This is a genomic window from Prosthecobacter sp. (genome assembly GCF_046154365.1).
Taxonomy (GTDB): domain Bacteria; phylum Verrucomicrobiota; class Verrucomicrobiia; order Verrucomicrobiales; family Verrucomicrobiaceae; genus Prosthecobacter.
Genome location: NZ_JBJXFV010000066.1, coordinates 56,422 through 112,982, shown reverse-complemented (window position 1 = coordinate 112,982; position 56,561 = coordinate 56,422). Strand labels below are relative to the sequence as shown.

General features: G+C 60.3%; 56 protein-coding genes (1 of these 56 running past the window's edge). 7 read left to right on the top strand and 49 right to left on the bottom strand.

Annotated features, from left to right (window positions below; all coding sequences use genetic code 11):
- Positions 1-212: 212 nt before the first annotated feature.
- The 5 genes from ACKVY0_RS08560 to ACKVY0_RS08540 all read right to left on the bottom strand — a co-directional run bounded on the left by ACKVY0_RS08560 (position 213) and on the right by ACKVY0_RS08540 (position 4,781).
- On the bottom strand, positions 213-830 hold the full coding sequence (locus ACKVY0_RS08560; protein ID WP_409214383.1) for a hypothetical protein: 618 nt from the start codon (positions 828-830) through the stop codon (positions 213-215).
- 153 nt (positions 831-983) lie between these two features.
- Entirely contained in the window at positions 984-1,151 is a 168-nt protein-coding gene (locus ACKVY0_RS08555; RefSeq protein ID WP_409214382.1) for a hypothetical protein, read from the bottom strand.
- Between the two features lie 525 nt (positions 1,152-1,676).
- Positions 1,677-3,779 (bottom strand): acetate--CoA ligase family protein, encoded by a 2,103-nt coding sequence (locus ACKVY0_RS08550; RefSeq protein WP_409214381.1) that lies wholly within the window; start codon positions 3,777-3,779, stop codon positions 1,677-1,679.
- A 100-nt stretch (positions 3,780-3,879) separates the two neighbouring features.
- Positions 3,880-4,116, bottom strand: a complete 237-nt coding sequence (locus tag ACKVY0_RS08545) for a hypothetical protein (protein ID WP_409214380.1) — start codon at positions 4,114-4,116, stop codon at positions 3,880-3,882.
- On the bottom strand, positions 4,098-4,781 hold the full coding sequence (locus tag ACKVY0_RS08540; protein WP_409214379.1) for a hypothetical protein: 684 nt from the start codon (positions 4,779-4,781) through the stop codon (positions 4,098-4,100). The genes ACKVY0_RS08545 and ACKVY0_RS08540 overlap by 19 nt, the downstream gene beginning before the upstream one ends.
- A 12-nt stretch (positions 4,782-4,793) precedes the next feature.
- Between ACKVY0_RS08540 and ACKVY0_RS08535 the strand changes: the two genes are divergently transcribed.
- Complete coding sequence (locus tag ACKVY0_RS08535; RefSeq protein WP_409214378.1) at positions 4,794-5,132, top strand: hypothetical protein; 339 nt, start codon at positions 4,794-4,796, stop codon at positions 5,130-5,132.
- A 752-nt stretch (positions 5,133-5,884) separates the two neighbouring features.
- Here ACKVY0_RS08535 and ACKVY0_RS08530 read toward each other — a convergent pair.
- A complete protein-coding gene (locus tag ACKVY0_RS08530) occupies positions 5,885-6,355 on the bottom strand; it encodes a hypothetical protein (RefSeq protein WP_409214377.1) in 471 nt (156 codons plus the stop codon).
- 196 nt (positions 6,356-6,551) lie between these two features.
- On the opposite strand from ACKVY0_RS08530, the gene ACKVY0_RS08525 reads away from it, so the two are divergent.
- Positions 6,552-7,952 carry an MBL fold metallo-hydrolase RNA specificity domain-containing protein gene (locus ACKVY0_RS08525; RefSeq protein WP_409214376.1) on the top strand — a complete coding sequence of 467 codons (1,401 nt, stop codon included), beginning with the start codon at positions 6,552-6,554 and terminating at the stop codon, positions 7,950-7,952.
- Positions 7,953-8,393: 441 nt separating this feature from the next.
- Here the strand turns inward: ACKVY0_RS08525 and ACKVY0_RS08520 are convergent, their stop codons facing one another.
- Positions 8,394-8,762 (bottom strand): type II toxin-antitoxin system VapC family toxin, encoded by a 369-nt coding sequence (locus ACKVY0_RS08520; protein ID WP_409214375.1) that lies wholly within the window; start codon positions 8,760-8,762, stop codon positions 8,394-8,396.
- Positions 8,763-8,765: 3 nt separating this feature from the next.
- The gene (locus tag ACKVY0_RS08515) at positions 8,766-9,029 is read right to left on the bottom strand and encodes a hypothetical protein (RefSeq protein ID WP_409214374.1); all 264 of its coding nucleotides are present in this window, start codon (positions 9,027-9,029) and stop codon (positions 8,766-8,768) included.
- Between the two features lie 89 nt (positions 9,030-9,118).
- Here ACKVY0_RS08515 and ACKVY0_RS08510 point away from each other — a divergent pair, with 89 nt between their 5' ends.
- The 3 genes from ACKVY0_RS08510 to ACKVY0_RS08500 all read left to right on the top strand — a co-directional run bounded on the left by ACKVY0_RS08510 (position 9,119) and on the right by ACKVY0_RS08500 (position 13,114).
- Positions 9,119-10,429, top strand: coding sequence for a Gfo/Idh/MocA family protein (locus ACKVY0_RS08510; RefSeq protein ID WP_409214373.1), 1,311 nt, complete (start codon positions 9,119-9,121; stop codon positions 10,427-10,429).
- A 217-nt stretch (positions 10,430-10,646) separates the two neighbouring features.
- Complete coding sequence (locus ACKVY0_RS08505; protein ID WP_409214372.1) at positions 10,647-12,668, top strand: ATP-dependent helicase; 2,022 nt, start codon at positions 10,647-10,649, stop codon at positions 12,666-12,668.
- A gap of 269 nt (positions 12,669-12,937) precedes the next feature.
- On the top strand, positions 12,938-13,114 hold the full coding sequence (locus tag ACKVY0_RS08500; RefSeq protein ID WP_409214371.1) for a hypothetical protein: 177 nt from the start codon (positions 12,938-12,940) through the stop codon (positions 13,112-13,114).
- Positions 13,115-13,713: 599 nt separating this feature from the next.
- Here the strand turns inward: ACKVY0_RS08500 and ACKVY0_RS08495 are convergent.
- From ACKVY0_RS08495 to ACKVY0_RS08485, 3 genes are all read right to left on the bottom strand, one after another.
- Positions 13,714-14,313 (bottom strand): hypothetical protein, encoded by a 600-nt coding sequence (locus ACKVY0_RS08495; RefSeq protein ID WP_409214370.1) that lies wholly within the window; start codon positions 14,311-14,313, stop codon positions 13,714-13,716.
- 263 nt (positions 14,314-14,576) lie between these two features.
- Entirely contained in the window at positions 14,577-14,816 is a 240-nt protein-coding gene (locus tag ACKVY0_RS08490) for an acyl carrier protein (RefSeq protein WP_294399132.1), read from the bottom strand.
- Between the two features lie 94 nt (positions 14,817-14,910).
- Entirely contained in the window at positions 14,911-15,651 is a 741-nt protein-coding gene (locus ACKVY0_RS08485; protein ID WP_409214369.1) for a hypothetical protein, read from the bottom strand.
- A 141-nt stretch (positions 15,652-15,792) separates the two neighbouring features.
- Here ACKVY0_RS08485 and ACKVY0_RS08480 point away from each other — a divergent pair, with 141 nt between their 5' ends.
- Together ACKVY0_RS08480 and ACKVY0_RS08475 are read left to right on the top strand one after the other, a co-directional pair.
- Complete coding sequence (locus ACKVY0_RS08480) at positions 15,793-16,491, top strand: zinc metallopeptidase (RefSeq protein ID WP_409214368.1); 699 nt, start codon at positions 15,793-15,795, stop codon at positions 16,489-16,491.
- A gap of 42 nt (positions 16,492-16,533) precedes the next feature.
- Positions 16,534-17,607 (top strand): alpha/beta hydrolase family protein, encoded by a 1,074-nt coding sequence (locus tag ACKVY0_RS08475; RefSeq protein WP_409214367.1) that lies wholly within the window; start codon positions 16,534-16,536, stop codon positions 17,605-17,607.
- On the opposite strand, the gene ACKVY0_RS08470 is transcribed toward ACKVY0_RS08475, so the two are convergent.
- The 38 genes from ACKVY0_RS08470 to ACKVY0_RS08285 all read right to left on the bottom strand — a co-directional run.
- Positions 17,579-18,796, bottom strand: coding sequence for a glycosyltransferase family 4 protein (locus ACKVY0_RS08470; RefSeq protein WP_409214366.1), 1,218 nt, complete (start codon positions 18,794-18,796; stop codon positions 17,579-17,581). The two genes, ACKVY0_RS08475 and ACKVY0_RS08470, sit on opposite strands and share 29 nt — an antisense overlap.
- Before the next feature lie 19 nt (positions 18,797-18,815).
- A complete protein-coding gene (locus ACKVY0_RS08465; RefSeq protein ID WP_409214419.1) occupies positions 18,816-19,751 on the bottom strand; it encodes a GDP-L-fucose synthase family protein in 936 nt (311 codons plus the stop codon).
- A gap of 6 nt (positions 19,752-19,757) precedes the next feature.
- Complete coding sequence (gene gmd / locus ACKVY0_RS08460) at positions 19,758-20,765, bottom strand: GDP-mannose 4,6-dehydratase (protein WP_409214365.1); 1,008 nt, start codon at positions 20,763-20,765, stop codon at positions 19,758-19,760.
- A gap of 12 nt (positions 20,766-20,777) precedes the next feature.
- On the bottom strand, positions 20,778-21,881 hold the full coding sequence (gene rfbG / locus ACKVY0_RS08455) for a CDP-glucose 4,6-dehydratase (protein WP_409214364.1): 1,104 nt from the start codon (positions 21,879-21,881) through the stop codon (positions 20,778-20,780).
- 22 nt (positions 21,882-21,903) lie between these two features.
- On the bottom strand, positions 21,904-22,686 hold the full coding sequence (gene rfbF, locus ACKVY0_RS08450) for a glucose-1-phosphate cytidylyltransferase (protein WP_409214363.1): 783 nt from the start codon (positions 22,684-22,686) through the stop codon (positions 21,904-21,906).
- Entirely contained in the window at positions 22,683-23,639 is a 957-nt protein-coding gene (locus ACKVY0_RS08445) for an NAD-dependent epimerase/dehydratase family protein (RefSeq protein ID WP_409214362.1), read from the bottom strand. Before ACKVY0_RS08445 ends, rfbF begins: the two co-directional genes overlap by 4 nt.
- On the bottom strand, positions 23,632-24,081 hold the full coding sequence (locus tag ACKVY0_RS08440; protein WP_409214418.1) for a dTDP-4-dehydrorhamnose 3,5-epimerase family protein: 450 nt from the start codon (positions 24,079-24,081) through the stop codon (positions 23,632-23,634). Before ACKVY0_RS08440 ends, ACKVY0_RS08445 begins: the two co-directional genes overlap by 8 nt.
- A 42-nt stretch (positions 24,082-24,123) precedes the next feature.
- Positions 24,124-24,897 carry a glycosyltransferase family 2 protein gene (locus tag ACKVY0_RS08435; RefSeq protein ID WP_409214361.1) on the bottom strand — a complete coding sequence of 258 codons (774 nt, stop codon included), beginning with the start codon at positions 24,895-24,897 and terminating at the stop codon, positions 24,124-24,126.
- Positions 24,894-26,045: a glycosyltransferase gene (locus tag ACKVY0_RS08430; protein ID WP_409214360.1), complete on the bottom strand. Its 1,152-nt coding sequence runs from the start codon at positions 26,043-26,045 to the stop codon at positions 24,894-24,896. Before ACKVY0_RS08430 ends, ACKVY0_RS08435 begins: the two co-directional genes overlap by 4 nt.
- A 38-nt stretch (positions 26,046-26,083) precedes the next feature.
- Positions 26,084-27,877, bottom strand: coding sequence for an asparagine synthase (glutamine-hydrolyzing) (gene asnB, locus ACKVY0_RS08425; protein WP_409214359.1), 1,794 nt, complete (start codon positions 27,875-27,877; stop codon positions 26,084-26,086).
- A 13-nt stretch (positions 27,878-27,890) separates the two neighbouring features.
- Positions 27,891-28,532, bottom strand: coding sequence for a class I SAM-dependent methyltransferase (locus ACKVY0_RS08420; RefSeq protein WP_409214358.1), 642 nt, complete (start codon positions 28,530-28,532; stop codon positions 27,891-27,893).
- A gap of 11 nt (positions 28,533-28,543) precedes the next feature.
- A complete protein-coding gene (locus ACKVY0_RS08415; RefSeq protein WP_409214357.1) occupies positions 28,544-29,461 on the bottom strand; it encodes a class I SAM-dependent methyltransferase in 918 nt (305 codons plus the stop codon).
- A gap of 34 nt (positions 29,462-29,495) precedes the next feature.
- Positions 29,496-30,587, bottom strand: a complete 1,092-nt coding sequence (locus tag ACKVY0_RS08410) for a glycosyltransferase family 9 protein (RefSeq protein ID WP_409214356.1) — start codon at positions 30,585-30,587, stop codon at positions 29,496-29,498.
- Positions 30,588-30,595: 8 nt separating this feature from the next.
- On the bottom strand, positions 30,596-30,793 hold the full coding sequence (locus ACKVY0_RS08405; protein ID WP_409214355.1) for a DUF5989 family protein: 198 nt from the start codon (positions 30,791-30,793) through the stop codon (positions 30,596-30,598).
- 25 nt (positions 30,794-30,818) lie between these two features.
- Positions 30,819-31,259: a hypothetical protein gene (locus ACKVY0_RS08400; protein ID WP_409214354.1), complete on the bottom strand. Its 441-nt coding sequence runs from the start codon at positions 31,257-31,259 to the stop codon at positions 30,819-30,821.
- Between the two features lie 36 nt (positions 31,260-31,295).
- Positions 31,296-32,384, bottom strand: coding sequence for an acyltransferase family protein (locus ACKVY0_RS08395; protein WP_409214353.1), 1,089 nt, complete (start codon positions 32,382-32,384; stop codon positions 31,296-31,298).
- Between the two features lie 4 nt (positions 32,385-32,388).
- The gene (locus ACKVY0_RS08390; RefSeq protein ID WP_409214352.1) at positions 32,389-34,233 is read right to left on the bottom strand and encodes a carbamoyltransferase; all 1,845 of its coding nucleotides are present in this window, start codon (positions 34,231-34,233) and stop codon (positions 32,389-32,391) included.
- 14 nt (positions 34,234-34,247) lie between these two features.
- A complete protein-coding gene (locus ACKVY0_RS08385) occupies positions 34,248-35,360 on the bottom strand; it encodes an SGNH/GDSL hydrolase family protein (protein ID WP_409214351.1) in 1,113 nt (370 codons plus the stop codon).
- 10 nt (positions 35,361-35,370) lie between these two features.
- The gene (locus ACKVY0_RS08380) at positions 35,371-36,885 is read right to left on the bottom strand and encodes a hypothetical protein (protein WP_409214350.1); all 1,515 of its coding nucleotides are present in this window, start codon (positions 36,883-36,885) and stop codon (positions 35,371-35,373) included.
- 49 nt (positions 36,886-36,934) lie between these two features.
- Positions 36,935-38,065, bottom strand: a complete 1,131-nt coding sequence (locus ACKVY0_RS08375) for a glycosyltransferase family 4 protein (protein WP_409214349.1) — start codon at positions 38,063-38,065, stop codon at positions 36,935-36,937.
- A gap of 103 nt (positions 38,066-38,168) precedes the next feature.
- Positions 38,169-39,341, bottom strand: a complete 1,173-nt coding sequence (locus ACKVY0_RS08370) for a glycosyltransferase family 4 protein (protein WP_409214348.1) — start codon at positions 39,339-39,341, stop codon at positions 38,169-38,171.
- A gap of 16 nt (positions 39,342-39,357) precedes the next feature.
- Positions 39,358-40,122, bottom strand: coding sequence for a class I SAM-dependent methyltransferase (locus ACKVY0_RS08365; protein ID WP_409214347.1), 765 nt, complete (start codon positions 40,120-40,122; stop codon positions 39,358-39,360).
- Between the two features lie 27 nt (positions 40,123-40,149).
- On the bottom strand, positions 40,150-40,905 hold the full coding sequence (locus ACKVY0_RS08360) for a glycosyltransferase family 2 protein (protein ID WP_409214346.1): 756 nt from the start codon (positions 40,903-40,905) through the stop codon (positions 40,150-40,152).
- Positions 40,906-40,927: 22 nt separating this feature from the next.
- Positions 40,928-41,980 carry an NAD-dependent epimerase/dehydratase family protein gene (locus ACKVY0_RS08355; RefSeq protein ID WP_409214345.1) on the bottom strand — a complete coding sequence of 351 codons (1,053 nt, stop codon included), beginning with the start codon at positions 41,978-41,980 and terminating at the stop codon, positions 40,928-40,930.
- Between the two features lie 92 nt (positions 41,981-42,072).
- The gene (locus ACKVY0_RS08350; RefSeq protein WP_409214417.1) at positions 42,073-43,125 is read right to left on the bottom strand and encodes an NAD-dependent epimerase/dehydratase family protein; all 1,053 of its coding nucleotides are present in this window, start codon (positions 43,123-43,125) and stop codon (positions 42,073-42,075) included.
- On the bottom strand, positions 43,119-44,408 hold the full coding sequence (locus ACKVY0_RS08345) for a glycosyltransferase family 4 protein (RefSeq protein ID WP_409214344.1): 1,290 nt from the start codon (positions 44,406-44,408) through the stop codon (positions 43,119-43,121). The genes ACKVY0_RS08350 and ACKVY0_RS08345 overlap by 7 nt, the downstream gene beginning before the upstream one ends.
- Positions 44,408-45,643 (bottom strand): glycosyltransferase family 4 protein, encoded by a 1,236-nt coding sequence (locus tag ACKVY0_RS08340; protein ID WP_409214343.1) that lies wholly within the window; start codon positions 45,641-45,643, stop codon positions 44,408-44,410. Before ACKVY0_RS08340 ends, ACKVY0_RS08345 begins: the two co-directional genes overlap by 1 nt.
- The gene (locus tag ACKVY0_RS08335) at positions 45,640-47,115 is read right to left on the bottom strand and encodes an ArnT family glycosyltransferase (RefSeq protein WP_409214342.1); all 1,476 of its coding nucleotides are present in this window, start codon (positions 47,113-47,115) and stop codon (positions 45,640-45,642) included. The genes ACKVY0_RS08340 and ACKVY0_RS08335 overlap by 4 nt, the downstream gene beginning before the upstream one ends.
- 2 nt (positions 47,116-47,117) lie before the next feature.
- On the bottom strand, positions 47,118-47,693 hold the full coding sequence (locus ACKVY0_RS08330; RefSeq protein ID WP_409214341.1) for an acyltransferase: 576 nt from the start codon (positions 47,691-47,693) through the stop codon (positions 47,118-47,120).
- Between the two features lie 26 nt (positions 47,694-47,719).
- The gene (locus ACKVY0_RS08325; RefSeq protein ID WP_409214340.1) at positions 47,720-48,592 is read right to left on the bottom strand and encodes a glycosyltransferase family 2 protein; all 873 of its coding nucleotides are present in this window, start codon (positions 48,590-48,592) and stop codon (positions 47,720-47,722) included.
- A 70-nt stretch (positions 48,593-48,662) separates the two neighbouring features.
- Positions 48,663-49,541 carry a glycosyltransferase family 2 protein gene (locus tag ACKVY0_RS08320; protein WP_409214339.1) on the bottom strand — a complete coding sequence of 293 codons (879 nt, stop codon included), beginning with the start codon at positions 49,539-49,541 and terminating at the stop codon, positions 48,663-48,665.
- Positions 49,542-49,543: 2 nt separating this feature from the next.
- Positions 49,544-50,161, bottom strand: coding sequence for a class I SAM-dependent methyltransferase (locus ACKVY0_RS08315; protein ID WP_409214338.1), 618 nt, complete (start codon positions 50,159-50,161; stop codon positions 49,544-49,546).
- Positions 50,158-51,126: a glycosyltransferase family 2 protein gene (locus ACKVY0_RS08310; RefSeq protein WP_409214337.1), complete on the bottom strand. Its 969-nt coding sequence runs from the start codon at positions 51,124-51,126 to the stop codon at positions 50,158-50,160. Before ACKVY0_RS08310 ends, ACKVY0_RS08315 begins: the two co-directional genes overlap by 4 nt.
- Entirely contained in the window at positions 51,123-52,061 is a 939-nt protein-coding gene (locus tag ACKVY0_RS08305) for a glycosyltransferase family 2 protein (protein ID WP_409214416.1), read from the bottom strand. Before ACKVY0_RS08305 ends, ACKVY0_RS08310 begins: the two co-directional genes overlap by 4 nt.
- 57 nt (positions 52,062-52,118) lie before the next feature.
- Positions 52,119-53,312 carry a Gfo/Idh/MocA family protein gene (locus ACKVY0_RS08300; protein ID WP_409214336.1) on the bottom strand — a complete coding sequence of 398 codons (1,194 nt, stop codon included), beginning with the start codon at positions 53,310-53,312 and terminating at the stop codon, positions 52,119-52,121.
- A gap of 42 nt (positions 53,313-53,354) precedes the next feature.
- Entirely contained in the window at positions 53,355-54,680 is a 1,326-nt protein-coding gene (locus ACKVY0_RS08295) for a DegT/DnrJ/EryC1/StrS family aminotransferase (protein ID WP_409214335.1), read from the bottom strand.
- Positions 54,681-54,684: 4 nt separating this feature from the next.
- Positions 54,685-55,632, bottom strand: a complete 948-nt coding sequence (locus ACKVY0_RS08290; protein ID WP_409214334.1) for a class I SAM-dependent methyltransferase — start codon at positions 55,630-55,632, stop codon at positions 54,685-54,687.
- 44 nt (positions 55,633-55,676) lie between these two features.
- Positions 55,677-56,561, bottom strand: partial view of a polysaccharide pyruvyl transferase family protein gene (locus ACKVY0_RS08285; RefSeq protein ID WP_409214415.1) — the 3' portion only. Its footprint extends 366 nt past the window's final position; the window shows 885 of its 1,251 coding nt (coding positions 367-1,251); the start codon falls outside the window, past its right edge; the stop codon is at positions 55,677-55,679.

Genomic DNA, 56,561 nt, shown 5'->3' with positions numbered 1-56,561 from the left:
GTCCACCATGGATATGAGAATGCGGAGCCGCCCTTGGGCCGCATCTACGCTGGGTTTGAGGCTGGCTGGCTGACGCTGCCACGTCGGTTCCGACCCAGACGCTGCAAAGCCGCTTTCAGAAATCCCTGCACGAGTTCTCATCTACTCCTCCGGCCCAGATCGTGATCCCAAGACTTGGCACGACAACATCTGCTCGTGGCGGAACTGATCGATCACTCCACCTTCTTCAGCACCCGCACCGCATAAATCTTCTCCGTCAGCGCTGACAGCGGCACCGGCTCCTTGTCATCCCGCAGCGGATCTCGCGCCAGATACTCTTCGTCGTCCTTGCCCACGATGACGCACCAGTGCTGGATGCCGCCGAGGAGGAAATACTTCACCACGGGATAGGCCCCGTGCTGCAACGCCTCATCCAGCGCGGCATGGCTCGGCACCTCGTGATATTCCGCCGTGATCTGGTGGTCCGTCACCCGCGGCAGCGCATTCCACACCACCCAGCCTTGTGGCAGGAAGCCGTCGGCCTTTTTCAACCGCGTATTCAGCTCCTGCGGCGTCACTTTCACGCCCAGATTCGTGCACGCCATCGCCACACTGGTCACGAGGCAGCCGTGACTGCCCAACGTGTCGCTGGAGGCACCGAGCTGATCCGCCGCCCAGCGCTTGTCCTTCTGCAAATACGTCTTCCCGCCATCCGGCAGCCGAAGGTGCAGGTCTTTGCCGCCGACCGACGGAATCGAACGCGCCAGACGCGCCCAGCACGTCCGCAGCATCACACAACTGGTCCCCACGATCACCAGAACGAGAACACCGATGACCGACCAGCGACGCATGGCAGAAGTAGAAGGAGACGCTAATGAATGCCACACCGCAGCTCTGGAGCGCAGCGGAAGCAGCCGAAAGCAAATTGGAACGCCACAGAGGTCTGATTCAGAGATCATTTCTCTGCGGCGTTCCCGCCTCTGCGGTGTTAAATCAGTGATTCCTTAGTGCTTCGCCTCTGCCTTCTTGCCGTGCGCATCACCATGCTCTTCGGCGTGCGCCTTGTGCATGCCTTCATGCAGCACCTGGGTTTCTTTCCAGGTGTGCTTCCCGCAGGAAGTGGAGGCGAGGGCAATGGCAGCGGCGCAGAGGAGGATCGAGGCGGTTTTCATGAGGGATTCGGGTCCGCCATCCTATCGCCCGAAGCCCTTCGCGCAAATGGCAATTCAGGATCGTAGGCGCATTCGCCACCTGCCCGCAATGCTACATCGTTGCAGGCGGGGAACGTGGTCATGCGCTTCCGCCAGCACACGCCGTCCACGCTTTGGCAAGCGTGGCTACAAAGCCATGTAGCCGCGTTCGCCACCTGCCCGCAGTGCTACATCGTTGCAGGCGGGGAACGTGGAAAGTGCTGCCGCCAACACACGCCATCCACGCTTTGGCAAGCGTGGCTACAAAGCGGTGTAGCCGCGTTCGCCAGAACGTGGAATGCTCATCCGCCAGCACACGCCGTCCACGCTTTGGCAAGCGTGGCTACAAAGCCGTGTAGCCGCGTTCGCCAGAACGTGGAAAGTGCTGCCGCCAACACACGCCATCCACGCTTTGGCAAGCGTGGCTACAAAGAGGTGTAGCCGCGTTCGCCAGAACGTGGAATACTCATCCGCCAGCACCCGCCGTCCACGCTTTGGCAAGCGTGGCTACTCCCGCACCACGATCCGCGCATCCAGCGCCACGATGCCTTCCGGCGACGCCAGCAGCGGATTGATGTCCAGCTCCAGGATGCGCCGCTCGTGCTGCACGAGTCGTGCAAATTTGACCAAAACGTCGTCTAGTGCAGCCAGATCGACTGCCGCCTGCCCGCGCACGCCGCGCAGCACCTTGGCGATCTTCGTCTGCTCGATCCAGCGTCGCGCCAGCGCATGATTCAGCGGCGGCAGGACCAGCGCACGATCTTGAAACACCTCCACCAGCGTGCCACCGGCTCCAAACAGCAACACGGGGCCAAACTGCGCGTCCGTGCTCGCCCCGAGGATCAATTCGGTGCCCTTGCGTGTCACCATGCGTTGCACGGTCACGCCTTCAAAGGCCTCAGCACCATGCAGGTTCGTCACGTTGTCGCGAATCAAGCGCCATGCGTGCCGCACGGCTGCGGCATCGTGAAGATTGAGCTGCACGCCGCCACAATCGCTTTTGTGCGTGATCGTCTGCGAGAGCAGCTTCGCCACCACCGGAAAACCCAGCGCCTCCGCCGCAGCCACCGCCGCGTCTTCGCCATAAGCCGCGTGCGTCTCCACAATCGGAATCCCGGCGGCAAACAGGACCTGCTTGGCCTCCAGCTCGGTCAGCAGCGTGCGACCACTCTTCAGCACGGCGTCGATCATGTCACCAATGACCGAAGGCAGCTCTTCCACATCCGCCGCATGCGCGGCGAGCGACTCATTGAGCCAGAACAGCCGCAGACGCCGCTCCCGCATGCGCACGAAGGCCTGCGCCGCTTCATCGGGATAATCATAGGTCGGGATGCCCGCAGCATTCAGGATCGCGCGTCCTTCATTCACGCTCTGCGCACCCATCCAGCTCGTCAGCAGCGGCTTGCCGTTCTCCTGGGCGATCTTCACCACTTCGCGGGCAATCGCCGTCGGATTCGTCATCGCCTGCGGTGTCAAAACGGCCAGCACACCGTCCACGTTCGCATCGTTCTTCACGACCCGCAGCGCGGTGGCAAAACGGTCGGCATCCGCATCGCCCAGCACATCTACCGGATTGTGATGACTCCAATGCGCAGGCAGAACCTCGTTCAGCGCTTCCAGCGTGTCGTCCGCAAGCTCCGCCAACTCACCGCCGCCGAGCACCAGCGCATCCGTGGCCAGCGCACCGGGACCACCCGCATTCGTCACGATGGCCAGGCGTGGTCCGGCAGGCAGTGGTTGCTTGGAAAGCACCTCCGCCATGTCGAACAGCTCCTCCACCGTGTCCACGCGCAGCACGCCGCTTTGGCGCAGCGCGGCATCCAGCACCGCATCGCTGCCGGTCATCGCGCCGGTGTGGGATGCGGCGGCTTTCGATGCCTCCGCCGTGCGACCGACCTTAATCACCACGATCGGCTTATGCGCCGCCACCTCACGCGCCGCTTCCAGAAACGCCGTCGCATCGCCGCCCACGGACTCCATGTAGATCACGATGCTCTCCGTGTGCGGATCGTCGCCGAAATGCCGGATCAAATCGCCCCAGCCGACATCCGTCATCGCTCCGGTCGAAACAAACGCGCTGAAGCCCACATGCTGATCGTGGCTCCAGTCCAGGATCGCCGTGCATAGCGCCCCGCTCTGGCTCAAGAAGGCCACACGGCCCGGCCGCGCCATGCTGCCGGCAAAGGTCGCGTTCAAGCCCGCATGCGGATTCATCAGCCCGAGGCAGTTCGGCCCGATCAAGCGCACGCCATGCCGTTTCGCCGCTTCAAGCACGCGCATCTCCAGTTCCGCGCCTTCCGCGCCGGTTTCCTTGAATCCCGCCGAAATCACCACCACCGCCTTCACACCCGCCGCACCCGCTTCTTCGACGATCTGTGGCACCGTGACTGCTGGCGTCACGATAATCACCAGCTCAGGCACCTCCGGCAGCGCAGCGACATTTGGAAACGCCTTCACACCAAGAATCTCCGCCCGCTTCCCATTCACCGGAAACACCGCGCCACCAAACCCACGCAGATTCTCCCAAATCGCCCGCCCCACACTGCCCTCACGCTCCGTGGCTCCGATCAAGGCAATGCTGCGCGGCTGGAAGAAGGATTCGAGGGACATGTTTGAAGCTAGGCGGTGAAGGTGGGATGTCTCGGCGCATGTTGTGCTGCTCTGCACTCATTCTGTCAGTCGTCTCGTTTTCACCGCAAACATACCAAGACTAGAAACCGAGAGGTTTTAGCAGCAGATCAAACCAACCTTCAATTCGGCTGGTCATCGGCTTGCCTCCGGCGTCTTCAACGCTCGGTGCAGAGGCTTGGTAGATCACCAAACCTGGCTCCTCAAACTGCAAATCGTATAAGAAGGCAGTTCCACGCAAAAAAGGCCAGAACGTCTCTGTTCTGACTGTTCTGAATGGAACGCGAGGGTCATAAGCAATTAACAGCTTGTCTGCCATGCGGCGTCTGTTTTCTCGACTTTCCGCCCGGATGTCACCATAGCCAGAGAGGTAGAGAGTGCCGCTGCCAGAGAAAATGATATGGCGCAGCCTGCACTGATCCATGAGTGCAGACTCAACAACCGCCATTCGGTGCTCAGTTGAATGTCTCCCGAAATAGCGATGATCCTCGATGGCTTGATCACCAAGCCAGAATGTCGATCTAACACAACTTTCACTATTTTTAGATTTGGATCGGAGCCAGCACAGAGCTTCAATATCTCGGAACGATTCCCTGTAACCTTCCATTCAGTAAGTTCCCGCAATCCCGCAGCACAAGAAATCAATGGTGACGCCCAATCCCATACCATCCGCGTGTCTTTTTTTACACCGTCCGCAGGATACTCATTAACCCAGTCAGCCCGTGTATAAACCGTCTCTTTTGGAGAGATTTCAACCTCCTGCACAAACGATGGGCTTGAAATGAGCGCGTCTTCTCCGGCAATCGACGGTTTAAGCTTTATTGCTGGAGCCCGACTCGCCAAAGGAGCAATCAAATAGAACCAAAAAATCTTCCACAAACTCGGAAGAACAAAGACTGCAAATGCAGCATAACCAGCCAGTGGCATAATTATTGCCCAGCACTTTCTTGCCAGCGCGACTCCCCACCACTCACCCTCGACCACGACGGCGATGGGATGACCGACTGGGGCGAGTTTAATCTGTCAGCACTTGGCTTTGATTGGCAGGTCAGCAATACTGCACTCGTAAACACTCTGATGACCAAGGGTAACACGGCGGGGCTTTTTACGACCGGACAAATTCAAAGTATGAATGTGGGCACGCCTTTGATTCAGCGAAGCCCAATCACTGGAGAGTTCAGGTTGACAATCGGTTTGGAGAAGTCCTCCAACCTTTCCAGTTTTAGTCTCTTCCCAATCACCGCTCCTCAGACCTCGGTTAATCCCGAAGGCAAACTGGAGATTCTGTTCAGTGTCCCTGACAACGCGGCTTTTTTCCGGCTACAGGCCCAATAGCTGGCTTTCGCATTCAGGAGCAGGCGTACGGCCCTTGATCGACACTCTGAATCAAGAGCACCGCGAGAGACGACAAAGACGCAAGAGGCCACACCTTAAAGGTTTCCCTCTCGCGCCTTGATCTCTGCGGTACCATACCTTGGCGTTCGACGGCTGTGGCTCACCACGTGCGGCAACTTCCGGAGGGCAGGATTGTATTCCTGCCCTCCTCAAAGCGTGAGGTGGCGGACGGAAAGCGCTTGGGACGGGCGATTGTTCGGCGATGAGAAGCGCTTTGGCGGTTTCGGCGGGCTGGAAAGCGCTTTCGCGGGCAGGCGGAGCGGTTTCAGCCGTTCCCCGAGCGGTTCGGGGGCAACGCTGGGCGATTCGGAGGTTTCCCCGAATGATTGGGGGGAAGCGCGGAATGATTCGAGGACGCCCTCCAACCGTTCGGGGGCCTCCCGGAATGATTGAGGGGCACCGCTAAACGATTCGGGGGCAGCGCTAAATCATTCGGGGGCGACGCCGAACCGTTCGGGGGCGCGGCGGAATGGCCGGGGGACTTCGCGGAATGATTCGGGGACGCCCCCGAATGATCCGGGAGGACAGCGAAATCATCCGGGCGCAGCGCGGAATGATCGGGGCGCGCGGCGAAACGGCGGGGGAGTATGGCGAAATCGTTGCGGGAAGGCGCGGAATCGTTTCGCGGAAGCCAGGAATGGCGGCGGGAAGGCGGGGAACCGGGCGGTGGAGTATTGGGGTGCAGCACTCCATCACTCGGGCGCAGTGGTGGCAGCAGCGCCTGCGGCCACGGGCGGAGAGGCGGGAGCTGGGCGGGCGTAGCGATTGCCGCCGCGACCAATGCCACGCTGGGTGAGGAGTATCTCACCGGCTTCCTTGAGGTCCTGGAGGGTGGAGCGGATGGTGGAGTCGCCAAACTCGCGGAAGTGCTGGACGGCGAGCTGTCGCTTCACCTCGCCAATGCCAAAGGGGCCGCTGAACGTGGCGATGACGGTGCGCACGGCCACGGTGACATCGGAAATGGCGCGGTTCGGGTGCGGTGGTGGTGGTGGCGGCGGCGGGGCAGGCATAGGCACGGGAGCCGATGCCTCCGCGACAGACGGCGGGGCTGTACCCTGCTGAAGCTTGGCCTTCATCTGGCGCACCATCTCCACATCGGCCAGCAAGCGCTTCTCCAGCTCATCGAGCCACGACAGGGACAAGGAAGGGACATCCGCATTCATGCGCGGAGTGTTCCAGATTCGCGGAGGACTGACAAGATGGAAGACGCGCCTTCCCTGCCCTCGCGAATCATTTCTCCATTCCCCTGCGTCTTCATTCACGCCGGGATCGAAGCCTGTCATGTGAAGCAATTCGTTTGCCGTGCGAAGTCTCCCGGACCACCAGTTGCGCAGCAACTGGACTACTTTCCAACCAACCATGAAAATCTCCTTCTGCGGTGCTGCGGGCACCACCACGGGTTCGAAGCATCTCATCGAGGTCAACGGCCAGCGCATCCTGCTCGACTGCGGTTTGTATCAAGGCCGGCGGCATGACGCCTTCGAGCGCAATCGCGATTTCCCCTTCGATCCCGCCAAGATCGACGTCGTCGTGCTCTCCCACGCACACATCGACCACAGCGGCAATCTCCCGCATCTCTGCAAACGCGGCTTCGCCGGCAACATCTACGCCACACCCGCCACGCGCGACTTGTGCAGCATCATGCTGCCGGACGCCGCGCACATTCACGAAAGCGACATCAACTGGCTCAATCGCCACCGCAAGCAGGACAAGCTGCCGCTGCTGGAAGCCAGCTACTGCATGGCCGATGCCGAGAAGTGCATGCGGCAGTTCGTCTCCGTCGGCTACCATCGCCCGATGCCCATCGCCGATGGCGTGAAGATGACCTTTATCGACGCCGGGCATGTGCTGGGCTCCGCGCAGGTCATTCTGGACATCGACGACAACCAAACCGGCAAGAAGTCACGCCTGCTGTTCTCCGGCGACATTGGCCGTCCCAACAACGATCTCCTGCTTGATCCCGAGCCTTGCGACAACATCGACTACGTCATCATGGAGAGCACCTATGGCGGGCGGAAGCACGAACTCTCCACCAATGCCAGCGAGCACCTCTGCCAGATCATCCGCCGCATCTTGCAGCAGCGGGGAAAGCTCATCATCCCCGCCTTCGCCGTCGAGCGCACCCAGCAGCTTCTCTTCACGCTCGATCATTTGCGCCATGAGAAGTGCTTCCCGCCCATCCCCACCTTTGTGGACAGCCCGCTTGCCGTGAAGGCCACGGAAATCTTCCGCCTGCACATCGACGACCTCAAACCCACCGTGCGCGACGCCATCTTCATGCGCAACGACCCCTTCGGCTTCGAGGGCCTGCAACTCGTGCGCAGCGTGGATGAATCCAAGAGCCTCAATCACATCAAAGGCGCCGCCATCATCATCTCCGCTTCCGGCATGGCGGAGTCCGGCCGCATTTTGCATCACCTGCGCAACAACGTCGAAAACGAGCGCAACATCCTCCTCTTCGTCGGCTACTGCGCCGAAAACACCCTCGGCTGGAAACTGCGCGAGGGTCACAAGCACGTGAACATTCTCGGCGACGAGTTCCAGGTGAACGCCGACGTCGAAATCCTCGACTCCTTCTCCGGCCACGCCGACCACGACGAACTCCTCGGCTGGTTCGACCGCGTGCGCGGCCCGAAGCAACGAGTCTTCCTCGTCCACGGCGAACCCGAACGCTCCAGCGCCCTCAAAGCCGCGCTGGATGCCAAGCACACTGCTGGGAGCGTGGAGGTGGCGGTGTTGGGGCAACAGGTGGAGTTGTGATCTCGTGGGACATCTGAGAATATATCGTGCCTTTGCCTGCATTGCCGCGCCTACGGCGCGATGGATTCCAGCCCAGGGCCAGCGAGCCTGAGCGAGCGCCGCCCTGGGGACAAACGCAAGAAACGTATAGCCAAGGTCGCGCCCCAACGGGGCGCGGGAGACGACCGCCAACTGCAACGCTGTGAGTTTGAATGCCGCGCTTGCATGCGTCGGCCAGTTCCTGCGCTCCGTTGGAGCGCTGCCTTGAGCAGATGCCATCCTTCACAAAAACCCAGGGCTGCTGCCCTGGGCTGAATCCTACGGGCCGTTGGCCCGACAAAGCACCTCATCGAGTTTGGAGACCCATTTCCGCGCAAGCCGCTCGAACCGGTGGGGTTTTCCTGCTCCGCATGCTTTCATCATCCTCCACCATGACCTCCCGTCGCCATTTGCTTTCTGCCTTCAAACCGGATCAAACGGGTTGATCAGTTCCAACCCGGTGATGTGATCAAAGTCGTCCACATTGCGAGTCACCAGCTTCAATCCATGCACCAAGGCGGTTGCAGCGATGCTAGCATCTCCCAATGCCATCTTCTTTTGCTGACGCAGTTCAATGGCCCGCTTCTCCACCCGATCATCGAGAGGCAGAATTCGCATGCGATCAAAGGCAGCTTCAAACCAGCCGCGCTCAGTTTCAGAGAGGCGATGAAAACCCAGGGTCTCGATGCGTGTGACACTCGCGGCGGCCAGATCGGTGCGATCGAGAATGACATCAAGCTGCGGATGACTTCCATCCGCGCCGTAAATCAGGATGTTGCTGTCCAGGAGCATAGATCAATCACGACCGGGCAGTTCGCGTTCCTGGCGTTGCTCCTTCTGCCAGGCCACGGGGTCGGGAATCGCATGACGCAGTCCCCCGAGCTTGCGCAGCTCTTTCAGCGCTTGCAGCGGGGTTTCCTTGCTGGTCATGGCCGTGCTGTCGTCATCCACCGTCAGACTGGCGACCACGCGCACACGGCCACGCCGCAGATTGGCGGGCAGCGGCAGGTGCAGGGTGCCGTCGGCGTGAGGTTCAAGAATGGCGGTGATCGTGCTCATGGCGTGAAGCTATCGGACTTTGCCATTTTGCGCAAGCCGCTCGAACTGATGGCGTTTTCTTGCCTCGCATGCTTTCATCGTCCTCCACCATGTCCTCCCGCCGCCATTTCCTTTCTGCCACCACGGCAGCCTTTGCTGCCTCGTCGTTTCACATCTTCGGCGCTGATCCGGCGAAGAAGTATCGCACGGCCTTGATCGGTTCCGGCTGGTGGGGGATGAATCTTTTGAAGGAGGCGCTGGCTTCCGGCCGCGTGAAGGTGTGCGCGTTGTGCGATGTGCATGAGGACGTGGCCTCGAATGCCGGTGACGATGTGAACGGCCTCTCCGGCGACGATCCGAAGCTGTACAAAGACTACCGCGAGTTGCTGGAGCAGGAGAAGCCCGAGATCGTCATCATCGCCACGCCGGATCACTGGCATGCGCTGCAAACCATCGCCGCGTGCAAGGCGGGTGCGCATGTGCTGGTGGAAAAACCGACGGGACACACGATCAACGAAAGCAAGGCGATGGTGAAGGCCGCGCGAGAGGCCGGAGTCGTCGTGCAGGTCGGTTTACACCGCCGCATCGGCCCGCATCATGTGGAGGCAATGAATTTCCTCAAGTCCGGGGCCGTGGGCAAGGTCGGCATGGTCCGCGCCTTTGCCATCAGCAAGGGCGGTGCCGAGCAGCCGAAGCCGAACAGCCAGGTGCCCGAAGGCATGGACTGGGAGATGTGGTGCGGCCCGGCTCCGATGCGGCCCTTCAATACCAAGCTGCATCCCGGCGGCTGGCGGAACTTCCTCGATTACGCCAACGGCACCATGGGCGACTGGGGCGTGCATTGGCTCGATCAGATTCTTCTGTGGAGCGGCGAGAAAGGCCCAAAGAAAGTCTTCTGCACCGGTGGCCGCAACATCGCCGGCCCCGCTGTGCTCAATGACACCGAGCAGACCACCGACGCGCCGGATCATCAGATGGCCACGTTTGAGTTCGAGCAGTTCACCGCCACCTGGGAGCACCGCAAATTTGCCGACAACAACAACGAGAAGCACAAGATCGGCTGCTACTTCTACGGCGAAAAAGGTGTGCTCCACATCGGCTGGCGCGACGGCTGGACCTTCTACCCCGTCGATCCCAAGAGCGGCGAACAGCACGGCAATCACCAACTTCAAGAGCCCGACGGCCACAACATCGCTCTGCTCTGGGCCGATTTCATCAACGCCATCGAGAAGAAGCGGAAACCCGTCGCCGACATCGAAAGCGCCCACCGTTCTTCGTGTTTGCCGATGCTCGGCATGCTCAGCTACAAAGCCGGTCGCAGCATCCAGTGGGATGCGGAGAAGGAACTTATTATTGGTGATGCCGAGGCGAGCAAGCTCATGCAGCGGGAGTATCGGCAGCCGTGGGTGTATCCAGTGTAGGCGAAGCCCATCCTACTCGTCCTCGTCCTCCTACTCGTCCTCGATTCTGCCGCTGCGATGCATCCAGCGATTCCAAGCCCACGCTGAACCGACTTTGGGAAGGCTTGATCGTCTTGGCTTCGATTCACACGCCATGATCGAGGACGAGTTCGAGTATGAGGACGAGGACGATCCGTTGACGCCTTGACCTCTTGACCGCCGCCCGCTACTTCCCCCCATGCCCCGCAACTACACGCTGCACAGCAAGCACCAACCCACGCACCGCATTGATTACAAAGCGGAGCTGAACGAGCAGCAGTATGCCGCCGTCACCAGTCCACCGGGACAGGCGCTCGTCATTGCAGGTGCAGGCAGCGGCAAGACGCGCACACTGACCTACCGCGTGGCGTGGTTGCTCGACAACGGCATTCAGCCCGAGTCCATCCTGCTGCTCACCTTCACCAACAAAGCCGCACGCGAGATGCAGGAGCGCGTGCAGACGCTCGTCACCACCGACACCACACGCCTCTGGGGCGGCACGTTTCACTCCATCGGCAACCGCTTGCTGCGCTACAACGCCGAGCGCCTCGGCTACCGCAAAGGCTTCTCCATCATGGACCGTGAGGATCAAAAGGACCTCATGGGCACCGTGCTCGACGCCAGCGGCATCGACACCAAGAACTATAAGTTCCCCAAAGCCGAAGTCCTCGGCGACATCTTCTCCCTCGCTGACAACACGCTCTGCGACATCGAGGAAATCCTCACCACCCGCTACCCCTACCTGAAAGAAGCCGAAGACGGCATCCTGCGCATGCGCCAGCTCTACCAGGACAAGAAACGCGAGACCAACTGCATGGACTTCGACGATCTGCTCGCCCTCACCGTGCAGCTCCTGGAGGAAAACGCCGACCTGCTGGAGCGCTACCGCCGCCAGTTCGAGTTCATCCTCGTCGATGAATATCAGGACACCAATGCCCTCCAGTCACGCTTTGTGGAGATGCTCACCGGCCCGCAGGGCAATCTCATGGTCGTGGGCGACGACGCACAGTCCATCTACTCCTGGCGTGGTGCCGATGTGTCGAACATCCTCAACTTCTCCGACCAGTGGCCCAACGCACGCACGCATAAGATCGAGATCAACTACCGCAGCGTCCCCGAGGTGCTCCACCTCGCCAATGCCGCCATCGCCATGAACCGCGGCCAGATCCCCAAGAACCTCCTGCCCGCACGCGATGCCAGCGGCACGCTGCCAGCCCTCGTCCCACTCGACTCCTCTTCCGGGCAGGCCTCCTTCGTCGGGCAGCGCATTCAGGAGTTGCACGATGAAAAAGGCACCGCCTTCAACGACATCGCCATCATCTACCGCGCGCACTTTCACAGCATGGAACTCCAGATGGAGCTCACCCAGCGCGGCATCCCCTTCAAGATCACCAGCGGCCTGCGCTTCTTTGAGCAGGCCCACATCAAAGACGTCGCCGCCTGCATGAAGTTCGCCGTCAATCGCCAGGACGAGGTCAGCTTCATGCGCATGGTGCGCCTCGTCGATGGCATCGGCAACGTCAACGCCACCAAGCTCTGGCACGAGTGGTCCAAAACCGATGCCTCTAAAGCGGAAACCATGCCCGAGAGCTTCTCCAAGCTCCTCGTCCCACTCAAAGTGCCGAAGAAGGCCCGCGAAGCGTGGGACCAGTTCGCCTACACCCTCGACGAACTCATCGACACCGAAGGCAAAGCCGTCCCGCCCGCCCTCATGATCCGCAGCATCGTCGATGGCGTCTATGATGACTACATGCAGGTGAAATTCAACAACTACGAGCAGCGCCAGCAAGACCTCGGGCAGCTCGCCGACTTCAGCGACCGCTTCACCGACACCATCGCGTTCCTCAGCGAGCTATCCCTCCTCAACGGCGTCGATACCGCCAACAAACCCGACCGCCAAGAAGAAGAACGTGACGCCGTCACGCTCACCACCGGCCATCAAGCCAAAGGCCTCGAATGGCACACTGTCTTCGCCATCTGGCTCGCCGAAGGCATGTTCCCGCACATCCGCGCCCTCGAAGAGGCCGGCGAAACCGCCCTCGAAGAAGAGCGCCGTCTCTTCTACGTCACCGTCACCAGAGCCAAGGACGAACTCTACCTCACCTACCCCCTCATCAACCACCGCGCCCGCGACGGCAACATGATGATGTGCCCCTCCCGCTTCCTCACCGACCTACCAAATGACTTGGTCGAGGTGTGGAATGTGAAAAGCGGGTGGTGAGCGCTTCGCGCGGTCAAGGGGTCAAGGCGTGCCGCCGCAGGCAATCCTACTCGTCCTTCTACTCGTCCTCAGTCCTGCCGCGCCGTTTCAAGTTTCAGGTTACAAGTTACAACAAGACCTCGCCGCCGCGACAGCGTCCTGGAGTGCTCCAGCCCTCTGGAGCTTTCCGCAGGCCAAGAGACGCACAAAAGCGCCGGAGGACCGACACACTCCAAAACGCTTTCGCCCCTTTCGTCCCCGAACATCCCTCTTCTCGTCCCGCCACCCTCATGGCACGCTCTCCCATCATGATCCTCGACAAACCCCCCACCACCGCTGGCCTGAGCATCGAAGACAAATGGACCCACGCCGTCGAGCTGTGGGACGAGGTCAGCGAGCGTCAGCAGGAACTGCCGACGAACCAGGCCATCCTTGATGTAGTCGAGCAGCCGCCGCCACCCGCGTGACCCTCGACATCGAGTCCCAAACCGCCGACACGATCCCCACCGTCCTTTTCATCGGCCACCCGTCCCCCAACCTCGCCCAAGTCCGCCACACCTTCCGCCGCCAAGGCTCCGCATGGACGCTCCTGCGACGGGAGGAAGGCCCCGGAGATCAGGATTTGAACGGAAGCGTTCTGAAATGCATTCCTCTGTGCCTCTCCGTGCCCTCTGTGGTTGATCCCAAGCGCCCGGCTGTCCACACCGTTGTTTTCACCACAGAGGCCACGGAGGAACACAGAGGTCTGAAAATCATTTCTCTGCGGCCATTCTGCGCGAGGCGGGATGCCTGAGTGCTGAGCGGAAGCGATGGGTGGTTCGATTTTGCCGCAGTGAGGCAGAGCAGCAGAGATGGCAGAGGTTTCCATTCTCTGCGCCCTCTGCCTCTTGGCCCCACGGTGGCAAATCCATGAGCAGGGCGGGCTTCAGGCATGACACCGACCGGAAACGACGCCCAACGTCTCCCATCCGCCCACGCCGCTGGTGCAAACGACCAGCCAGCTCGACTCCGTACGCCGACTCTCCACTGTGATGACCTCTGCCGGTCACGCCATCCACTTGAACGATCACATCGGCGCGCTCGCCACACTGGTCGTCGCGACTTCGTCCACATAGGGCTCACCGGTAATTTTTTCGATCTTCGCGCGGTTCTCCGCCTCGTTGAGTGGCGGCGCTTCCTCGCCGTCGCCCTTGGCGGGGCCGTGGAAGGTGACGTGCCAGTCCAGGCGTTTCCAGCCGCCCTTCACGCGCTTGAAGGTGTAGTGCAGCTTCGGCTGCCGAAAGCCAAAGCCGTCATCAATGGGGCCGATAGCCAATTCGACCTTCAGCGGCGGCTTGGCGGAGGTTTGCTTGATCTCGACCGGAGGCTGGGAGCTGTCGCCTTCCAGGAGGAAGTGGTCGTCCTCCTCTTTCGTCAGGCCATCGCGGTGGAAGGCATTGATGGACCAGTCGTAGGCGGGAAAGGTCTGGGCGATGTCCCACATCGTGGGCTTTTCATCCTCCGGCAGCTCCACCACATCCAAGATCATTTTTTCGGCCATGGCGGGCCGTTTGACCTGAAGCAGGCGTTCATCCTTCATCCGCTGCGCCCGGTGGACGGGTGTCTCGCAGCTTGAGAGGGTGAAAAGGCAAAGAGTGGCGGTGAGAAATGCGATCCAAGAGGTCATGGGCTGCTAAAAAGGATGTAGGCCAAATTGACGAGAAGAAAATGGCGATCTCGTGGCCGCACGCACTTATCGTGATCCGTTCAGACGCCGGATTCACGATCTCACCGGCATACCACATGATCCGATCTGCCTGATCCGCATCACAGCGTTAAGACGGCAGGCCACACTTCGCCGCCGACCTGAAGGGCACGGCGGGATGCCATTCCACAAAAAAGCCAGATGGATGACCATCTGGCTTCTTGGAATGGATTGATGCGGAGCGATTACTCGGCGTTTTCTTCGACGTAACGGACCACGTCGCCGACGGACTGAAGCTTTTCAGCCTCTTCATCGGGAACGTCGATGCCGAATTCTTCCTCGAAGGCCATCACCAACTCGACGGTGTCGAGGGAGTCGGCGCCGAGATCTTCGATGAACTTAGCTTCTTGAGTGACCTGCTCGGGGTTCACGCCGAGTTGTTCAACGATGATGTCTCTGACTTTTTCTGTGATGTTTTCTGCCATAGATGGGGGGTGGTGAGATGGGGCGGAGCTTTAGCGGCTGCCTTTGCTTTGGCAAGGGGAAAATCCGAGCTTTTTGAAGCAGGCGGAACGGATGTCATTGCGGCGTTTCCGCAGGCGGCGTTTCCACGCTCTCCGGTTCGCTGATCTTTTCAATCAACTCACCGCTGAAACGGCTGAGCAGACGTTCGAGAATCTGATCGGCACCACCGAATTTTAAGTCGTCAATCACGGCGCGCTTTTCCGCGCCGCCGTTGAGGCGATACCATGCATAGGCGAGGCCCTTGTGCTCCCATTTGCGTTTATCCACACGGAAGACATCCGCATAGGGGATCGCCACACCTTCATGTGTCACCCAATGGTCCGCTTCCCCACGCAACACCTTGCGGCGGTTGAGCAGCAGGATGATCCCAACGATCACCGCCCCGGTCATGCAGCCATAGGCAAACCAAAACTGCTCCGCGATCTCACGGTCACTGTAGAGCTTGGGGTCTTCCGCCCAGCCATTCTGCGCGGCATAGCTGACCCAGCGCGGCGGTTCGCCATCGGTTCCCGTGGGCAGACCCTTGGCTTTCGCATCCCCAATCCACTGTTCCAACCGGCCTTCTTTCTTGGCTGTGTCAAAGCTCGGCAGGAACTCGGTGGTGAACCATGCTTTTTTTTGCGCCAGTGCGACGGACTGCGGATAGCCACGCACGCCATCATACAGAAACAACAGTCCGAAAACGAGCAACAGCCCTGCCAACATGCCCATGCGACGGAAATACCAACGCGTGACATGGCAGACGATAGGAGTGGTGCTCGCAGGGGTGGGTGAGGCGGGAGAGGGAGATTCCATCAGGAGGTGATTCAATCGCAGACGGGTGCGGAAGCAACCCGGGATTTTGTGTGACAATCTGCGCACAGATTTACAATGTCTGCATGCTTCCCATCGGGGAGTTCTGGCGTAAGAAAGGACAAACCTCTGCCAATATCATCTATGTACCACATTGACCCCCTCTACCTCCTCATCTTCTTCGGCACGATGGCGCTGTCGCTCTTTGCCTCCTGGCGTGTCAAAGGCGCGTATGCACGCTACTCGCAGGTGCCTGCTAGCTCCGGCATGAGCGGTGCGGAAATCGCGCAGCGCATTCTGGACCTCAACGGCATCCGCGATGTCACCGTGCGTTCCACCCATGGCCTGCTGAGCGATCATTACGACCCGACGAACAAGACCCTGGTGCTGTGCGAAGAAAACTTCTATGGCACCAACGTCGCCGCGCTCGGCGTGGCGGCGCATGAATGCGGCCACGCTCTCCAGCACCAGCAGCTTTACGCGCCGCTGCAATGGCGCATGGCGGCGGTGGGCATCACCACCGTGGTCGGCAGCATCATTCCGTTTGTTGGCATGGGGCTGCTCTACCTCGCACCCAAGATCGCCATCCCAATCCTCGCGCTCTGCTTTGGTGTCGTGATGGTGTTCCAACTCATCACCCTGCCGGTGGAGTTTGATGCCACCGCACGAGCGAAGCGCATTCTGGCACAGACGGGTGCCGTCGCCCCCGGTGCGGAAACCGCCGCGATGAGCAAGGTGCTGGACGCCGCCGCCCTCACCTACGTCGCAGCCTTCATCAGTGCGCTCGCCACTTTCCTCTACTACGTCATGCACATGCTGGGCGGCCAGCGCAACGACGACTGAGCGACGCGGACAAATTTCCGGTCAAAGCGGCGTATGCTCTGCATGCGCCGCTTTTTTCTTGCCCTGTTTGTTCCGCTTTCAGTCTGTGCCGATGACATCCCACCCCTGCGCAGTCTCAGCCGCACCAACCTGCTGGAATACCATGCGGCGGATGGCACGAAGAAAATCGCCACGACCGCCGCTGAATGGGAGAGCCGCCGCAAAGAAGCGCTGGCAGGCTTTCAGCAAGTCGCGGGTCCCCTGCCCGGCCCGGAAATGCGTTGTGCGCTCGATCCGCAGATCATCGAGGAGACCGACTGCGGCAGCTATGTGCGCCGACTCATCACCTACACCTCGCAGCCCAGCGGCAAGGTTCCTGCTTACCTGTGCATACCCAAGACAGCACTCGCCGGCACGAATACACCTGCCGTGCTCTGCCTGCATCCGACGGAGAACAAGATCGGCTTCAAGGTCGTTGTCGGACTCGGCGGTAAACCGCACCGCCAGTATGCGTCCGAACTCGCAGAACGCGGCTTCATCACGCTGGCACCGAGTTATCCGCTGCTGGCGGACTACCAGCCGGATTTGAAGGCCTTGCAGATGCCCAGCGGCACGATGAAGGCCATCTGGGACAACCTGCGCGGCCTCGATTATCTCGACTCGCTGCCGTTCGTGGATCACACGCACGGCTACGCCGCGATCGGCCATTCCCTCGGCGGCCACAATGCGATCTTCACCGCCGTGTTTGACGACCGCATCCAGGTGATCGTCTCAAGCTGCGGCTTCGACTCGCTGCTCGATTATTACGACGGCAACATCAAGGGCTACGTGCAGGAGCGCTACATGCTGCGCATGGAAAACTATCTCGGCCATCCGCAGGACGTGCCATGGGATCACTATGAACTCATCGCCTGTCTCGCGCCGCGCCACGTTTTCGTAAATGCGCCGCTGAAGGATGCCAACTTCCGCTGGCAGAGCGTGGACCGCATCGCGGGCGCAGCTCTGCCATTGTTCAAGCTGCACCAGGCAGAGTCACACCTGCAAGTCGCCCACCCCGACTCCGACCACGATTTCCCCGACACCGAACGCTTCGCCAGCTATGAGCTGATCAAGCGCATACTCCTGCCTGCTCAATGATGCGAACCATCTGCGGGCAGAGCATTGCGTGGGAAAACTCCGCGCCGAGTGTCTTCGCCGCCTCATTCACCGGCCTCGTGCCAAGCGCCATCGCTGCGCGAATCTGCCGCACGATTTCAGGCACATCGCCGTTGCGAGCCACGCGTACATAAGTCGGATCGTCCAGTCGGCGTGCCAGATCGCCACCGTGGCTTTGATCCGGGCCGATGAACAAGAACGGAATGCCCAGCATGAGGATGTTGTAGATTTTGCAGGGATGCACGATGCCCACAAACGGATCGCCCATCACCACAAGATGCAGATCCGCCGCCGACAGCGAGCCTGAGAGCTTCGCCATCGGCTGATACGGCAGGCAGGTGATGTTACTCAATGCCTTCGTCTTCGCGAAGGCCTGTACCTTCTTGAACTCGCTGCCGCCGCCGACAAACAGGAAGTGCAGGCGCTCATCTGCCTTCATTTCATCCGCTGCCGCCAAAACGGCATCCAGCGGATGACATGGGCTGTGGTTGCCGGAATACATCACGATGAACTTGCCCGTGAGTCCATGCTCCGCGCGAAACGACTCACGCGCCGACGCGTCATAGCTGATCGCATGATCGTGCGACCACGGCGCATCCGTATGAATGACCGCCGCACGGACACCCTTCGCCTGCAAACGCTCCGCCATGAAGCGATCCAGCGCGATGATGCGTGAGGCACGACGGAAGCTCCAGTTTTGGATGAACGTCAACGTGCGCTCGACGATGCCCCCCGCTTTGAGCCATCCAGCGGCCACCGCTTCGTCAGGATTCAAATCCATCACCCACGGCACCACGGCACCGCCTTTGAGTTTCGCCGCGATGGTGCCGAGTGTGGAGATCAAGGGCGGCGAAGTCAGGCAGACCGTCACATCATGCCTCGGCAGCAGCAACAGGATGCGCGCCGCATTTAGCCAAAAAGTGGCGAAATCGACCAGTCGCCGCCACTTCGCCTGCTTTCCCAGCCCAGGTGTCCAGATGCGGCGGATGTCGATACCCTGCCAAGTTTCGCGCACAGGGTAATGCACCGTCGGATCATCGTAACCACGGCATGATGCCACCACCGTGACCTGATGGCCGACTTTCACCAACGCCAAGGCCAAATCCGTGAGATACTGCGCCGTGGCGACGTGATCCGGGCGGAAGCACTGGTTGAGGAGCAGAACTTTCATCTCGTTCGCGGCGGTGCGATCAGCCGCGCAGGCGGTTTGCCTCCAATTCAGCCAGAAACGCTCGATAGGTATGCTCTAGGCCGTCTTTGAGCTGGATGTGCGGCCGCCAGCCGAGCGCGTTGAGCCGCGAGGTGTCGAGCAGCTTGCGCGGTGAGCCGTCGGGTTTGGATTCATCCCATACAATCTCACCCACGTAATCCACCACTGCGGCCACCAGTTCCACCAGTTCGCGGATCGTGATGTCACTGCCAAAGCCGACGTTGACCAAATCCGGCGGCTCCGCGAGCTGCATCAAATGGGCGCAGGCATCGGCGAGATCGTCCACATGCATGAACTCACGGCGCGGCTGGCCCGTTCCCCAAGCCTTCACTTCACTCAGGCCGGCGACCTTCGCCTCATGAAACCGCCGGATGAGCGCCGGCATCACATGCGAGTTCTGCGGGTGGTAGTTATCGCCGGGACCGTACAAGTTCGTCGGCATGGCCGAATGAAAGACGACGCCATACTGCTTGCGGTAATACTCCGCCATCTTCACCCCGGCGATTTTCGCGATGGCATAGGCCGCGTTGGTCGGTTCGAGCGCCGAGGACAGCAGACAGTCTTCATGCATCGGCTGCGGCGCCAGTTTGGGGTAAATGCACGAACTGCCAAGGAACAGCAGCCGCTTCACTCCTGAGGTCCACGCGCTGTGGATGCAGTGAGTGGCGATGGCGAGGTTCTCGTAGATGAACTCCGCCGGGTAGGTGTTGTTGGCATGAATGCCGCCCACCTTGCCTGCGGCTATGATCGCGGCATCCGGCTTCTCAGCGGCGTAAAACGCCGCCACCGCCGCCTGATCGGCCAGATTGAGTTCCTGCCGTGTGCGCGTCACCAGCGTGACACCCGGAACCTTTTGAAAGCGCCGCACCAGCGCACCTCCCACCATGCCCGTGTGACCGGAAATAAACAGCTTCATCATGCTTCAGAGATTCTTCACCCGTGCCTCGTGTTCAGCGAGTTTCAGGTCAGCTTCAACCATGATTTTCACCAGTTCCTTGAAGCGCACCTTCGGCTCCCAGCCAAGCTGCCTGCGAGCCTTCGCAGGATTGCCGATGAGCAGTTCCACCTCGGCGGGCCGTTCATAGCGTGGATCAAGCACGACGTAGGATTCCCAATCGAGTCCCAGCAGGCCGAACGCCTCCTGGCAGAATTCGCGCACGCTGTAGGTTTCGTTCGTCGCCACCACATAATCATCCGGCGTTTCCTGCTGCAGCATGAGCCACATCATCTCCACATACTCGCCGGCAAAACCCCAGTCGCGTTTTGCCTCTAAATTCCCGAGATACAGCTTGTCCTGTAGCCCAACCTTGATGCGGGTGGCCGCACGGGTGATCTTACGCGTCACAAAGGTCTCGCCACGCCGGGGACTCTCGTGGTTGAAGAGGATGCCGTTGGAAGCATGCAGCCCGTAACTCTCGCGATAGTTCACCGTCAGCCAGTAGGCATAAACTTTCGCGCAGCCATAGGGTGAACGCGGCCAAAACGGCGTCGTCTCCGTCTGCGGCACCTCCTGCACCTTGCCAAACATCTCCGAGGATGAAGCCTGATAAAAGCGCGTCTTCTTCGCCAGTCCAGCCTCACGAATCGCCTCCAGAATGCGCAGTGTGCCCAGTCCATCCACATCGCCAGTGTACTCCGGGATGTCAAAAGACACCTTCACATGCGACTGCGCCCCCAGATTGTAGATTTCATCCGGCTGCAGCTCATACAACAGCTTCACCATCTGCACCGCATCCGCCAGATCGCCATAATGCAGGATCAGCCGCGCCCCATCCACATGCGGATCCTGGTAGATGTGGTCGATGCGCCCGGTGTTAAAGCTCGACGAGCGGCGGATGACACCATGCACCTCGTAGCCTTTTTTCAAGAGCAGTTCGGCCAGATACGAACCATCCTGTCCGGTGATGCCGGTGATCAGTGCTTTTTTCATGCGTGGCTCAGGTTAGGCGGTCCACCGCAGTCCTATCGCGGCGGCGTCTGCGTGATAACGCCTGATCTGCTCGGGTATCAGGGCGGCGGCCGCGCCTAGCAGTTGGAAATGCGCCTGGTAAAACTCGGTGGTGTATTGCACCGCTTGCTCAAACTGCCACGCAGGCTGCCATTGCAGCAGGTGGTAAGCCTTGTCGATGCTGAGATTGAGCAAGCCGGCTTCATGCGGCGCGCTTTGCTGGGGAAGATGATGCCACGCACCGCTCCAGTGCTTGAGAATCTCCTCGACCACCGCTTTGACGGGACGATTGCCATCCACCTGCGGGCCAAAGTTGAAGGCGGCACGAAAATCTTGGTTGTCGCTGTGTTTGGCCAGTTCTGGGTGGCGCAGCAACGCACCGAGCCACAGATACCCGCTCAACGGTTCGAGCACATGCTGCCAGGGCCGCGTCTGCTGCGGATTGCGCACCGGGATCGACTCGCCACGCGCCAAGGCACGCATGCAATCGGGCACGATGCGATGCTCGGCCCAGTCGCCGCCGCCGATGACGTTGCCGGCACGCGCGGTGCCAAGGCTGAACCCAGGCACGCTGGCGAATGACTTCTGGTAGCTCGCCACGATGAGTTCGGCGCATGCCTTGCTGGCGCTGTAGGGATCATGACCGCCGAGACGGTCGGACTCGCGATAGCCGTGCAGCCACTCGTTGTTGTGATAGCACTTGTCCGTGGTGATCACGACCACCGGACAGGGCCGGGGTGAGCAACGCACGGCATCCAGCAGATGCGCGGTGCCGAGCGCATTGGTGGCAAAGGTTTCAACCGGCGCGTCATACGAAGCGCGCACGAGCGGCTGTGCGGCGAGATGGAAGACGAGATCGGGCTGTTCTGCGCTGATCCACCGACTCACCGCCGCAGCGTCACGAATGTCACTGCGCGTGTCGCCCATGCGTGCGGACAGGCCGAGCGTGTCGAACAACGCGGGGCTGGTCGGTGGATCGAGCGCATAGCCGCTGACCCTGGCCCCGAGCAGCAGCAGCCACTCGGAGAGCCACGAGCCTTTGAAGCCGGTGTGGCCGGTGACGAGGATTTTTTTGTCGCGATAAGTGTCTCCAAACATGATGTGAGTCAGTGTGTACCTGCTACCAGATTTTCCAGGGCGCGTTGCCTTCGTGCCAGAGGCGGTTGAGCAGTTGAAACTCCTGATAGGTGTCCATCGGCTGCCAGAATCCATCGTGTGCGCACACGGCCAGTTTGCCGTCGCGGATCATGTCATCCATCGGCGCGCGCTCCAGCATCATGGCGGGATCGTCGGGCAGGTAGCGAAACAGCTCGCGGCTGCAAACCATGTAGCCGCCGTTGATGTAGCCGCCCTCGGCCTGCGGCTTCTCATTGAAGGCCACGACGCGTGCGCCCTGATCGATGCGCAGCTCGCCAAAGCGCCCCGGCGGATGCACGCCGGTCAATGTGCAGACGGCTTGCTGCTCCAGATGCGTCTTGATGGTGCTGGCGATGTCGATGCTGCCCACGCCATCGCCGTAGGTGAGAAGAAAATGCTCATCGCCGCCGAGATGCTTTTCAATCTGCCGCACACGCCAGGCGGTCATGGATTCCTCGCCGGTCTCGGCCAGCGTCACGGTCCAATCTTCCTCGCCGTGCTTGTCATGAAACACCGGCGGCGCGCCTTTGCCGAGGCTCAGCGTCACATCACCGGCGTTCCAGAGATAGTTGCGGAAGTAATCCTTGATCATCTCGCCCTTGTAACCCAGGCACAGGATAAACTCACGATGCCCCTGGCTGGCGTAGTACTTCATGATGTGCCAGAGGATCGGACGACCGCCGATGGGCACCATGGGCTTCGGCCGGTATTCGGTTTCTTCGCGAAGACGGGTGCCTTTGCCACCGCAGAGTATGACGACTTTCATAAGGTTGGATGGGTTGCGCCAGAGTTGAACCAGCGGGCGCAGGCTTGCAGAGTCAGATCGATCTCGCCGGGAAAATTCTCGCGCAGCGTGATGCCTTGCGCGCGCATCTTCGCGCAATCGTAATCAAGCGCGGGAATGGGGCCGCTATGCTTTGCGGGCGCATGCAGCTCGGGCCGTGTGCCCAGCACTTGCGCGCAGCGTTCCTGCACGAGTTCCGCCATTTCGCCGAGCGAATGAGAGCGTGAGCTGCCGATGTTCATCAGGCGGAAATCATCGGGCGCGGGATTTCGCAGGCAATGCTCGATGGCATGACAGATGTCCTCCAGCGTGATGAAATTGCGCAGCAGGCGCGGGTCCGAACGCAGTTCCAGCCGGTTGTTCTCCACCGCTTGACGGCAGAGGTCGTTGATGATGAGCGACCAGCGCGTCATGTCCGGCTGCGCGGGTGCACCGAAGCCGTTGGCGAGGCGGAGGATGGTGGCTGTCATATTTCCACCGGCACATGCCGCGATGACTTGATCCTCCATCAAGCGCTTGATGATGCCATACGGATGCACGGGCCGTGGCAGCGTTTCCTCAGTCACCTGATCCTGCATCGCGCGGCCATAGACATGAATGGTGGAGGCCAGCAGCACATGGCGCACACGCGCGCGCGCCGCCGCTTGCAGCAGGCCGTACGTGAATGAAAACGCCTCGTGCGTCATCGTCACAGGATCAGCGGCGGCTTGTTTTTCATCGGGACAGCTCAGATGAATGATCTGCGTGACGCCCTCGAGCAAGCATGGTCCTTCCGCCGCCCAGTCGCCGCGAAAATGCACGACTCCCAAATCCTGCTCCGCGCGCCGCGTCAATTGCAGCACCTGCAAGCCGCTTTGCCGCAGATGATCCGCGAGCCTGCGGCCGAGATAGCCGAGTCCACCGGTGATGAGCACTTTGCCGGCGATCTCAACCATGCTTGATGTCCCAGTTGTAAGGGATGGATTGATCAAAGGGACTCATGCGTGAAATCTCACCCGGATCGTGCGGGATGTCGGTGCAATTAGCCACGATGGCCGTTTCAGTACCCACGCCTTTGAAGCCGTTCCACACCATCGGCGGCACGGTCACGAGGCAGTAATTGTCGGGGCCGAGAAAAATCTCCTGCACCTTGCCGCGCGTCGCACTGCCTTCGCGGTCGTCGTAGAGCACGAATTTAATCTTCCCATGCGGCACGGCGTAGTTCAGCGTCATCTTGCTGTGGATGTGCCAGGCCTTGATCGCGCCTGGATGCACGCAGGAGAAATAGACTTCGCCAAAGCCTTTGAAGACCGGGCTTTCGGCTTTCAGCATGTGCATGATTTTGCCGCGTTCGTCGGGAATCTGACGCAGCGGGGTGATGGTGACGCCATCAATCAGTGAGGTGGGTGCGGACATGAGGGGTGGGAAAAAGGGTGCGTATCATTCATCATCCGGCAGGCAGCGTTTCTCAAGCAGTCTCAATGACAGCATGATTTCCGCCAACACGCGCTGCCAGGTGTAAAACCAGCCGCGCCAGCCGTCGAGAATCAGACCTTTGGCGAACAGGCAGTAAAAAAAGGTGAGCACGGGCGCGACGACAAGCAGCCGTCGCGCACGATCCTGCCAGCGCAGCTTGTCAGATGATGCGGCCGCGAGTTTTGCGGCCTCGAGCTTCGCGCAATGATCCTGCGAGACGAACCAGCGCGAGAGCGGCTTGCGATCATCGTGCTGAATCGCCGTGCTGAGAAAAGCGGACGCGCCGGGGATTTGGAGCAACTGCGTGTGTCCGTCCTGAAGGTAAGTGCAGCGGTCTTTGCGGAACAACACGGCTCTCGGCGGATAAAGCGTGGCACGCAACGGTCTGCCATTCACGCAGTAATGGAACCGCGCAAACCAGGCGTCAGCCTTTGCCTCCGGCTGATCGCGCAATTCATTCTCAAAGCCTGCGCAGAGGACGTAATCGGCATCCAGTGAAAGAATCCAGCGTGATGGCGACTGGCTGACGCCGTAATTCCATTTCGTGGTGTGGTCGGAATAAACATGCTGCACCACCCGTGCATTCGGATAGCTCGCAGCGATGGCCGTAGTCTCATCCGTGCTGCTGCTGTCCACCACGATGACGGTCGCGGCCCAGGTAAGACGATCCAGGCAGCGGCGCAGGTTGGGCGCTTCGTTGTAAACCGCGATGACGGGTGTGATGTCGTGCAGATTCATCGGGCAATGCAATCCGAGTAAAGTTTGACCAGACAGGTGGCCATCGACTCTGTGCTGAAGTGCTCACGCGCCAGGGCGCGACTGTTCTCCCCCATTTGCCGCGCTTGATCGCGATCACGCAGCAAGGAGGTCAGCGCTTCACCAAGCTCAACGGTGCCGGACACGACTTTGAGACTGTCGGGTTTCAGACGATTGGCATCAGCAGCGAGTGCCACATGCGGCGTGGTAATGCAGGGCAGACCGGCGGCCATGGCCTCCAACAAAGCGATGCCAAAATTTTCCGAGTACGACGGTAGCACATAAATCTCAGTGGCAGCGAAAGCGGCGAGCTTGAGGCTGCCATCGATAAAGCCGGCCCAGGTGACGTGATCTTGAATACCGAGTGACTGCACCTTCTGTTTGAGGCTGCTCGCGTATTCAGCGTCGCCTTCGCCGGCGATGATCAGATGCAGCGTCGGAACCCGCATGGCTGCAAACGCCTCCAACAGCAGTTCGATGCCTTTCTTCGGATGGATGCGCGACATGAACAGAACATTACGCGTCGCACGAGTCTCAGGATGGCGCTCGTGGAAGAGCGCGGCGGCGGGCAGGGATTGAAACGGCGCGACATCAATGCCGAGCGGAATCACGACGGGCCGTGCTTTGAGCTGGAAGCGAGCGGCCTCGTTCTGCTCCTCGACGCTGGTGTAATGAATAGCCGCCGCGTGATCGAGCGTCGGGCGGTCCATGAAGCGAAAGCTCAAGTCCTTGAGCCAGCGCCTGCGGTTCTCCATGCCCCAACGGTTCAACACACCGAGCGGCCGCACGATGTAAGGAATGCTACTCCGCCGCGCCGCCTTCGCCGCCGCGAGCGGTGCGTGTGAAAAACAGCCGTGCAGGTGCATGAGGTCGTAAGCAGGTGCCTGCTGCTTGAGCCACGCGCTGAGTGGCAGCGATACTTTGTAGAACTCGGTCTGCTTCGGAAAATAGAACACGCGGTAGCCGCCGCCTATCTCGCGCTGCATCCGCCGACCTGGGCCGTCATCATCCGTGGTGGCGACATCCACCTCGACACCCTGGTTCAGCAGCGCTTTCGCCATCATGGGCAGCGCAAAGCTGGGGCCGCCTTGCGAGGGCGAAAGAGACGGGATGACGTGCAGGATTTTCACAAAGCAGAAAGCTGAAATTGGAAAGCAGAAACCGGGGGCTACCGACGTTCGAGCCAACGTTTGAGCATGAACAGGCTCCATTTCTGATACCAGCTTTGCAGCGGCACGGGCGTGTTACGCGTGGCCTGTGCGAAGTCATCGCGCCATTCGGGTGCTGCGAGCCACTGTTGAAAGGGAAATAGAAAACCGCGCTTGGGCTGAGATGACACCCAGTCTGGAATCTCAGGCACAGCGGCGAGCAGAAGCTTCTTCCCCTGCTGTAACCGCACCGCCGCCGGCACGCGGGCGAGTGTGTCAAACAGCCGGCGGTCCACGAAGGGCACGCGCAGCTCCAGCGCATGCGCCATGCTCATCACATCGCTGTCTTTGAGCAGTTGGTTGCGCATGTAGAGCGTCAGTTCGAGTTCGCTGACCTGATCGGCAACCGTAGGTTGTGCAGGATCAGTTTCATCAGCGAGACTACGCGGAAGTTCAGTCTCTGTTATTCCCGCGACAAAGGCGGCCATCCGGCGTGCCTGGATCTTCGGAAACACACCACGAAACGCACCATAGGCCCCTCGCAACGTGGGCTGCTGCTCAAAATAACCGCCAAGGCGCTGGAACGGCACGCGGCTGGTGAAACGTTGCAACACGTCGCCCGCCACACCGCGCAAAGGTCCGAGACCACGGGCGAGGCGGGCGATCTGCGGCACTTTGGTGAAGCTAGGATAGCCGGCGAACAATTCATCTCCGCCCAAACCTGAAAGCACCACCTTCATGCCCTGCTCACGCGCGAAGGATGACACGGTGAAAGTGTTAAGGCCGTCAATCGTCGGCTGATCGAACGATTCGAGGAAGGAGCCGAACATGCGACGCCCCTGCGCGGCATCCAGCCGCAGTTCGTGATGCTGCGTGCCGAAATGAGCGGCGGTGCGCGCGGCAATGCTGCTTTCATCCAGCGCCGCATCATCGAGTGCGATGGAGAACGTGCGCAAGTCCTGCGCACCGGTCAGTCGTGACAGCGCCACGAGCGCGGTGGAGTCAATGCCGCCGCTGAGAAAGACGCCGACCGGCACATCGCTGACAAAATGGGCGCGCACCGAGTCCAGCAAGGCGTCCCGCGTGCTTTGAACATGGTCCGCCGCCGCGGTCTGCCGGGAAGTCGCGGACGGTCCAAAATCAACCTGCCAGTGCGATGCGGTCGTGATCCTGCCATCTTGCCAGGTGAGCGAATGGCCGGCCTCCAGACAACGCACATCGGCAAGCAGCGTTGCGGGTTCCGCAACGGAGCCAGATTGAAAGTACGCAGTGAGCGCAGCGAGATCGAGCTGCCGCGACACATGGCCGGAGGCTTGCAGCGCCTTCAGCTCCGAGGCAAACAACATCGAGCCGCCCGTGACCGTGTAGTAGAGCGGTTTGATGCCGAAGGGATCACGCGCCATGAAGCAGGTGTTCGCTTTCTGGCTCCAGATCGCGAAGGCAAACATGCCGCGCAGTTTCGGCAGCATCGCCGCGCCTTCTTTTTCATAGAGCCGCAGCAGCACCTCGGTGTCGGAGTGTGTGCGAAAGGTCACGCCGCTTTGCTCCAACTCGGCGCGCAGTTCACGGAAATTAAAAATTTCGCCGTTAAAGACGATGGTGAGGGCGGACTGCGCGCACACCATCGGCTGATGACCGCCCGGCGAGAGATCGAGGATGGCCAGTCGCGTGTGCGCGAACTGCGCGAGTCCGCATGATGAAGACCAAAGTCCCCGATCATCCGGCCCACGATGCCGCAACGCCGCCTGCATGGCCTGCAAAGCCGCGCCGTGGGCCTCAGGCTGGCGGTTCAATATTCCGGCGATGCCGCACATGAAACTTGAGGGGTCAAACTGGCTTCCTTCCGTAAAACACCATCGTCATCCACAACCAGGGGATGCGCCCCACGCCGCGAAATTGTAGCTCCACGAAGCCCTGCTCCGACAACAGCCAGTGCAGGGTCTTGCGGCTCCAGAGCTTGATATGGCCGCCATCCCACATGGGGCAGAGGTGCGTGTCCCACTTGTTGCAGACGGATAGCAGCAGGTTTTTGAGATACCCATGATATGGCGTCGAGCAGATGAAGCGGCCGCCGGGTTTCAGGGCTTTGCAGCAGCCACGCGCATAAGGCCGTGGGAAGCACAGATGCTCCACCACCTCGGTACTGATCACCACATCGAAGGGTTCCTCGCCAAGGTTGGCGAGGATGTGTTCGTCGGCGGGCAGCACTTCAAACCTGCCCTCGGGGTACGCCTGCCGTGCCTGTGCGATGCCCTGCTCGCTGAGGTCGATGCCCGTAACCTTGCAGCCCAGCTTCAAGAATTCACCGCAGGTGCAGCCATTACCGCAGCCCACATCAAGGACACGCGTGCCGGGCTTCAGTTCACCAAGCAGGTCACGGATGACCGGCATGAAGTACTTATGCATGTGGGAGACCTCGGCGGTAGTGAAGCCAAAGTCCCGGTAGGCGGTTGGAGCGGATTCAGACATGCTGGTGCTGATCACGGCTTGCGGAGCGTCGTGATGAGGAACGAGCCCTGCTGGCAGGTGTTGGTGATGAAGCGGCTGAATGCGTTGGGCGTCAGCCGCATGAGCGCATCTTTGAACTTCGAGGCGGGCAGGAGGAAGATTTCTGATTTCTGGCCTTTGATCAGGAGCTGGTCGAGTGCGAAGCCCTTGCTTTGCACCAGATCGGCCCATTCCTGCTTGGTGTAGAAGCGGGCGATGGCGCCGTCGGTGTAGAGCTGCACCAATTCGTGCAGCGAGCGCTTTTTCAAGAACCCGCCCTGGAGGATGCCGCGGAAGAGGCCGGTGGTGATGTAGTAATAGAGGAAGCTGCGGTAATAGACCATGATGGTGGCCGTGCCGCCGGGGCGGAGCACGCGGTGCATCTCCGCCAGGATCTGACCGGTGTTCGCGGAGTGATGAATCACCCCCCAAGACCAGATGAAGTCGAACGAGGCGTCGGGGAAGTCCAGCTTCTCGGCGTCCATCTGCCGGATGGTGCCGTTGAGGCCGAATGCCTCGAATCGTTTGGAGGTGCTCTGCACCGCATACCCGGTCAGATCGATGCCGGTGTAGCTGTTGCAGTGCGGTGCGATGAGCTGGGCATGGCTGCCATTGCCCACGCCGATCTCCAGCACGTCTTTCTGCCGCAGCTCGGCAAAAGGAATGATCTCATCGAACGGCCGCTCTTGCGGCGGCATGTAGCGTGATGAATCAAAGAAGAAACGGGCGTCGATCTCCTGGTAAAACTCGCGCGAAAATTCAGCAGCGGGAATGCGGCCGCCCCAGTCGTAGCGCATGGGATTTTTCTCCCACCAGGAGCGGTTGTGTTGCTGCCATTCGCCTTGCTTTTGCGCGTCAGGCAGTTCGGTGGGCGTGGAGAAGCCCGGCGGGAGTTTTTGATTGGTGTCCATTCTGGTTGGGGGGATGATTTTTTGCCTGGGTGGATCAGGCATGCCTAATCTGGCACAGTACTGCCTCGCAGGCACTGACAACGCGATCCACCTGGATGCCGGTGAGACATTCATTCGAGTATCTGCACACCTGAAGCAAGCAGCCAGCGCAAGTAACGTGATGCCGGAGCACCTGATGTCCCCGTCCGTAGGGGTGCCAGCGCCCGGGCCAGTCGAGCGCTGAAAATATTCCCACGCAGGGAGTTCCCATGGCGGCGGCCAGATGCATCACACCAGTGTCGTTGCCCAGATAAAACCGCGCCCGGCCCAGCAGGGCGGCGGATTCGCGGACGGTCAGCTCACCAGCAGCGCACAGGCCCATCCCCCACCCGGCAATCAGTTTCAGACCCAGTTCCCGATCCTCTCCGCCACCGAAGATCATCGGCAGCAAGCCATGCTCGCGGATGAGCCGGCGCCCCACTTCGAGATAACGATCCCACGGCCACTGCTTGGAGGACCATTTGGAGCCGCTGCACACCGCGAACCAGCCGCGTGGAGCCAGCTCCCGGCCGTGCTGCCTCTCCCACCATTGATCAGCACGCCCCTGCTCCGAGGCGGTGATGCGCAAATCCATCATGCCCTCACCCGCTTTGATTTCCGGCAGCCCACTCGCCGCCAGACGGCTGAGCAAGGCATCGGCCTCATGCATGACCGGCGTCAGAGTGCCGTCAGCCTCCCTGGGAAAGGCATCATCAGGGTAGCCCTCGAAACCAAGCGTTTGTTTGATCCCCGCCAGACGAAAAAACCAAGCGTCCCGGCGACGCTGCCGGGGCGAGCGAATCGTGGGCAGCAGATACACGGCGGCATCGAACTGTGAGCGGCGCAGCAGCCCAATGGTTTTGGCTAGGCCGATCAGTCTGCCGGGCGAGGTGCCGCTTTGGTATTTGAGATAGTCCTGAATCAGCCCCTCGGGTGGCAGCACCAGTTCCGGCGGCAGCGCACCGCCGCTTTGGGGGATTTCACTCAGCAGGGTGATCTGCGCCTGTGGAAACTGCTCCCGCAGCAGCCACAGACTCGGCAGTGCCGCAATGGTGTCGCCGATCTGACCAAAGCGGTAGATCAGGAGTCGTTGGATGCCGGTCAGCATCTGAACCGTCAAAACAAGGTGTAAATGAAAGGCGCAGCAGCCGTGCCGCCCAAGACGATCAGCAGTCCGAGCACCATGAGCACGAGCAGCAGTGGAATGAGCCAGAATTTTTTGTTCTGACCCAGGAAGGCGATGAACTCACCTAGTATGCCAGTTTGCTTCCGAGTGGAAGCCTTGGCGAACTCGTTGTCTGTATCGTTGCTCATGGTTCCGCAGCTTGAGGGATTGATATTAGGACTGGCTGAAGTAGCGCACAGGGTCAGGCGCCGCCACAGCGTCATTCCAATAGGTTTTTGCCGTTCTGTCCACTTCTTTGCGGATGGGACTGCGCCCCAGGGTTCGCCGCAGCAAGCCAATCAGGGTGAAAATCGTGTAATAGAAGACGCTCAGCAGCACATTGCTCACGATCAGGCCGATCGTGCATGACAGTGCGTACCACCCGCAATAGAAGGGGCGGGCAATGACCGGCAGGAGCAGAAAGAGCAGACCGACACCCGCGCCATAACTGGCGATCTTCAACGGCAGCACAAAATTCCAGTCACCTTGACGGAAAAAATGCCAGAGCAGGAAGACCAGCGAGATGATGGGGAAGCCGATGAGGAGGCTTTTGGCGAAGCTGCGAAGGGCCGCCGTGTCTGGCCGCCAGTTAACGTGTTTGAATGGATTGATCATCTGAAAGAGGAACTGGCATCGCTAATGGGCAGCAAGTTATTGGTTGGTTTCCGAGATTTTGGTGCATGCTGAATTGTCGTCTGATTTCCTTCCTGAAGACAATTTTTTTGCCAAATGTCGGGCGAGCCGGTGAGATGGATGCTCCACCAGCAGGTACAAGAGCCATGCGGATGCCAAAATGAAGGAAACCCGAATGGTCCAGTTGAGATTAAATCCAAAATCCGGCAGCGGCAGGGCATCGAAGGCGGTATTGGCAACCATATGAATCAGATACAGCGAGTAGCTCCATGCTCCTGCTTTCTCCAGCAAATTACCAAAGCGGCCAAGGTGCCTGCTGTGAAGGAGTGAAGAGGCAATCTCCATCCGTAACCAGAAAAACACTGCCACGGCAAACAAGCTCAGCGTCCATGGGTAGCCAAGGGGTGAATGGAAGCGCAGAACGCTGCATGTCCATCCCAACATCCAGACTGCACCACGATAACACCAAAGGAGCCTATGGTCGGCTTTCACTGTATGGAAATCTGCCTCTGCAAGCATGCAACCCAGCAGCCAGCACGGCAAGGCAACCAGCCAGGCCATGGATGGTCCAAATGGTGTGTAATCCAAGGCATCTGGATGCGATAGCACGGTCAGATAGGAAACAGCGTATGACAAGGCTATGATGCGGAGCCAGCCCAAACGACCCCGCAACCAGTGGAGCAAAGGATACAGGGTATAATAAATCAACTCTGCCAGCAGGCTCCACAGCACAGAATTTTGAAACAGGGCAAGATTTACATTTAGCGGCCAGGCAAGCAGGACGGCTGCAATCATGGGCAGAAAGATGCGCACATAACGCCGGGCAAAATAAGGCCGCGCATCAAGGCGCTGCAAATGCCGGTGCGGATAGTGGATGCAAAAGCCTGATATGACGAAAAAAACGATCACCGCCGCCACTCCCGGAAAAATGTTTCCGTAGATGCCCTGTATCGTAAGAGCGACGGCGTTACTGCGATCCAAGCCTTGAGTCAAAGGAGGGTAACCACAATGACTAAAGACAACAAACAGCGCCGCCACAAAACGCACAGCGTCGAGTCCGGTGATTCGAACATTGGTAGAGTGTGTGTTTTCAATAGCTGCTGGCATGGGGTCAATCGAGTTGGAAGCTTTCAATATATTTTTTGCGCTCGCTGTCGTCCTGCTGCGGCTGCTCGCTGCGGCGCAGGACGCAGTTTTCGAGCACCAGCACGTCCATGTCGCTGACCATGAAGCAGCGATAGGCATCCTCAGGCGTGCAGACGATCGGCTCGCCGCGGATGTTGAAACTCGTGTTGATGATGACGCCGCAGCCGGTCTGGCGCTTGAACTCGCGCATCAGCCGATAATAGCGCCCATGCCGTTCCTCATCCACGGTCTGAATGCGCGCGCTCATGTCCACATGCGTGATGGCCGGGAGCGTGGAACGGGGCACGTTCACGCGCTTGCGCAGATCGGGATCCTGCATGAGGGCCTGTTGCTCTGCGGTCAGGTCACACCAGAGATCCTTTTTCACATCGGCGACCATGAGCATGTAGGGAGACTCGCGGTCGTGGTCAAAATACTGGCTGACATCCTCGGCCAGCACGCATGGGGCGAACGGACGAAAGCTCTCGCGAAACTTGATCCGCAGGTTCATCTGCGACTGCATCGCCGTACTGCGGGGGTCACCGATGATGCTGCGCGCGCCCAGCGCACGCGGCCCGAACTCCATGCGGCCAGAAAACCAGCCGACCACTTTCTCCGCGGCCATTTCCCGCGCCACCTCGGTGAGCAGCTCCGCCTCACGCTCGAAATAGGCGTGGGGGATGTTTTTGCCGTCCAGAAACAACCGGATTTCCGCGTTGGTGAACTTCGGGCCGAGCAGCGATCCTTGCATGGAGTCTTTGCCGTTTGGCGTGCGCGGACTGCCAAGCAGTTGGTGATGCACGAAGAGCGCGGCGCCCAAAGCACCGCCGGCATCGCCGGATGCGGGGGTGACAAACACCTCATCGAAGATCTTTGAACGCAGCAGTTTGCCGTTCGCCACGCAATTGAGCGCCACCCCACCCGCCAGGCAGAGATTGCGGCAGCCGGTGATCTCCCTGGCATGCCGGGCCATGCGCAGCACGGCCTCCTCGGTGACTTTTTGGATGGAGGCCGCGATGTCCATCTCACGCTGGGTGAGGGCGGCTTCGGGACTGCGTGCCGGGCCGCCGAAGAGCGCGGCGAACTTGTCGTTCGTCATCGTCAGTCCCTGGCAATAATTGAAGTAGCTCATGTCCAGCGCCAGCGAGCCGTCCTGCTTCAGATCCACGAGGTGCTGCAAAATAAGATCGGCGTATTTCGGCTCGCCATAAGGAGCCAGGCCCATAAGTTTGTACTCACCCGAGTTGACCTTGAACCCACAGAAGTAGGTCACTGCGCTGTACAGCAGACCGAGCGAATGCGGAAAATGCAGCGTCTTGAGAATCTTGAGCTGGTTGCCCTTGCCATGGCCAATGGTGGCCGTGTCCCACTCACCGACACCATCGAGCGTGAGGATCGCCGCTTCGTCAAAGGGCGAAACGAAGAACGTGCTGGCCGCGTGCGACTCATGATGGCCGGTGAAGGCGATGCGCTTTTGGTAGCGCCCCTCCAGGGCTTTGCGGATCTCGCGCGGCAGATGCAGCTTCGTCTTCAACCACAACGGCATCGCCATCATGAACGATCGCAGACCTGCGGGCGCATAGGCTAGGTAGGTTTCCAGCAGCCGGTCGAACTTTTGCAGCGGCTTGTCGTAAAACACCACATAATCGAGCTGTTCCGGAGTGATCCCGCCTTCGCGCAGGCAGTAGTCCACCGCGTGTTTGGGGAACTCGTGGTCGTGCTTGATGCGGGTGAAGCGCTCCTCCTGGGCTGCGGCAACGATTGCTCCATCTACGAGCAATGCGGCGGCGCTGTCGTGATAGAAGGCGGAGAGGCCGAGAATTCGAGGCAAGATTGAGTGTGCGGTTACTGCCGGGGTGGATTGGATGAGGTGCCGTGCGCCAGCCAGTCGGGATGCTTGGTGATGACGTTCGCCACCCCAGTTGCGATCACCTCGTAGCCCAAAGGAGTGCAATGGCCGTTACGGACATGGAACAAGGCATGCACGGGCAGGTGGTGTTTCTCTAGGTGCGCACGCAGCAGGAGAGTCGCGTCCACATGAGGGATGGCAAGCGCGGTGGTCCAGGTCTGGATGAGTTCCCGGAACCGGCGGTAATTGTGGTGCGCGTTTTCACCCCATTCCATCTCACCATGGGAAGGAATAAACACCACCAGAAGACCGGCACCAGCCGCCGCCGCCGCCTGCTGTAGCCCGCCCAGCAGTGCCTGGTTGATGGGAGCGGCCAGTTCCACCGAGTTGGCGGCCTCTTCCGGCGGACCGCCGACCATGCCACCGACCGTCCCTGTCCGGGTCCATTGAATAACCGACTCCTTGATCAACGCGGCAAGTGCCGAATGCGTGGAGATGAAGTCATAGAATGGAATCTTGGCTGTGATGGACTTTAAGACTGACACGTCCTTCCGCACGACTTGATGCGTTTTTAAACTCCCGTCAGGCTCAAGCGAAACCAGACCGTTGAAGGCGTTCTCCCAGTCGCTGGCATGACAGCCCACAATGATCAGCTTTGGATGATACTTGCTGGCGTGCTGCCGCGACCATATCCAGTACTCCGTGAGTCCCCAGCCCATCACGCCCGCATTGACCACTTCAGTGCTGACTCCTGTGGTGCCCAGCGCGTCTTGCAGGCGAACCGGCCAGGTCTCCGAATCTGCCGCGCCCACGCCAAAGGTAAAAGAGTCACCCAAGCAAAGAATGCGCGGAACCACCGCTTGGCTGGAGACTGGAGTCTTGCCGCGAAACCCCTGGTGGTTGGTATTGAACTCGTAGTCGAACTCTCCCGGTGAAATGTGCCTGCCGGTAATGCCTAGCTTATTGTAATAAATGGTGTCCGGATTCAATGTCACATGCGGTGTGCCGCGCGGCACATAAACCAACCACCTCACCATAACCTCTCCTGCCAGCGCGGAAAAAATCAGTGTGGCGGCGGTGATACCAGCCTGGAGCAGTCGTTTCTTCATGCGGAGACAGTCACTGTTGCACCTTCAGCCACCGCATGACTCTTTCACCATACACTTTGTTCATGGCCCAGTAGGCCAGGCTCAGCAGCACTAGGCTGCCCACCAGCTTGGCGTTGGAAGTGGCAAACGCTTGCAACACGGCGAAAAGCATAGCCGTGCCGATGGCCGTTCCCAGCATCGCCGAATGCTTGTTGCGCAACGCCACCTGGTAAATCCTAGCCATGAGCACACCGAGCAGAAAGACCGGCACAAACATGCCCACGGAACCAAAGTCGGCATAACTCTCCGCCATGTAGCCGATGCCAATCGAAGTGCCGGACTCCCCCCCTGACAATCGCAACCCGGTGAAACGGCGGGCACGCTCGGAGTCGTCCAGAGTCTCCTTGCTGCGGAAAATGAAACGCGGCATCAGCACGTGCTTCACCGCGCCCAGCCACAGTTCGCCGTTGGCGTGCGGCTCGAATCTCGGCACATGACTGAGCGTTTGACCAAACAGCGCGACATACTGCAGACGGGCCAGCAACATGCGCATACCCAGGTCCAGGGTTTTTTCATCCATTCGAGAAACGCGATCGGCCAGCCAGTTCAGCCGCTCGGTAATAGTGTGGCGGCTGAGACCATGCGTTCCTTCCTTACCACCGCTGTTGTACATCCGGTAGTCGGCCTTGATGCTGGCCCAGAACACTGAGGTGACACTACCAAGCAGGATCACCGCGATCATGCCGGCGCGCAGGCGGCCATTCATGCTGCGACGCAAGGTCATGGCAACAATGAGGAACATGATCAAGCCCTCCTTGTAACTGCTAAACCAGCCCAGAAAGCCGGTCACAAACTCCACCGCCATGGCAATCAGCAGCAGCCCGTAGCCCCGGTCTCGCAGCAGCACGATATAGGAGAGCATGAAAAAGAACACCCATTTCAGATTGTAAAACGGCACGACAAACTGGTGCAAAGAAACCACCCGCCAGCCGACACCTTCGGCAATCGTCCCCAGCGCGGAGGTGAAGATCCAAAATTGGAAGATCCGTGCCATGTCGAAACGACCTGCATCGGCCTCCAGAACACCGGCCACTTCCCCACCCCTCCCCGCAGTGCTCAGGGCTAGGCGCATGCCCAGCGCCAGGGCAAGAATCCCGATCACGCAGAGTAAGGTGGCACGCTCTACTTCCGGGCCTTCCAGCACTGTGGCCATGGTGACCCCGTAGAAGTCACAATAAAACACGGTTACCACTACCTGCAGCCATTGCATCCCGCAGCAAGCGAACAGGATGGGCGACTCACCTTTGAAGAGCAGCAGGCTGGCACAGACGGGAAGCGTGAGCACACACACTGCGGTAAGCAGCGGATAGATGGTCGTCAGACTCGCCAGGGTCAGGACAAAGGCCGCAATCCAGGCCCAGGCCGGCAGGGGCTGAAATAATCCCAGCGTCGCCTTGCGTTGCCGGATGCCGCGCCCGCCCTGAACCGGCGCCGCCTGCATGGTGCCGCGCATCACGGGTGGCCCGGTGGTGTTGTTTCTGATCATGACGCTTTCTGACACATGCTGGCGTGAAGTCAATCGGCCCGCCGCCGGTTCACACCGGACGCGCCTCCAGCAAGCGCACAAAATCGGTGATGAACCGGTCCCGGCCAAATTGAGCCGCCACCCGGCGGCGGGCGGCCGCCCCCAGACGGCGGCGCAGCTCCGGATTCCCGAGAACTTCGTCCAGGCGCTGCGTCAACTGGTCGATGTTGCCGGCCTCGACCAGCAAACCCGTCACCCCGTCCTCAATAATTTCGGGCAGGCCGCCGCGGCGACTGGCCACCACCGGGAGACTGAATAAGGCTGCCTCAATGGCCACGGTTGGCAGGGCTTCGTTCGCTCCGGCGGGCACGGGCACGACGCACACCTCCAGTTCTTGGTAGATGCGGACGCGATCCATGACAAAGCCGTGCCATACCACACGGTCGCTGAGACCCAGCGCCGCCGCCTGGCGCTTGAGCTTGCCGGTGTAGGCGTTGGAGCCGGTGCCATAGACATGGATCTCCGCCTGGGGATGCCGGTCGGCGATGCGGGCAAAGGCGGCCAGCAGATCGTGATGACCTTTCCATTCCTCGACCTGCCCCACCAGGCCCAGACGCAGCCGGTCCTGAACCGGAGCGGCAGGCTGATCCGGTGCGGCGATCTCCTTCAGTCCGTTGTGAATCACCTGCACTTTTTCCTGGGGAACACCCAGTTGCAACAAGGTGTCCTGCACCGCTGCCGAAACCGCGACAAACCCATGCAGGCGCTGCGACAGCCAGCCAAACACCCGGCGGTAATGCGGACGGTCCGGGAGAATTTCATGAATCCAGAACCAGTCTCGTTCCGCGTTCAACAACGGCCACAGCAGCAGCAGGTGATGCCAGCTCGTGTGCAGCACCCGTTCCGGCTGCTCCTGGCGCAGGAACTGGCGGTACTCCGTCCAGAGCGCCGGCAGGCGCAGCAGTTGTTTGACCGTCATGAGCAGGCAGTCCCACCGGAGCGTGGCGGAAATCGCACCCAGGGCCACGCTGACGAATGGGAATCCAAGTTCCTTCAACCGATCTTGGTAGCTGCCGTCATTCCAGAAGCTGGTGACATAGCTGACACGATGCCCGGCGGCGCGCAAACCTTCCCCGAGTTCCAGTGTCATGATTTCCTTGCCCGAAACGTTCTCGGCGCGGCTGACGATGGCGACGCGCATCACCTGGACGCACCTTCCAAGTGGCAATGTTTCATGAAAAAATGCATGTCTATTGAGTCTGCGAGGCCGGCAACGCCTGTCGGCGGGTGAGGCAAATGGCAACTCATGGGTCCGTAACACCGGGATCAGACCGGTGATTTTTGGAGTCATCTGAATCAAACTCATCCAGCAGTTGTTCGAAGGCCGCCACAAAACGTTTCCGACTGAAACTCTCCAGGGCGCGCTGTCTGGCCGACTTGCCCATTTGTTCCCTTAGTTCCGCGCTGCCGAGCAGGGTGTCTAGCTGTGAAGCCAGCTCAGTTTGATTCCCGGCCTCATGCAGCAGACCGGTGACGCCGTCGGCCACGATCTCCGGCATGCCGCCAACACGCGCAGCCACCACCGGCAGCCCAAAGAATGCCGCCTCGATCGCCACCGTGGGCAGGGCTTCAGTGGCCTGGCTTGGCACGACACACAGATCCATCTGCCCAAAAATACGCTCCTTGTCGGCGACAAAACCATGCCAGAAGAGCCGGTTGCTGACACCGAGAGCTTCCGCTCTTCGTTTGAGTTGCTGCGCAAACTCACTGCGAGCCTCCCCAAAAACATGCAGCTCGGCAGCGGGATGAGCCGCAGCATTCCGGGCAAAGGCTTCCAGCAGATCTTGATGCCCCTTCCAGGGCGCCACCTGCCCGACGATGCCCACGCGCAAGCCCAGCCAGGACTTCAGCCGGGAACCACCTGCTCCAGCGGGGTCTGCGAGGCCGTTGTGAATCACCTGGATTTTACCAGCGGGAATCCCACTACGGAGCAGCGCCTCTTTCACGGCATTCGACACCGGAATGAACGCACGCAGCCGTCTGGAGAGGTGCTGGAACACGAAGCGGTACTGCGGCTTGTCAGAAATGACATCATGCAGCCAGAACCAATCTCGCTTGGGATTGAGAAACGGCCAGAGCACCAGCAGGTGGTGCCAGTTGGTATGAATCACCTGCACGGACTTGTGCTGGCGCAGAAACCGGCCGTAATCCAGCCACAGGCCCGGCACTCGCACGAGTTGATCCAGCGTCATGCGGATGCAGTCCAGGCTCAGCGTGGCCGAGATGAATCCCAGGCGCATGAAGCTGGCAGGTATGCCCAGCTTCTGCAGCCGGCGGCCGAACTCGCCGTCCCCGCACCACCGGCTGGAGACAAATGACACCTGCTGCCCCGCCGCCTTCAGCCCTGCGCCCAGCTCCAGAGCGATGATCTCCTTGCCAAAGAGATGCTGTCCGCCGGCGACAATGGCGATTTTCATGGTGCTGAGAGTGCGGTCAGGCATCGGGTTTATGACCAAAATAAGAGAAATGCAGGCCAAAAGGGCGGGCGAGCCAGCGTGCCCAACGGCTCTGGAAGTGCATAGTGCAGAGTTTTGCCGGCGCCACGCGCGGCAGCAGCAGCCACTGGTAGTTGCAGCTTTCCATCCGCTCAATCCTCAGGCCCGCTTGGCGCAGATAACCGCGAATGTTCCAGAAGAAATAAAAATTCTCGCGCGGCTGCACACCAGCACCGGAGTTGAATGGCTTTTTACTCAGCCAGCTCTGCATCCAGGCCAGCAGCATGCCGTTGAGATAGCTCGGGGTGGTCAGACAGAATTTTCCTCCCGGCTTCAGCACGCGCGCCAATTCCTGCGCCATTTGGGGCGGATGCGGCACATGCTCCATGCACTCGCAGCTCACTACCAGATCAAACGAATGGTCGGCAAAGGGCAGCGCCTCCGCATCACCGACCACGAATTGCACAGCAGACTGTTGTTCAGCGGCCAGTTCCTTAGCGATGGCAATGGCGGAATCGGAAAAATCCAAGGCCGTGATGTTGAACTCCGGCTTCTGCTTTGACAGCCAGAGGGCGAAGCCGCCGCGCCCGCACCCCACTTCCAACACACTGCCTCCAGGGTAATGCTGCATCTCGCGAAACACGGCCTCATACCACGGATGCGCCAGCGGTGACTCGGGTTCTCCAGCACGCTTCCTTTGCCGGTGCCATTCGTCGTAGTCCTTGAGGACGTCGGCGGCGTTTTCAGTGTTGTTCTTTTGCATGTGACGTGACCCGTTCAGCCAACAGGCTTATTTGTTCTTGTAGTCGCCCCTGGAGAAGTACTTCTCCAGCCAGATGTAGGCGGAGATGAAAAAATAACGGCTGCCCATCTCCCTGATCCTGAGCTTGGCCAGGCCGGTGCGGCGGTTGCGCCAGGTGATGGGCATCGTCGTCCAGGTGAAGCCGCGCACGATGGCCTTGAGCGGCAGCTCCACCGTGAGATTGAAATGCGGCGCGAGCAGTGGGCGGCAGCCGTCGATCACGCTGCGGCGGTAGGCTTTGAAGGCATTGGTGGTGTCGTTGAGCCGAATGTTGAAGACCATGCGGATGAAGAAGTTGGCGAGGCGGTTGAGGCGCAGTTTCAACCAGGGGTAGTCAATGACGCCGCCGCCTTTGACGAAGCGGCTGCCGAAGACGCAGTCCCAGCCTTCATTGAGCAGCTTCCAGTAGCGCACCACATCGCGGGGGTCATCGGATTCGTCCGCCATCATGATGACCACGGCATCTCCCTTCATGCGGTCCAGTCCCTGAATGATCGCGCGGCCAAAGCCATGCGCGCCGAGGTTCTGCACCGGACACAGTGCCGTGATCTTGCCCGCCAGTGCTTGGAGGATGTCCCAGGTGCCGTCCGTGCTGCCGTCATCCACCACCAGGATCTCATGTGGTACTTGGTTGAGTTCGAGTTCCAGATGCAGGTGCTCGATCGTGGCGGTGATACAGCCGGCCTCGTCCCTGGCAGGAATGACCACGCTGAGGAGCGTGAGCGGCGGCTGGTCAACAGGCATCAGGGGTTCCACCAATGAGAGTTCAGGCAAGCTGACGCAGCTCCTGCTGCTGCCCGGTGACCCAGGCGAGTGTGTCTGCGACGACCTGCCGCACGCTGCGTGACGGACGCCATGATGTGCGCTCAAACAGGCGGGAGCAGTCGCCGATGAACAGGCGCAGGTCGTTGGGGCGCGTCTGCGGATCGGAGTTGATGGCGATTTCCCGCCCCGTGATCTCCTGGCAGAGCGCGGTGAGTTCCAGCAGCGAGACGCTGTTGGCCAGACCACCGGCGACGTTGCCGGTCCAGCCGTCCCAGACATCAAAGGCCGTGATTTGTTCGCCCACCAGCTCGCACAAATCCTGCACATGCAATACGTCGCGCACCTGCTTCCCCTGGCCGCCATAACCGATGTAGGACAGCGGCCGATCAAAGACATGCGCCATGACCCAGTGGGCCACGATGCCCTGGTCCACCTTGCCAAACTGCCAGGGGCCGGCGATCACGCCACAGCGGTTCACGACGGCACTCAGCCCGTAGGTGTCGCGATATTCTTCGATCATTTGTTCGCAGGCGAGCTTGGTGAAACCATACAACGAACGGCGGCCTTCCAGCCGCAGCTCCTCTGCAACACCCCGTGCAGTGATGCCAGACACACCTTCATCGAGCCAAGCAAACCGCGTCGCCTCCTCCTGCCAGGGATGGGATTCCAGCCGCCGCACGGGATAGACTCTGCTGGTGGAGAGAAAAATCACTTTGGCCTGCCAACTGCGGGCTTGTTCGAGGCACTGGAACGCTCCCACGAGATTCGTTTCAAACAGATAAGCGGGTGAACCAGCGCTTCCTGCGAGCACCGAGGGTTCGGCGGAACACTCGATGAGCAGATCAAACGGTCCCGCTGGAAAGTCGGCGGGATGACGAACGTCACCGCGATGGAATTGAATCCCGAGCGGCGGGTAGCGCGCCACATTCAGTTCCGAGCCTTTCCGGTAAAGATTGTCCATGCACACGATCTCGGCGGCGGGCCGGACGCTGCGCAGATGGCAGGCGATGTTCGAGCCAATGAACCCCGCCCCGCCGGTGATGAGAATGCGCATTGAAAAAAGCTAAAAGTGAAAAGCGGAAAGCTGAAATTTCTTCCGCGATTTCCGTGCAGGCGGTGGGCAGATTTGACCTGGGACCGGGCAACCTATGCCACGGCAGCGGCGCTGGCGGTGTAGATCTCGCGAAAGACGTCATCGAGACTCTTGGTGATGTCCCAATCGGGGTAGTGGGCCTTCATTTTGGACAGGTCGCTGATGTAACAGATGTGGTCGCCTTCACGGTTCTTGTCCACATACTCCCACTGCATCGGCCTGCCGGAGATGGCGGCAATCTTGTCGAAGGCTTCGAGAATCGATACGCTGTTGTCACGGCCGCCGCCGAGGTTGTAAACCTCGCCACCACGCGGATTTTCAAAGAACGCCTGCGTAAACAGCGCCACATCGCGGGCATGAATGTTGTCACGCACTTGTTTGCCCTGGTAGCCGAAGACCAGGTAAACTTTCCCGGCGACGTTGCATTTGATCAGGTGGCTGAGGAAGCCGTGGAGTTCGACCCCGCTGTGGTGCGGTCCGGTGAGGCAGCCGCCGCGCAGGCAACAGGTCTGCATGCCAAAGTAGCGGCCATATTCCTGCACCATGACATCCGCCGCGACCTTCGATGCGCCAAACAGGCTGTGCTTGCTCTGATCGATGGAGAAGTCCTCGGTGATGCCATTCACATAGGCGGGATCGTCGTAATCCCAGCGGGTGTCGAGCTCTTTGAGACGGATCGAGTTCGGACGGTCGCCATAGACCTTGTTGGTGCTCAGGTGAATGAACACTGCATCCGGCGCATGCCGCCGCGTGGCTTCCAGGAGGTTCAAAGTGCCTGCGGCGTTGATGTCGAAATCATCGAACGGCCGTGAGGCCGCCAGATCATGGCTGGGTTGTGCGGCGGCATGCACCACTAGGTCAGGTTGGAGCTGCTCCAGACATTCCAGCACGGCCTGCCGGTCACGAATATCCATTTCATGATGGTGAAACTGCGGATGCAGCGCTTGGAGCCGTGCTTGATTGCATCGGGTGTCGCCCGGCGGGCCAAAAAAATCCGCGCGCATGTTGTTGTCCACCCCATGCACCTCCCAGCCCTGCACCGCATAGTGGCTGACCATTTCAGAGCCGATGAGACCTGACGAACCGGTGACCAGCAGTCTCATGATGACGAATCCTGATAGGCGTCCACCACCGACTGCACACAGTGATCGAACGAGTAACCGTGCAGCACCTCCGGCCCCACTTTTGCCGCCTCCGGCGACTGTGCGAGCCAGCACAGCCGATCGGCGAGCGCTGCGCTGTCGCCACAGGGGAAGATTTGGTTCGGTGGCCGTGCGCCCAGGTCTTCGGCACTGCCACAATGATCGCTAATGATGCAAGGCAGGCCGCTGGCGAGCGCCTCATTGACCACCAGTCCCCAAGTTTCACCGAAATCGCTCGGCAAGACCAGACAGTCGGCGGCCACATAGGCTTCGGAGATCTGCGTTTGGTTCAAAAAACCCGCGAAGGAAGCGGGGGGACGAGTTGATGGTTGATGGATGATGGTTGATGGATCGGATTCAGCATCGAAGACCACTTGGCATGCAGCGCGAAGTTCATTGCCGAGTTCGCCGGAGCCGGTGAACAGGAGATGCACGTTCGGCAGGCGTTTGTCTTCGATCAGCAGTGACGCTGCCTGCACCAGATCCAGCGGCCGCTTCTTCGGAATGAATTTGCCGCAAAACAGAACGCAAAACGCATTATCGGCGATGCCCCAGCGTTTTCTGATTTCCAGTTTCTGCTTTTCAATTTGATGCGCTTCGCTTCCCTCCGGGCTGCCTGCGGCAGTCGGTCTCACTTCGTTCGGCTCTGCTTTCTGCTTTTCAATTTCTGCTTTCTGTCTGCGGAAGCGCGCATTGTCCACGGCGTAAGGCGCTGCGAGCAGTTTAGCCTCGGGAACACCAAACTGGCGGTACAAACGGCGGTTCGCCGTGCCGATGCAGAGAAACTTGCCCACCCGGCGGAACAACTGCCCCAGCACCACGCGCTTGACGATTTTTTTCCAGCCGGACACGGGAGCGAGATCATTGCTCTCGCCCCGCAGCCAGATTTCCACCCCGGCGCAGCGTGCCTCATGCACCGCCTGCCAGTAGCCCGCCACCTGCCAGCCCTGAATCCACAGGACTTTGACGCCATTAGCGCGAAGCCGATCGCGCAGCCGCTCCTTCATGCGGCAGTGCCAAAACGAGGCTGGATGCACCTTGTCAGGAACCTGGAGGAACTGATGCGGATAGCCGGAGAGCAGATCGATGTCCCAGGCAAACTTGGTGCCGAACTCCACATCGTGGCTCACCCGCGTGGCATGATCACTCATGTACCAGACCTCAAACGGCACGCGGCCATCGCGGGCGAGCGCCTGCCAGATCGGCACTTGGTATTGAATCGGGTGGGTAGTGAGGATGGCGAGCATCAAGGTGTGGCTTGCAACAACTCCGCCCAGCGGCTGCCATAAACATCCCAGCCAAGCCGCGCACGCCCGGCCAGCGCGGCCTGCCGCATGCGTTCGCGCAGCACCGGATCAGCGGCCAGCCGGCGCATCCGCTCGGCTAGAGATTCGGCATCGCCAGAGCCGACGATAAAACCATTCTCGCCCTCGGAGATCAATTCCGAGGCACCCGACTCCAGCGTCGCGATGAGCGGCAACCCGGCGGCCTGCGCCTCGATCTGCACCTGGGCCAGACCTTCAAAAAAGCTCGGGAAGACAAACACGTCCGCCGCCTGCATGAGCGCCGCCACTTGCTGCCGGTTCTGGTTTCCCAGCAGTTTCACCGAAGCTGGCAGCGTGCTCATTTCGCCGGCTGGCAGCGTTCCCGGCCCGGCCAGCCAAAGTTCCGCGTCCGCCAGCGCCAGTTGCCGCCATGCCGCCAGCAGCACGGGAACGCCTTTGCGGGCGCTCAGTCCGCCGACGAACAAAAAAATCACCGGCTGGCGTACCGCGTGCCGTCGTTCTGCACCTGGATGAAACAGCGTGAGATCCGTGCCGAAAGGGATCACATGAATTTTTTCTGCCTCCACGCCTTCACTGACGAGCGTCTGCTTCACAAACTCGCTGGGTACCACGATGAGATCAGCCAGGGCATGCTCCGCGCGTTCGCTTTCGACCATCGCTGCCGCTTTCTGCGGCGCGGAGGTGCTCCAGTCCGGGAAGCGCTGCCGCAGCGCTGCAAAAATGCGTTCCTTGGCCGCCGGATGCCCGATGCTTTGATCCAGGATGAAGCGTTTGCCAGCCGCCTTCGCCCGGCGGGCCAGCAACCATGACGAAGTGTCGAAGCCGATCACCACCGCGGCGGCGAGGAGTTCCGCTGCGGGAATCGCCTCCTGAAAACGGCGGTTACGCTCAAAAAACGCCGCCTCATCGCCTTGCCGCCGGGCGGCCTTGCGGGCCTGCCAATCGAGACGCGGCAGCGTGCGCAAAGCGGTGCTAGCAATGCCAACGAGACGTTTCCCCAGCCGCTGCCGGATGAAACTCGGCGCGCACTTCACCAAGCGCCCGGCCCAGCCCTGCTCCGCCAGGGCAAAGCCGGTCCAGTAGCGGCGCAGCAGGCCGCGCCGACCCAGTTCACGCGCCAGATGCGGCGCATACTGAGTGCCTGGATGAGCGAGGAGCACAGAAAGGAGTGCGTCAGAGTTCACTTCAAAAATCATGGCTGGCGCGGCCGGTAGATGCGGAAGCCGTCGCCTGTTTCCGCCAGCGTATAGGCTGCCGCCAGTTCCGGGCTGAAATCCAGCGGCGGGTCGTCCACATCGACCACCAGTCGAAAGTAGCGCTGCTGGATGAGCGGTCGCAGCCCCTGCTGCAGCCGTTCAGGATAACGCCGCTCGTACTCATCATAGAGGTAGGAGAACACAAACGCCGGGCGGCCTGGGTGCAGCCAGGGCAGGTTATAAGGCCGCCCGGTGATGAGCAGCGGCCCCTGTTCGTGTTGCAGCCGCTGCTGCAACCGCAGCGTCAAGTTTTGATCGTCGCGAATGTTCACCCGGCCCAGTTGGCCGGAAAAAATGAGGCCGACGGCGATGAGCTGGAGCACGATCCCGCCAACCACCGCCCGGCGCGACGCCACCACGAGCACGGCGGCAAACACACTCGGTGCCAGGTAGTAGTAGTCGCCGGCGCCGAGCTTGGACGAGGTGATCAGGCACAGCGGCAGGCTCACGGCGGCCAGCATGACCGTCAGGCGCAATTCCGGTGTCAAAGACCGCCATTGCACCAGCAGCGGCACCAGCAGGAGCGCCCCCATCAGCATGAATGGCGCTTTCGCCATGGCAGCAGCGGCCAGCTTGAACCCCTGGGCCGGATCGAACTGGCTGGTGAGTGCGTGCAGCAGGACGGTGTTTTGATAGTACCATTCGTTGGAGCAAGTCAGAGTCGCCGCAACCACGATGAGCAGCGGCGCGGCAAAGGCCGCCAGTGCCCGCCACTGCCGATGCCAGCCCAGATAGACGCAGCCGCCCGCGAACAGGAACACCTGGCTTTGCTTGAAGCTCCAGGCCAGGGCGACCGCGAGACCGGCCAGCACCACGCAGCGCAACGACACCTGACGCGCATGCCGCAGCAGCAGCGCGAAACCCGCCACCTCGCAGAACACCGCACCAACATCCGGACGCACCGAGAACGACATCCAGTGAAACAAGGGATTGCACACGCAGATGCCCGCCGCGCCGAAGGCAAACAGCGATGCCCCCCTGCCCTGCGCGGCCGTTGGAGCGTTGAACACCGAGCGCCACAGGATCAGCCAGGTGCCCAGGCAAAAAAACAGCGACAGCGAGCGCCAGATCGTCGGCAGCCACGCAGCCGCGACCGGCCACACGGTGCTCCAGAGTTTGCCCCACAGCGCGTAGGCGGCGTAAAACAGCCAGTTGAAGTAGCTGGTGGCAAAGGGCGCGGCGAAAGCATCCGTGTAGATGGGCTCCCCGTTCTGCGCCTTCCAGACGGAGAACAGCGCCTCCTCCTCCAGGCCCGAGGTATTGCCCAAAAACGGCCGGTCCAGCGTGACGGCACTGGTAACACGCAGCGCCAGCAGCACCACGCACGCCAGCAGGCCGAGCAGCATGAAGCCAGCAACAGCATGCTCCTTCCCTGCTGCTTTGATGTTCCCCATGAAGAATTGTTTGCTCATCTTCAGATTCCACCTGGACTATGCGACTGCTTCTGCAACAGCCTCGCCGGCACACCCGCGATGACAGATCCCGGTGGAAAACTCCGGGTGACCACGGCACCGGCGGCCACGACACAGCCGTCGCCCAGTTCGACATCCTTGAGGATGACTGCCTTGGCACCGATCCAGCACCGGCTGCCGATCTTGATGCGCCCCTTCTGCATGGGCTCTTTGCCAGGAGAAAGGCCAGAACCAAACCTGTGGTTGCTGTCCGTCAGGTAGATGTCCGGGCCGAACATGTTGTCATCGCCGATCTCAATCAAGTCGCAGGCATCCAGCATGACATTGCGGTTGAAGTAGTTGCCGTTACCGATGCGGATGCGAATGCCATCATACTCGGTGTCCTCCGGCCACAGCCAGCAGCCCTGGGTGAAGGCATTGTAGCTGCCGATTTGAATCTGGGCCAGTCGGCGGCAGCGCCCGCCCCCCTCCATCCGGTTCCGCACGCCCTGTTGCAGCCCCAGCAGGCGGTAACAGGCCAGCCGCAGCCGGCTAGCGAGTCCGCGCGGCTTGACGAGCAACAACGCCTCCAGTTTCATCGCTTGATCAACGGTGCCTAGTTCTTTTACCCCTGATTCCCCCCGCTGGTGCGGGACAGTTTCATGTAGGTGCGCAATGCCGCCACCCCCACGGGACGACGGCTGCGCAGCACTTCGGGGATCGCCTGCACAAACATACCAAACCCTTGGAGGCAGGGCCGGACCAGCCCCTGCCGCCAGGAATAAAACAGATGACGGGCAGTCTTGCTCAGCAGTGCCGCCAGCAAATAGGTCAGGGGGGAGCGACGCAGCGCCATCACCAGGTCATTGCACACGCCCGAACAGTGCTGGAAGGCGACATCACGCGCCACGGCAGACTTGTCATGCCAGACATGCACACCGGGCATGGCCACAACCTGGGAGCCTGCGTCCAGTAGCCGCAGGCAGAGATCTTTCTCCTCACCACCATAACTTCCCGGCGTCTTTTCATACAGTCCGACCGCACGGAGGGCGGACAATTTCAGCACATGGCCGCAGCCGATGAACATCGCAGTCTGACAGGGCACCCCGCGTTGCACCGGTTGCGGGCGGTCGGGAGAAAGGATGTCATACGCCACAGCGGCAGCCTCGGGATGGCTCTCCAGATAATCCACCGCCAGGGCGATCTCGTCCTCCTGCAAAAACCAGGCGTCGTCATCCAGGCTCACAAAGTAGTCCACGCCCTCGGTGCTCATCCACTGGTTGCGGGCGGCCATGTAGCCCCGATTCGGCCGCCAGGTGAGCCATTCCACCCCGGGAAACTGCCGGGCGACCGCCGCTGTGCCGTCCGTCGAGCCATCGTCAATGACCGAAACCCGCACCGTGCAGCCGCGCTGCGCCAGCGCTGCGGCAACTGCCTTCGGGAGTATTTCAGCACGATTGTGCGTGACGATGCCGACCAGTACCACAGGCTTTTGCATGACACTCATTCCCCCGAATAATGGTTTTCCAAACACCTCAAGACCTCAAGACCGCTGTGACCGCCAGTCTTCATGCAGTGACGCCGCTCGGCACCGTCAGACGCCGCTGCCGCAGGTAGGAATGCAGGGCGGTTGCCGAAATTGGCCGGCGCAACTGCCGGAAACGCCAGAGTTCCAACGGAGTGCGCAGCAGTCCCCACACCACCCCCAGTAATCGCCCCCGACTGAGCATGAACCCAATAACATTGAGGTACTGCAGCAACCCATAAGGCCAGCAGGAAAACGGATAGCGCAGCCAGACGAGCAGCGCCGCGTTGGCCACCGTGGCCGCCGTGATTTCAGGACGCTTTTGTTGCGCCAGATCCGTATCGTGAAACACCCGCAGATCGCCACACAGCAGCAGTTCCCAGCCGGCGGCATGCAGTTGCAGGGCCAGATCCCGCTCCTCCAGCCCGTAGGCGATCGGCCGGTCCACATAACCCTGCAGTTCCCGGTAGGCCGCCACCTTCAACGCATGCCCGCAGCCGACATAGTCCACCACCGGCCGCACTTCGCTCGTCAGGGGCGGCGGCGACTCCCCTCGCAAAAAAATGCTGGCCGCCACACCACCGGTTCTAGGCGCCAGCTCCAGATGCTCAACCAGACGGCCAAAAAAATCGGCGTCCACCGGCCATGAATCATCATCAAACGAGGCGAAATATGGCTGGGTGGCAGCCTGAAGGCAGCGGTGGCGTCCGCCGCCGGGACCAATTCGGACAGACGAAGCCAAAACATGCACCGAGGGATAAATTTCCGCGATTTTTTGCTCTAACAAGCCGTCACTGGCATCGATATGCACGATAATTTCCGCAGGCACCGGGTTGCAGGCAAAAATATGTGCTAGTCCATTGATGACTCTCTCATTGCGGTTGTAAGTCGGAATGCCGACGGTGACGGGCGCGAGTGCCATGTTTATTTGCCACAGTCAAACGCCAGCGAATCCACAAAGCGTCCGGGATTCTCAACTTCGCGAAAAGCGAGATCAATCGCATCCCCATACTGGCATCTGCGGATGTTGCTGAAGCCACATTGCCTCAACTCAGCAGCCAGCCCCTTCTCGTCCCACATCCATAGGTGATGGGAATTCCCCAGTAATTCGCGTGCGAAAGCTTGCAGCCCCTTGGGACGTGTTTTGCGCCCGAGGTGGGTGTAGCCCAGGAAATTGGACAGTGCCTCGGGGTTGGGGTTGGACTGATATGCCTCCACCTGCCTGGCAAAATCAGGCACCACCAGACGAAACGTTCCGCCGGGCTTCAGATAGGCATGCGAGTGGCGCAGGGCGGTACGGCAATCCTCCAGGGAAAGGTGCTCCAAAATATGGGAGCAGTAGATCGCTTCGCAGGAACTGTGGGCGATGCGCAGGCCTCGCACAATGTCGCCATAATGTATGTCCTGCGGAAAACAGGGAGACAGCCATTTTTGGAAAGCCGGGCCGATGATCGGCAGGCGTTGCAAGCGCAGCGTGGGGCTTGCGTCACAGTTGTACCAGTCTTGTGCGGGAACAAGTCCGCAGCCGTAGTGAAGTTTCATGGATTGATAGTCAATGGATTTGGCTCCGCGCGGCAGATCTCGAAAACTGCCCTGAGCTTGCCACGGCACGCGCGCACTAATTCGTGACGGCTATCCCTTCTCGCAGCACAGACCACAAGTTGAAATGCCTCCCACAAACCCAGCCGCAGGTAATCCTTGAGACTGCGACGCCGCAGAATGCATGTCATCACATAGTGGCGGTTGATCAGCTCCATTGCCGCCATGTCACACACATCAGCCTTGTGAGATCCCGGCTGGCTGTCGTGGAAGATGCGGGCCGTGCGCGCGTTGACCAACTTCCACTTTCTGCCGACGATGACCGACAGCGTCACATCCTCCATCAGCGAGTAACCGGTGAAATGAGTGGAAAACGCAGGCTCAGGCAACGCCTCGCGACGGTACAGAGTGCAGCCGAGATTGATCCACTCCACTGGCACGATCTCCGGCAGATCATCGCGATCCTCCGGCAGCAGATTCACTGCCGGACCTAGCACACGGCCCGCAAAACTGGACCCCCTTCCACCCATCAGTCTGAACATGATGCGCGAAACCCTGCCTGGCGGTTGATACCGCTGGTTCGTGATCATCGCGTTTGCTCCGCCAATATCATCGGCGGATTTGAATGCAGCCCACAGGCGCGTCACGCAATCAGGCTCGAAAAGAATATCGTCATCAAAGAACCAGATCACCGGCTGCATTGCCACGGCCACTCCCTGGTTCCGCTGCACCGCCGCGCCGAGCGTTTCAGCGCGCAAATATTTCACGGTGCATATACCAGCGGTGCTCTGCGCAAAGGTTTCCACCACACGCTGGGTTTCATCATCCTCCGATCCATCCACCACGATCAGCTCTGCAGGCAGCGCATCTTGTTTCAATAGAGAGTCCAGCATGCGTCCCATCGCGCCGACACGATTTCGCGTGGGGACGACGGCACTGGCGGGCAATTGCCTGATTTGGATGCTCATGATTTTTTCGCGCCACGCTGCCACCCCGCCAGTTTCTCCGCCGCTTTGAATCCCAGCAGGCGGTAGCCGAGCCGGTAGCCCGCTCCGTATGAAATGCGTCGGCCCTGGCCTCCTGGTTCAAAGTCCGGCTGGGAACGATGAATCGTGTGGTCGATCTCCACCGCAAGCGCGGTGTCGTAACGCCAGACCTGCCGCGCCACTTCCAGCCTCGCGTGGCTGATGGCCCAGAGTCGCGGCGGAGTCAGTTCCTTTTGTTCACGCAGAAATCCCTCGGCGTCGCCAATAATCTCCAAGCGGCGACGATGCACCTCGCTGGGATTCTTCGTGCACACCGATCCTGTGCTCCACTGGCGATACACCGCACCGTAGTCCGTGCAGTAGGCGAAGCGGTGGCCTGCTTTCAGCGCTCGCAGATACAATTCATGTTCCTGGCAGCAAGGTTGATCCACCTTCCAGGCCCCGGCGGAAACAATGGCAGTCCTGCGCCACAGGAGCGCGCCGGTTTGCGGCAGATCCCAGCGCACCAGCAGGCACCAGGGATCGAGCGGCTCCAGCATCAAGGAAACGCCCTGACGCACTTCACCCCCTTCATGATGAGTCTCTTGAATCACGCGGCTGAAAACCACATCCGTTTCAGGATTCGTCTCGATGAATCGCATCTGCTTCTCGATCTTGTCCGGCTTCAAATAATCATCTGCGTCCAGATATTGCAGCCAGTCGCCACGCGAAAGTTCCAGCAAGCGGTTGCGCGCCGCATTGCCGCCACAGTTCGGCCCGGTTTCAAAACGGATGCGATCATCGAAGGACAGGATGATGGCAAGACTGCCATCGGTGGAACCATCATCGACGACGACGACCTCCTTCTCCGCCCACGTCTGCGCCAGCGCACTCTCGATGCACTGGCCGATCCAGCGCTCCGCGTTGCAGCAGGGGATGAGGATGGAAACGAGCGGGTTCAGAAAATTTGAAATAAAAAAAGTAGAAAGCTGAAATCAGGATAGCGGACTCATCGGTGCGAATGTTGTGGTCATCTCCTTGCGCCCGCCGCAGCGTTCGGGGTGCTGCAAGGCCTCCACGATTTCGACAATGTGAACGCCCAGCTCGGCGGAAAGGCGGCACGGGCGCTGCTCACGAATCGCGGCGGCCATCTCGGCGGGGCCGCGCAGGAAATCCACCGGCTTGTCCGGGCCGACGAGCTGCTCCTTCACCGGGCGGAATGGCGGCAGCTTCCGTTGAAACAGCACCGGCCAGCAGCTGATGGCGAAGCGCGACTCCAGCCAGCGCATCAGCCACCGCGGGCGGCGCGCGAGGGCACCCTGCAGGCGCGAGAGGCCCGCCCGGCGGTGAAACACCGGCCCCACGTCATTGCGGACGTTGCCGACGAACAATTCGCCGTTATCGCCGATGACGGTCAGCGATTTGTCGAGCGGCGCGACGAGTCCGCAGGTCACGCGCGCCACCACGTTGTCGGCGTATTCGATGCAGCCGACAGTGAAATCGGGTGCCATGCTTTCCACCGCGATGCCCTTGTCGGGAATCTGGCAGGAAGCGAATGAAGTGACCCGCTTTGCCGGGCCAAACATCGCGGCTAACCAGGTGAGCACATAACCGGCATGCTCGTAGGTGCAGCCGATCTCAAACTCATCCTTCGCCGGCCAGGGCACGCCACTGGCGCTCTTCCAACACCAGGGCTGCTGGCGTGGAGCAATCATGCCGTCGTCGAAGTTCGCGTACACCAGCCGCACCTTGCCGATCACTTGCGCGCGCACCGCCTGCCACAAAGTCTGCGCCGTCGTGCTCAGCACACTGCACGGCGCGGAGACCAGCAGTAGGTTCTTTGCGGCGGCGAGGTCGGCCAGCCCGCGTGCTTCATTGATGGTCATTCCCATGGGCTTCTCGCTGTACACATGCTTGCCAGCTTCGAGGCAGCGCCTGGTGATTTCAAAATGACTGCGCGGGTTGGTGAGGTTGAGGACAAGCTGGACAGATTCATCTGCGAGCAAGTCTTCGAGGCTGGCATATTTTTTGACTGGCCAGCGCTTCAAGAAGGCGTCGAGGTTCGACTCGTTGCTGTCCCATGCGCCGGTGAATTTCAATCCGGGATGGTTCCCGAGTGTGACCGGATACATGTCGGCGACGTAGCCGGTGCCGATGATGGAGAAATTCATCCGGGGAAAAGCAGACATGGAAAAGCAGAAAGCAGAAATGGGGGCGAAGATGCCGGGGAGTTATTTCTGCTCTCTGCTTTTTGCTTTCTCAATTTTCCGCACAGCAGCGGCAATGTCTTCCATGTCGCGCTCCGTGCCGAGAAAGACGTTGGCACCGATGTAGATGATCTCCTGCGCGGCTTTGTCTGACACGGGGGTGGGCAGTGCGCGGAAGTAGTCGGGATGACGTGCCATGAGGCTCTTCATCGCCGGTTGATCGGCGATGGTGTGGGCGTAGCAGCGATTCAGTGGCGCGCCTTCGGCTCCGGCGGCGCGCATGAACTCCTCCAGGCTGATGCCACCGCAGTGCTCGCTCTTGTAACGCAGCACAAACATGTACATGCCGTGTTTCTTCATGCCCGGATGCTCGGCCAGCGGCTCCAGGCACTTCACTTCACGCATCAGCTCACGCAGCCTCTTGAAATTCTTCGCGCGTGTTTCCTGCTGCCGCTCAAACTGGCCGAAGCGATGCAGCAGCAGCGCGGCCTGATACTCCGTGGGGCGGCAGTTCCAGCCGAGTGTGGCATGTTCCCAGCGCGAGCCGGTCTCCGGCAGGCGGCCTGCATTGTGCAGCATGTAGGCGCGGTCGAAGATGTCCTTGTCATTGGTCGTCAGCATCCCGCCTTCACCACAGGTCAGATTCTTCGCAGACTGAAAACTGAAACCCGCCGCATCCCCCAGTGAACCGACCGGGCCGCTCTCCCACACCGCGCCATGCGCCTGCGCAGCATCTTCGATGATCTTCAAGCCGTGCTTCTTGGCAATATCGGTGAGTGCTGTCATGTTGGCTGGCTGGCCAAACTGATGCACGGGAATGATGGCCTTGGTTTTGCCGGGAATGATGGCCTCCTCCACGCGCTGTGGATCGAGATTGAGCGTACCGGGATCGACATCGACGAGCGCCACGCCGAAGCGCCGGTCCAAAGCGCAGGTGGCGCTGGCGATGAAGCTGAGGTTCGGCACGATCACTTCTCCGCCGTAGTCGAGTCCGTCATGATCAAACACCGCCGACAAGGCAAAGCGCAGTGCATCCGTGCCATGTGGCAGCATCAGCGCATGTTTGCAGCCGCAGTAGTCGGCAAACCTGCGCGCCATCTCCTTCTGCTTGGTCTGCGGCAAGCCTTCTGAGCCGCTCAAGAAGACCTGACGCATGGCTGGTCCGACATGCGCCACCCAGGTGGTGCGCGAATGATTGTCTGAACCTGCCCAGGGTCGCAGCCGTGTGTCGCGCACCGGCGTCCCGCCATCGAGTGCCAGCTTTCCGGTGAGCCGCGACGCGGGCGCGGGGATGCGTCCCAGCGTTTGCTGCGCCAGCCATTTGGTCGATTGCTTGAGGGCGGATGTCATCGGTTCAGGAGCGCCGCGTGAGGGTCACAAAATAACCAAACTCCAACGGAACCGGTGGAATGAACTTTGACATCCCGGTGAGCTTGATGGTCTTGGAAAGAAAGCGTTGCAACAACCGCCTGTTGGCTGGCTGATTCCATGTCCGATGGCAATCCGGAGAGGGAGCCAAGGGCTGCGGATGTGGCTTCTGCCATTTCTTTCCTGCCATTTGTGAAGCCCATGCCTGCACGTTTTGCTCCGTGGAGCGGAAGTGAATCTGCTCCTCGACCTGGAAGACTTCTGAGAACTGATTCCTCCAAAAATCAGGCGGAAACATGGTGACGAGATCCGGCGGCGGCGTGGTATCGACCCACCACTGATCGTGCATCCAGCAGGCGTTGCGGTTGGGGACATTGAAGACAAGCCTGCCACCCGGCTTTAACTTTTTGATTAAATCGCGTGTAAGGCCCAGAGGGTCTGCCACACAACCGATGAGACCAACGTGATAAATCAGATCATAGGGACCACCGGACTCCGCACGCGCTGAACCGGCGAGTGCAAAGTGATCGCCAAAGGAAGCCGAGGCTGCGGAGACGGCCTCGGGGGAAACATCAAGGCCGAGAACATTCAATCCCGCGAGAATGAGCCAGGACGAGAGGTAGCCACGCGAGCAACCGATCTCGAGACAGGACGCGCCACGGTCCAGGCCTTCCGCCGCCTCGATGACAAAGCGGTATTTCGGGGATGTCTCCACGAGATATTGTTGAAGCCCGGCGAGATCGCGCGCGGCGAAGAGGCGCCCAGTCTGCTCCGCGAGATCGCGATACTCGGCATAATACGAGATGGCGCCGGATTGATGGAAGACCTCATGCACGGATTCATCGTGACGCGTGAAGCGGCAGCCGCAGTCATCGCAATCAGCCACCTGCCAGGGATAGCCGGAAAAGTACTCGACGGCTCCGAGTGCGCGCACTCGTACTGAGCCGCACACCCTGCATCTGGTTGGAGGCGCTTCGTTCATTGCTTCAAAGGCAGTCCCTGGACCAGGTGGCGCGCGTTTTCATACACGGCAGCCGCCACCTGTGGCTGCAAGGCGGTGAGTTGCGCGGAGACCTCGTCGCTTCGAGCCATCAGTTCTTCCACCATGGCGGTGCAGTCTTCCACCAAGGTCTGGCTCTGACCGTCGAGGACGAACTTCGACTGCTCGTAGATGGTCATGATGTCGGCATACTTGTGGTGCCAGGAGAGCGAGATGGCGGGAACAGCGGCAGACAGAGCGGCGACGACGCTGTGGTAACGCGATCCGATATGAACGTCCGCGCAACTGATCACCGACTTGAGATCGCTGGCGGAGAGATCAGCATAGATCACGGACACCCAGGGGCTGGGACGCACCAGTGCATGAATGGCCAGACTGACCGCCAGATCGCAGCGGTAGGGAGTGTGCTGAGTCGGGTGGCTGGTATGCGGCACAAACAGCACGGCATAGCCACGATCCAGCAACTGGTCCACGAGCCGGGCGCGCTGCCGCACATAGGCGGACTCTCCTCCGGACAGATCTTTGCCAAACTGCACGGCGCTGGGAGAGATGGTCACCAGCTTGCGATCGGGAGTTTGTCCGAATGCTTTCTTGATCAGTTCATGCCCTTGCTGACGGTCATAGTCCAAAACGACCGCCACATCCGGGTAGGCACGACAGTCCTTGCCGGGCAAAAAAGCCTGCACCTGCCTGAGTGTCTCCTCGCCGCGACAATAGACCGTGGGCAGAGTGGAGAGGTCTTCCTTTGCCGCTTTGGCCAGCGCGGGAGTCGAAAAAGGACCGTAGCTCTGCGTCCAGGCGCGGAACACACGCCGCGTGCGCTTTGCCGCCTTGAAGTAACGATACCGCATGCCTAGCCCGTG

Coding starts and splice junctions, on each gene's coding strand:
- ACKVY0_RS08330 (WP_409214341.1), bottom strand. CDS start 47,693: ATGAAACTGGAGGCGTTGTTGCTCGTCAAGCCGCGCGGACTCGCTAGC.
- ACKVY0_RS08435 (WP_409214361.1), bottom strand. CDS start 24,897: ATGAATCTGCACGACATCACACCCGTCATCGCGGTTTACAACGAAGCG.
- ACKVY0_RS08355 (WP_409214345.1), bottom strand. CDS start 41,980: ATGCGCATTCTCATCACCGGCGGGGCGGGGTTCATTGGCTCGAACATC.
- ACKVY0_RS08560 (WP_409214383.1), bottom strand. CDS start 830: ATGCGTCGCTGGTCGGTCATCGGTGTTCTCGTTCTGGTGATCGTGGGG.
- ACKVY0_RS08480 (WP_409214368.1), top strand. CDS start 15,793: ATGTACCACATTGACCCCCTCTACCTCCTCATCTTCTTCGGCACGATG.
- ACKVY0_RS08300 (WP_409214336.1), bottom strand. CDS start 53,312: ATGTCTGCTTTTCCCCGGATGAATTTCTCCATCATCGGCACCGGCTAC.
- gmd (WP_409214365.1), bottom strand. CDS start 20,765: ATGAAAAAAGCACTGATCACCGGCATCACCGGACAGGATGGTTCGTAT.
- ACKVY0_RS08360 (WP_409214346.1), bottom strand. CDS start 40,905: ATGCCTGTTGACCAGCCGCCGCTCACGCTCCTCAGCGTGGTCATTCCT.
- ACKVY0_RS08545 (WP_409214380.1), bottom strand. CDS start 4,116: ATGGCAGACAAGCTGTTAATTGCTTATGACCCTCGCGTTCCATTCAGA.
- ACKVY0_RS08500 (WP_409214371.1), top strand. CDS start 12,938: ATGGCACGCTCTCCCATCATGATCCTCGACAAACCCCCCACCACCGCT.
- asnB (WP_409214359.1), bottom strand. CDS start 27,877: ATGTGCGGCATCGCCGGAATATTGAACCGCCAGCCTGAGGCCCACGGC.
- ACKVY0_RS08445 (WP_409214362.1), bottom strand. CDS start 23,639: ATGGTTGAGATCGCCGGCAAAGTGCTCATCACCGGTGGACTCGGCTAT.
- ACKVY0_RS08520 (WP_409214375.1), bottom strand. CDS start 8,762: ATGCTCCTGGACAGCAACATCCTGATTTACGGCGCGGATGGAAGTCAT.
- ACKVY0_RS08510 (WP_409214373.1), top strand. CDS start 9,119: ATGTCCTCCCGCCGCCATTTCCTTTCTGCCACCACGGCAGCCTTTGCT.
- ACKVY0_RS08525 (WP_409214376.1), top strand. CDS start 6,552: ATGAAAATCTCCTTCTGCGGTGCTGCGGGCACCACCACGGGTTCGAAG.
- ACKVY0_RS08410 (WP_409214356.1), bottom strand. CDS start 30,587: ATGCTGACCGGCATCCAACGACTCCTGATCTACCGCTTTGGTCAGATC.
- ACKVY0_RS08420 (WP_409214358.1), bottom strand. CDS start 28,532: ATGTCTGAATCCGCTCCAACCGCCTACCGGGACTTTGGCTTCACTACC.
- ACKVY0_RS08400 (WP_409214354.1), bottom strand. CDS start 31,259: ATGATCAATCCATTCAAACACGTTAACTGGCGGCCAGACACGGCGGCC.
- ACKVY0_RS08485 (WP_409214369.1), bottom strand. CDS start 15,651: ATGGAATCTCCCTCTCCCGCCTCACCCACCCCTGCGAGCACCACTCCT.
- ACKVY0_RS08325 (WP_409214340.1), bottom strand. CDS start 48,592: ATGCAAAAGCCTGTGGTACTGGTCGGCATCGTCACGCACAATCGTGCT.
- ACKVY0_RS08310 (WP_409214337.1), bottom strand. CDS start 51,126: ATGAGCATCCAAATCAGGCAATTGCCCGCCAGTGCCGTCGTCCCCACG.
- ACKVY0_RS08340 (WP_409214343.1), bottom strand. CDS start 45,643: ATGATTTTTGAAGTGAACTCTGACGCACTCCTTTCTGTGCTCCTCGCT.
- ACKVY0_RS08315 (WP_409214338.1), bottom strand. CDS start 50,161: ATGAAACTTCACTACGGCTGCGGACTTGTTCCCGCACAAGACTGGTAC.
- ACKVY0_RS08345 (WP_409214344.1), bottom strand. CDS start 44,408: ATGCTCGCCATCCTCACTACCCACCCGATTCAATACCAAGTGCCGATC.
- ACKVY0_RS08405 (WP_409214355.1), bottom strand. CDS start 30,793: ATGAGCAACGATACAGACAACGAGTTCGCCAAGGCTTCCACTCGGAAG.
- ACKVY0_RS08550 (WP_409214381.1), bottom strand. CDS start 3,779: ATGTCCCTCGAATCCTTCTTCCAGCCGCGCAGCATTGCCTTGATCGGA.
- ACKVY0_RS08470 (WP_409214366.1), bottom strand. CDS start 18,796: ATGAAAGTTCTGCTCCTCAACCAGTGCTTCCGCCCGGATCACGTCGCC.
- rfbG (WP_409214364.1), bottom strand. CDS start 21,881: ATGTTTGGAGACACTTATCGCGACAAAAAAATCCTCGTCACCGGCCAC.
- ACKVY0_RS08385 (WP_409214351.1), bottom strand. CDS start 35,360: ATGAAGAAACGACTGCTCCAGGCTGGTATCACCGCCGCCACACTGATT.
- ACKVY0_RS08320 (WP_409214339.1), bottom strand. CDS start 49,541: ATGGCACTCGCGCCCGTCACCGTCGGCATTCCGACTTACAACCGCAAT.
- ACKVY0_RS08490 (WP_294399132.1), bottom strand. CDS start 14,816: ATGGCAGAAAACATCACAGAAAAAGTCAGAGACATCATCGTTGAACAA.
- ACKVY0_RS08465 (WP_409214419.1), bottom strand. CDS start 19,751: ATGAAGCTGTTTATTTCCGGTCACACGGGCATGGTGGGAGGTGCGCTG.
- ACKVY0_RS08335 (WP_409214342.1), bottom strand. CDS start 47,115: ATGAGCAAACAATTCTTCATGGGGAACATCAAAGCAGCAGGGAAGGAG.
- ACKVY0_RS08375 (WP_409214349.1), bottom strand. CDS start 38,065: ATGCGCGTCGCCATCGTCAGCCGCGCCGAGAACGTTTCGGGCAAGGAA.
- ACKVY0_RS08415 (WP_409214357.1), bottom strand. CDS start 29,461: ATGGACACCAATCAAAAACTCCCGCCGGGCTTCTCCACGCCCACCGAA.
- ACKVY0_RS08380 (WP_409214350.1), bottom strand. CDS start 36,885: ATGATCAGAAACAACACCACCGGGCCACCCGTGATGCGCGGCACCATG.
- ACKVY0_RS08370 (WP_409214348.1), bottom strand. CDS start 39,341: ATGAAAATCGCCATTGTCGCCGGCGGACAGCATCTCTTTGGCAAGGAG.
- ACKVY0_RS08535 (WP_409214378.1), top strand. CDS start 4,794: ATGACCGACTGGGGCGAGTTTAATCTGTCAGCACTTGGCTTTGATTGG.
- ACKVY0_RS08475 (WP_409214367.1), top strand. CDS start 16,534: ATGCGCCGCTTTTTTCTTGCCCTGTTTGTTCCGCTTTCAGTCTGTGCC.
- ACKVY0_RS08365 (WP_409214347.1), bottom strand. CDS start 40,122: ATGCAAAAGAACAACACTGAAAACGCCGCCGACGTCCTCAAGGACTAC.
- ACKVY0_RS08395 (WP_409214353.1), bottom strand. CDS start 32,384: ATGCCAGCAGCTATTGAAAACACACACTCTACCAATGTTCGAATCACC.
- rfbF (WP_409214363.1), bottom strand. CDS start 22,686: ATGAAAGTCGTCATACTCTGCGGTGGCAAAGGCACCCGTCTTCGCGAA.
- ACKVY0_RS08555 (WP_409214382.1), bottom strand. CDS start 1,151: ATGAAAACCGCCTCGATCCTCCTCTGCGCCGCTGCCATTGCCCTCGCC.
- ACKVY0_RS08295 (WP_409214335.1), bottom strand. CDS start 54,680: ATGACATCCGCCCTCAAGCAATCGACCAAATGGCTGGCGCAGCAAACG.
- ACKVY0_RS08515 (WP_409214374.1), bottom strand. CDS start 9,029: ATGAGCACGATCACCGCCATTCTTGAACCTCACGCCGACGGCACCCTG.
- ACKVY0_RS08495 (WP_409214370.1), bottom strand. CDS start 14,313: ATGACCTCTTGGATCGCATTTCTCACCGCCACTCTTTGCCTTTTCACC.
- ACKVY0_RS08505 (WP_409214372.1), top strand. CDS start 10,647: ATGCCCCGCAACTACACGCTGCACAGCAAGCACCAACCCACGCACCGC.
- ACKVY0_RS08530 (WP_409214377.1), bottom strand. CDS start 6,355: ATGAATGCGGATGTCCCTTCCTTGTCCCTGTCGTGGCTCGATGAGCTG.